This is a genomic window from Escherichia sp. E10V5, assembly GCF_004212315.1.
Lineage (GTDB): Bacteria > Pseudomonadota > Gammaproteobacteria > Enterobacterales > Enterobacteriaceae > Escherichia.
The window spans coordinates 1-57671 of sequence record NZ_RHJM01000016.1; the positions used below are offsets into that span (position 1 = coordinate 1).

The window sequence follows — 57671 nt, forward strand, 5'->3', positions numbered from 1 at the left end:
CTGGAGTGCCCCCAAGCCCGTAGACAAATCTGCCCTATAGTTTGAGCATAGGAGGAGTCTATGGGCACACCACGATTTACCCCAGAGTTTAAGGAGGAAGCTGTCCGTCAGGTTACTGAACGGGGCTATTCCGTTGCCGATGTTTCTGAACGCCTCGGCGTATCGGCTCACAGCCTTTATAAGTGGGTCCGGTCAGTCAGACCGGATAACAGCGAGCATCAGGCGCAGGATTTACTGGATGCGCGGACGGAGATTCTCAGGCTTAAAGCGCAGCTTAAACGTACTGAGGAAGAACGGGATATTCTGAAAAAGGCAGCGCGGTACTTTGCAAGGGAGCCCGACTGAAGTACCGCTTCATCAACGATCACCGTGAAATCTGGTCGATCGTAACAATGTGTCGGGTTCTGAAGGTCGCCCGTGCGGGATTTTACGTCTGGCTTCATCGCCCTGTTTCTGCCGGAGAAAAGGATAATCAGCGGTTGCTGGAGCTCATCCGCGATGCTTATGCACTGAGCGGCGGAGTCTACGGTTATCGCAGGGTTCACGGCGATCTTCGTGAAATCGGTGAAGTATGCAGCAGAAACCGAGTTGCCAGAATCATGAAGCGGAACAGGATACAGGCCGTACATGGCTATAAGGTCCCGCGTGGCGTCAGGGGAAGGCCGTCACTGATAGCTCCTAATCGCGTACAGCGGGAATTTACGGTGGTAAAACCCAACCAGGTGTGGGTAACTGATATTACCTACATCCGCACCTGGCAGGGTTGGCTGTATCTGGCGGTGGTTATCGATCTTTTTGCCCGTAATGTGGTGGGCTGGTCGATGAAACCAACGCTGTCGCGCGAGCTGGCACTGGATGCGCTGCTGATGGCAGTCTGGCGGCGTAAGCCTGCAGAAAACGTCATAGTGCACAGCGATCAGGGCAGTCAGTATGGCAGTGATGACTGGCAGCGGTTCTGCAGGGCCAACAATCTGGCGCCGAGCATGAGCCGTCGTGGCAACTGCTGGGATAATGCGGTGGCAGAATCGTTCTTCAGTTCACTGAAAAAAGAGCGCATCAGAAAGCGGATATATAAAACCCGGGACATGGCCCGGGCGGATATCTTCGATTACATTGAAGTGTTCTACAACCGGACCCGACGCCACAGTCATCTGGGTGGCGTCAGCCCGGAGGCCTTCGAAAAGGCCTCACCGTGAGGACAGAAACTGTCTACCGGAATGTGGTCACTCCATACCTTGATCATCAAAAGCTGGTATTTTATTAGCTCGTTCAGCAGAAGACGGTAACTGATTAATTTGCTCAGGAACCCGTAATGTACGACCTAAGTTAGTGCTGGCAGTAGAGTCAACATAGTTCTTTGTGGCTGCATCCTGCGGCTGAGATGGGTCTTTTAAATTACGGATGTAATTATTAGTGCATCATAATAATTTGAGATAAAGGAAGGCTTACGAAGGGCTAGCCGAAGGAAACCGAAGCATTGCTGTATCAGCATTGTCAACTTATCGAAAGCATCCTCGTGAACCTCGGCGAAAAACTTCCCCTGATTACGGAGATCAATCTCCTGGGTAACCGGCAGGTCGCGAGAGATCGAAATCTGCCAGGCAGTAGTGAGTGGCGTAGCCAGAACTACATTGCCGCCGGAATATGACCCGGCACCTTGCACTGTGTAATCAGTGTCAAGAATCAGCGTGGTTAGGTTCTCGTCAAGATCCACAACCTGTACAACCAGGTCGGCTTTCTGGAAGATTCGGAAGGTGTATGGGAATGAAGTCGTGACTCCGTTCCCGTTATATTCATTGTGGTCGACTTCGGTAGAGACCGTCATGTCTTTTCTCCAGATGTTCAGCGCCCGGCGCGCATACACATCTCCATTCTATTACCCATAAATCCTTATATGAATCGAATGAATAACAATCAGTTGTTTTATTACCCTTTGGGTAATTTGCACAACGTGCTGGATAGGCTGCGAAACTTCTGATATATGTATATATATACAGTGCTCGCATGGAGAACACGAGATGCAACGGCAGTATCATCACCCTCTGGAAGATGGATTCGCAGAACGCATACACACGCCGGGAGGCGTAAGATCCCTGATTGAAGAATCGCACCTGATGGACTTGCTGAGAGAGTTGCAAAAAGACGGGTACGACGTTAGCGGGGCAACGGCGGAACTTACCGCGCTTGTTAACTACGTCACAAGCTCACAAATTTCTATGAAAGATTTGCAGACACATCTGGACTACTGCGCCATGCAGCTACAGCAGCAACTTAGATAGTAAGAATGGAAGGCCGCAGAAGCGGCCTTTGTGACATGTCACAGAAGAGGAAGTTTGAACACGATCGCCGCCAGCACCACAAACGTTAGGAAGTAGACAGCTTTTGACGATGTTTCTCCTAGCAAGCCCTTATCAATAGCAAAGATTATCGCCCACAAATATGCGGTTCCGCAGGCAACAACCACAGCAAACCAGAAGATAATCAGACCTAGCTTCAGTAAAATATCCATCATTGCCCTACCGCCTTACCTAAATCCGGCGCACGTCTTGGCGCTGTATCACCAGGCTCCCACCAACTGGTGGTGTTGAACTCCCGCTGGGCCCGGTCTCTCACCCTATCGTTGTAGCCAGGGTTTGCCATCTCCTGAAGCTGTTGCAGGATCAGATGATTGGTCACCGCTTTAGCATACCAGAGGTTGGCGAACGGGGTGATCATGCGCGCCGTCTTCAGCGCATCGGCGCCGAATGACGTCTCTTCACCTTGTAGCGCCTTCTGTGGGTTGGTGATGAGGAGTTTAGTCAACTGTTCAGCGAAGCTCAGTACAGGGCCGCCCAGAGTGGCCGCAATACTGGAGCCGTACTGCGTGTGGTCCTGGAACAGGAAATCGCCGTAGATGCCGAATGAACCACCTTTAAGCAGCGGCTGAATCCACGTCGTAGGCTTCGTCATATCAAGCGGGTCATTACCAGTAAGCAACGAGTTCATCTGGTTGGCAAACATGCCTGCCAGCGTTGTTCCAGCAATGTATGACGCAAGGAACTTGATACCGGGCACGCGGTCAAGATCTATTGTACGGTTAACCAACTGACGGAACCCGGCAAACGACGTGGTTTTGAATAGCATGAAGCTCTTCACCAGTTGTCCGGCATCATCACGGGCATATGTATCCAGCCCGGTCGCCGTCGTGATGGCACTGGTCATTTCTCCGTGTGTGACACCCAGCAGTTTTTGAGCCGCTTCAGCACGGGCATTACGAACCATGCGAGCAACAGTCTGTTCTGCCTCTGCATCGAACGCCTGTTTCATCCTGGTTCGACGTTCCTGTGGGATATCACCAAGAGCCGCCAAAGCGGTTTCACTCCCGGCCCTAACCTGCGCAATTCGATCAGCCATGATTGCGTGTATCGCTTCATCAGGTACGGCGTAAATCGCGTCCGGTGTCATTCCCATGTGGCCTGCTGTGGTCATTGGCCTGAGTTCTGCTGCCGCCATGATAGCCCAGTCCTCATTGCTCCAGCCTTTGCTGGCAAGAATGGTCTTGTCTGACCCCTTCACCTCATCCAGCGTTTTAAAAGTGCGTGTCAGTTCGCCGATGTTCTTGTACATCAGCAGACCGAACGAAGCTTTGTTGGCGCGGTCCATTGCGATAAGACCGGACCACTTCAGCGTCTTCTCAGCAAACCAGCCGGTGATGCCACGTGACAGGTCAAAGCCGCCCATCTTCGATACCACTGCGGCATGAGAATCCACCAGCAGGCCAAGCTCAGCATTAGCTCGCTTTGCGTCACCGCTGAACAGGTTTTTGATGGTGTTAGCAGAGAGACGCATACCGCCTCGCGAGAAGCCAAGAGCCTGAGCGTTGGCACGCATGATGGCCTGGTCACTGGTCGCCGTCAGAACGCTGGTACCGAGCATGGCGCTGGTCATCAGGTTACGCAGACCGCCGACGGCTGACGTGAACACGCTTGATTCCTGCACGCCATTCAAACCGGCCATTGAGTTAAACATGCGCTCAACCATCGTTTTCTCGCTGTTCATCTTACCGACGTCTTTACCACCGGTGACTGCACGCTGATAAATCCTGTCGTTAATCAGCTTGAAGTTATTCGCCGCGTCTGGGCCAAAGGCCTTTACAGTGCCCAGGTCTCGAGACGATGACTGAAGGTGTGACATCATCACGCCGACAACCGGCTGTTCGGTGTAGCGTTCCATGTACGCGAAGTGCGACTGTGCATCCTTGAACGCCATCACCCTGCTCTGCGAACCACGATTTTTAATGCCACCTGTTCCCATGAATGCGCCGGGGTCCAACTTGTTCGCACCGTCTGTCGCCTTGGTTTCGTAAATGGCCTCCAGCGCCTGGCGGTACTCGATGTCATTCATCGGTGAGCCGTCGAGATTCACATACTGCGAGCGGTCTTGCGTGTTGTACACGTCGTCGACCCAGGCCTGTTTAGCAAACTCAATCGGCGGCTGCCGTCCTGATAATCGAGCCTTGGCCTGCTCCGCTGCAGAAAGGCTGGCAAGCCATTCATCGCGGCCTGAATTACGGATAAGGTCAGCATCGTCGACATACGGCAGATTCCAGTTATCACGCTGCCCGATATCAAACCCGGCGTCGTTCATCTCCTGACGAGCCCGGCTGGTCACATCACCCCAGACCTGAGCTATTTTCTTCGCCTGTGGGTTGCCCGTGTCTTCACCGTAAATCTCTTTGAGGATCTGCAACTGCCCGGACTTCGCCACGCGCTGATCGAACAGGCTGCGGAAGCGTTGCTCGCCGAGTGCCTTACTCTGCTCGAAAAACTTCTGCACTTCTGGCCCGGCCTTCAGTAGTTCGGCGCTTAGTTGGCGAGACCAGTCCTGATATGCGCCGGTGGCGAGTTCTTCCGCCGAGGTAACAGGAATATCAGTTCTGTCTGTTGTACGACGGCCGGAGAAAATAAGTTGCTGGAGGTTGGCTGGGGTTTGCTGCTCTGGCGGGATGGCGGCATCCAGCGTATCGGTGACTTTCGATATGGCAATCGCATTTTGCGCAAGGCGCTGGCGCTTCTTATACACGTCATGCACCACGCGCTGGCGAACCAACTCGGCGGCATCCATATATGTCTGAGCGTCGGGGATACCAGTTTTGCCTTCTCGTGCATTGTTGCGGCTGACCTGACGGACGGCTTCCTTGATGCGGTCCTCAATATTTTTCAACTCATCGGCCTTTGGCTTGCGCCCAAGCGTCTGCGCAATGGCTTCTACACATGCCTGTTTCATTATGGATTCCTCAGGAAGCACGCCGCCGCAACGGAGTAAACTTTCGATTTTGCTTTTGCAGTCTGGATCTGCTCGTCAAAGTCAGCCAGAACATCGGATAACTTCATCTGCTGCCCGGTGTCAGGATGCGTTACGGTCAGATCAGGATTAGCTGTCGCCATGTCGCGCGCTGCCATCAATTCATAGTTGTTGTCAGAAATGGCCTGTCCACTGTCCGGATCAACGCTTACCTGTCCGGCATCTTCATCAACACGAGAAAATGCGCTTTCGCTGCGTGGAGCCTGCGCCTCCATGACGGCATCACGCGGCGTTTCATAGTGAACGCCATTCTCCTGGAAAACCTGCTCCATTGCATGGTACTGATCGTTGGCTGACTCCAGCATGCCAGGACGCGCCGGGCCATCCAGCCCACGCGCCTGCATAACGATGTTAACCGGCTGGCCTTCTGACAACTGACGGGCTGCCTCATCCATGGCGGCCACATGGCTGTTAATACTCTCGTTTGTACCATGCAGTACTGGTGCAGATTCGATGTCGTAATACAACCCCTCGTTCAGCGTGTGTGCCGCGTCAATGTCGCTGGGTTTGATTGGTGTTTCCGGAACCAGGCCGCGCATACTCTCAGGAATGATCCCCTGTTCCATACGTGATAAGTCGGCTTTTGCCTCGTAGAACTGGCCGCCTGGCTCATGCGGAGCCAGGGTGTCTCTGGCGTTTTGCAGACGGTCTCGCGCAACAGTCAGCTGATTGCTGATATCGATTAATTTCTCACGATTGGCTTCGTAGTAGCGCTTGTTGGCACCCGCTGAGCCGGTCGGCTGAGCATCACGAATTGCCTTTTCCTCGGCCTCCAGTCGCGCCACAGTTCGCTCACCATTGGCAATATCTGATTGCCACACTTTCCTGTCACCGCGTGACATCAGTTTCCCGGCGCTGTCCTGTAGTTCTGCCATCCTGGAATCGAATGTTGCTGGTGGCTGCACTGCATCTGTAGGCGTTCCGATCTCAACAGTTGCTTGCTGCGTAGCATCGACAGGAGCAGCATCAGGTGCAACAATTCCATCAGGTGCGCTCTGCACCTCAGCCGCCGGGATAGGCGCTTCCACATCGACAGGGTTTGCTGTATCAGTGGCAACCGTGTCGGCACCATCAGCACCGCGCGCAGAAAGATGGTGAGCGCCACCGAACGCGCCGCCCAGTACCGCATCAATCATCACAGCCTGTCCATCCCATACGCGGTACTGCTTCGCCATATCGGAATAGCCTTTTTCTTCCAGCGTTTCTCCGACGGAAAAACGGTTTATACCGCCGAATCCGACGTTGATCCCCACGCCTGAAGCGATACGCGTCAGCAGTGTTTTCCCAAGCGCGGCAGGAAGCGCCATACCCGCAGCGTTGAAGGTACTTTGCTGCGCTGCGAGATTACGCGCCGTGGACTCATCCACTCCCTTAGCTCTGAAATCCTGATAAGACTGCTCATAAGTAGAGCCGAATGCCGTTGACGCACCAATAACCGGGCCGCCAGCGATCGTTGCACCAATTGCAGGAACGAACTGGCCCAGACCATTTAACACTTCGGCGGCAGTTCCCTGGCTTGCCGGGTCTGGTTTGACGTATGCACGCGCACTCTTCAGCGAGTCACTCAGGCTGTCGTAGCTTTCATTGAGCTGCTTGTCAGCATCAGGGAACATCACGCGGAACATATTCACCGTCGGGGCTACAGCATCAGCCAGAGCAGGATCGCTGATCAGCCGCTTACTGAATCCCACAGCCGACTGCGCCAGCCCCGTAGCGCCCTCCGCAATGCCGCGCGGCAATGCAGACGCAGATCCCTGAAAGAATGTCGGGTCGTAGTCTTCTGGCCTGGCTGGGTTGGCCTGTGTCTTGTCATCAGTCCATGCCTGGCCTTCTGGTGCCAGCGAAAATACATCTGCCATTATTCGACCCTCACCACGATAGCCTGCCCTGTTTTCGGATCGGTTGCCCAGCGCCCACTGCCGCTAACCATCCTGTACTGTCCGTTACCGATATTCACCGGCGTGAAGTTGCTGGCGGCGTTTTCGTTCAGCCCGGCATCTTTAAGCGCCTGCTGCGCTGATACGGTATAGCGGTCCTTGAAGGTGCTTTTGTCCATGCCAAACGGCATTACCACATCGCCACCATTGAATCCCTTATAAATACCACCAGTTGCCATCTGCGCAGCTTTGGAAACCACATCTGAATTCGCCGCGTCTGTGCGTGCCAGGCCGCTGTCACCTGACTGATATGCAATACCAGCATACGCAGCCTTAAACAGGCTATAGCTCATCTGGCGAGCCTGAGCGTTATAGGAAAACGAGTTGCCGACCTCATCATCGAAAGCGCGCTTGAGCTTGTCATCGCTCGGCAGTTGGACGGGCTGAATGCCGGAGTCCTTCATCGCCTTCGTCGGATTCAGCAACTGATCCCCGGCCAGAATAGTTTTTGAAACGTCGTACTTGTTCATAGTCGGCTTGTAGCCAATGAACTGATCGTACGAAATAACCGGGTTCTTGTTGTCGTACTGGTTGTCAGGCGTACCAAGCAGCAGCGCGGAATAGGCCGTCGCCGCATTGTTCGGAGCAATAGCCCCGGCTACCTGCCGCATTGCCGCCGGTGGCAGTGATTGCCCCATGCTCTGCAACAGGTTAATGGTCTGATTAACGTTCTGCGTGCCGCGAACCTGCTGCGCCAGTGTAGCCGCCTCTTCGCTTGAAAGGATTGGCGCAGTGATACCGAGTTGCTTAAGCCCTTCCTGCGCAGAGAAACGGCTGGAAACTTCTTTCGTGATGTCCTGCGGGTTGTTGGTGCTGAGCGGGTGATACGCGCCAATATCGACTGCCGCGTTGAACGGGTTATTCTGGCGATCGCTGATAACCTTTGTAGCAGCCGTTTTAACCTAGTCGAATAACTGAGCGCGCGACGCATACCCCTCGCCAGTTTCGCCAGTGTCAGGTCGCAGTTGATTCACATAGGCAGTGATGCTGCTAGTCGGCATATTGCGGAATGAGCCAATGTACTGACCGGCAACCTGAGTATTCTTGAATTCGGTATAACGGAGATTTCCTTCACGTACACCATAAGCCGCCATGAATGCCGCTTCATCAGGTGGGTTGGGGAACTCAACGCCGCGCATGTATGCGGCGGTGGCATCGCGTACCTGACCATCAATAGTGGTTTTGTACTGCGCTTGCTGCTGCTTACGCATCTGGTCAGCCTGGCGCATAAACGTTGCCTGAGCTTCTGGTGAGGCAGCGTCAAACGCCGCATTCCCGGTGTAACGCTTCCCGACCGTCGGCAACTCTGACAGGCCGAGCGCAGCGCTAACTCCGCTGCCGATCTGCTCTTTGGTGTACGGCTGATCCCCGTTCTCATGCTTGATGATTGCCGAGCACAGCGCACTCAGTGTGTCAGGGTTTGATGCGTCAATCTGCTGATCGGGATGAACACCAAGTTGAGCACAGACGGCTTTGACATAAGCAGACGTATCGTTGTTGTCACCAGGCGGTGCCCAGCGGTTAATGATGTCGTTTACCGTATCAATGCCCTGACGCTGGTATGAAAGTAGATTGCGACCCAGCGCACGAATGCCATGCTCTGGCGTTTCGAATTTGGCAAAGCGGCCGTCATCACCATTCTGGCCTACCCACGGATTAGACTTGCTGTATTCGAGATTACCGGGGTTGTTATTTCGGATGCCGCGCGCACCTTCCGCGCCGGAAACATCTGGAGTGCTGGCAACGGCCCGGCGTGAACCAACAACCGTGTCACTAAGCTCCCCATTCTTCTCGATGAATTCCATGGAGTTATTAGCTGACCATTGCGACAGCGCGTTATCGGCCACCTTCTCTTTGAACTCATTTTTTTTGGCGGTGATTTGCTCAGCACTCCAGCCATGCGCCGCACAGTAATCATCAATCTGCTGGAATGTCTGCGAGTTAGCATTAACGTACGCGGCATTATTGCCGTACATCGATGCGGCAGTTTTCCCGTTATTCAGCAAAGTGGCCTGGAACTGGCCTTCTTCGTAGGCATTGAGTTGCCCGACTTCATGCCGCCCGGCCTGTGCAGTGAACTGTATGCGCTGATTCTGAGCTTGCTGGAGGAATCCAGCCCGTGCAGACTCCGGCAGCGTTAGTGCCAGTTCCTGCGCTTTCATGTCGAATTGCTGGGTGTACTCCTGGCCTTTGCCAAGAGCATTTTTTCCCTGAAGATTAAGCAGACCCGTATCCGGGTTTGTCATCAGATCACTGGCTGTCTGGCTCAGTTGCAGCGATGCATCCTGAGACATGGCAACGTCGGCGCGCAGCTTGGCCTGACCGAGAATGTTCACATACTGATCGGCAACATTCGCCAGGCCACCGCCGAACACATCCGGGGATGCCTGCACATTGAAACCGCCAGTTGATACACCGCGGCTCTCAACCTGACGACCAGTTGTAGTTGGAACTACTGGCATAAATCCTCCTTATCGACCGGTTGGTGTGCCGATGGATGAGCTGATCGGGGCGGCCTGGCTCTGCGTGAACGGACTCCAGGAACCACCGCCCATCTGATACGCGCCGTAGGCCTTAGCCGGAGCGGTCAACAGTGTCTGCGTTACTGCTGATTTACCCTGATAAGCTGCCATGTTTCCCTGGGCCTGTGAGTTCATGGAACTCACCTGATAGCCGTAGGCCTCGCGCTGTGCGTTATTCACAGTGGTCAACGCATCGAGGGTGCCGAATTGCGCGGTGTCACCGAACATATCCAGTGCTGATCCTGAAGAAAGGTCTGCACCGGTTGCACCCATGGTGGCCGCCTGGGTACCCTGGCGCTGGCGCATTTCGCGGCGGCGCTGTTCGGCTTCTGCGTTGCCACGGTTGATTGAGTCCTGCGCCTGATTCTCTGCAATGTCAGAGTTCTGATCTGCAACTGCTTGCTGGTATTTAGAGGACTGATGCTGACTGTAGGCACTCATAGCCGTTGACGCTACGGTCACCGCCACCAGTGCAATCGCTGGGCTACACATTATTTTCTCTCCATGTGGAAACGGTGGAAGCTCATGCCGAGGGCACCATACGGTGCCGGGTCTTCGAGTTTGAAGCCAAGCCAGTGCAGCCAGGACTTCGCCACGTGGTTGCGCTCGTCAACGTAGTTTTCGAGATGTGGGTAGATTGAGAGCATTGCCTGCAATGCGTGACGGCTACCGCGCAGGAACGTCTTCTGATATTTCTCAACCAGTGGAGTGCTGACAAGCCACGGCACGCCATTGCCGCCGATCATCGATGCAGGCGACACACCAAACATCGTGACAAGCTCACCATTAGCGAAACCTGACCAGGCCATTGTTGAAGTACGCAGGCCAACGCGAATAGCCTGCTCAGTGGTCATCAGTGAAACGGCATAGAGTTCATCGATATCGGCCTGACGAACATTAGGCAGTATCATCTGCAAGTGCTCTTCCGTTGCCTGGAGTAACTGGACGTCAATCATCAGAATCCTCCCACGGTAATGCGAGGGATAACCGCCAGCACAGACAGCGGTAGCGGGTCAGTTTGCTGCACTTTAATGCGCCCGTTCTTATCCCAGTCGCTGTCCAGTTTCACTTCTACTTTGCCAGTGGCGTCGTCAACTGGATCGTCGTAAAACTCAAACTCGCGCTGTGGGTACTCGTACCACTTTCCGCCAGGTGTTGATGCAAAGATGCCGCGGCTGGCATTCACCACCAGCGTAACGGTAGGGATTATCTGTTTTTTATCGAGCAGCGTTTCCTGCCCGTTAATATTGATGTCCAGCGTTTCAAACTGAGCATTAATCGGCAGGCCGATATGCACCACGCCGCCGGGAGATTCCAGCGTTACCTTGCCGGCAGTGACAATTTTCTGAGGCTCGACGCTGGCATCAGACAGAATGTTTACTGTTTGGCCTTCAAGGTGATTAAGCCCGGCAAACGTCATACGCGCCATGCGCCAGTTGGTGGTTGCGGTGTTTCGCAGTACCGGAGGAATGTTGCGGTTAGCGCGAACGGTGACGACAGTTCCGCTGGTATAAGCAACGATGTCACAACGCAGCTCCATATCAACCGGCTCGCCTGAAACCGGATCTGTTCCGATGTATGGCATCTGTATTTGAGAACCGACATCACCGGCATTGAAGTAGCTGGCGCTCATAGTCAGCGTGTAATCAGTTTGATAGATCCAGTCTCCGCTACCGCCGCTGATAGTTGCCGTTGTTGTTCCAGTGTTGCGGCCATCATAGCTCAGTCCACAGTCTACAAAGAAGGCATCCAGATCGTTGGTGAACTGACGGCTCGAAAGGCGTTCGATGTAACGGACTGTCTGACCGTTAATGACACGCTTCACGCTGAAATACACGGCATCTTCGTCGCCTTCGCTGATGCAACAAGTGCTTTCATAGAATCCGGCGCTGGACTGCGGAGCCCAGGCGAAGACCTGCTGATCACGAAGATAGGTCAGCACCAGTAGTTTGCCATCGTCACGAATGCAGAAAGCGCTGGAGTACGGCACAATACAAAATGACCAATCGACCAGGCTGTGCTTCTGAAACAGATGGTTTGCCAGAATGGTAAGGTCTGAACCCTGATACCCGTCAACGTCGAACGAATAGGCCAGATCCCGCACCACGCTGCCTTTTTCCTGAATGAACAACGCGATGTTTGCCACGGCAATTGGCGGCACATTGCTACATCCGTTTGAGCCCTGAGAGCTGAAAGAGAATGCGCTTGGTGTCAGCACCTTATTCTGGTCACCGGACACCACATATTCACCACCGGATGTCAGCACCACCAGTGATCCCACATCAATCAGGTGACGGATCTCATTCACCTGCCGCCCGGCGTAGGTGTAGATAATCCGGTCATCGTCCTGCGTCGGGTTGTTCTTGCCGAAGTCTTTGTAATCGCCTGTACGGCTGGCCCAGATAGTTTGCGGGAACGCGGTAGACGCGGCGAAGTAAAGACGCTGCTGGTAATACACCACGGTGCCGGGATAGCCGTTTACGCTATTCCAGGCATATGGTGCCCACTTGTAGCTGGCCTTATCAGTGCCCACCACGTTCTCAGGAACGCGTGATACCACGGTTGCGGTCGCGCTTTTGTTATTTCCTGCTACGGCAGTAATGCGGACAATGCCAAATCCAGAGTGCAGGTATTCCCACTGGATTCCAGTATCATCGTCACCAGTTCCGCCCCAGCCATCCCACGACATCCCCTCAGTGTGAGACGGTCGCAGAGTGCCAGTTTTCCCGGCAGTGTTTGCCCGGTAGTAATTGCTGTCAGCGCGGCGGATATCATCAATAACTGTTGTCTTGCTGGTCTCCCATACAGGAACGGAGTCAACAGCAGGCTGCTCAAGATAAAAAAGCGTGCCCACTAGTTCACTGCCGAAAATTGCTGAGTTTGATACGAGGGCAACAGTGCCGGTTGTGCCGCTGGAATAGACGGTGATCGACTCATCAACGTTGATATCTTCGAATGGGCCGTTGCTAGTCACCACATCGACTATCTGCCAACTATCATGGGCAAATCTGCGAAGCTCTTTCGGCGGGTACGACGGATGCACCAGAGTCAGCACATCGGCGCTTTGTGTGAATTTGATACGGAACAGATCTGCTTCGGTGTACGGCATCGCCAATTCATAAATGACGTTGCTGCTGTTGAGCACGTATGCGCCGTCTTTGATAACGCGCATGTAGTTGTGGCCGAACTCCAGCGCATAGGTCTGGATGGTCGAGAACTGGAACGGGATCAGACGGCATTTTCTTGTTGGATATTTTGCAGCGCCGATGAACTGTGTGCCAGGACGGTTCTCAACGCCGCCATATTGACGAACGATGAAGTTGTCGCATTTACGCAGCGCAACCTGGTATTTAGCCATGTCGATACGCCCGTACAGCGACGGGCCAATTTCACCACCAGCAAAGCTCGGTTGTATCCAGCTCACAGCCATTATGACATCCTCGCCCTGGTAAACTCGTCAACTGGCATCTGCGGTTCCTGGCTTTCATTCATGCTGTGTGACCCAGCGCTGAGGATCGTCATCTGATACATCTTTAGCGCGTTGTTGCCGAGATCTGCGCTTCCGGTCAGCACCATGTTGATTGCTGCCGCCAGACGCCAGGCTAGCGCCTCCTGAAAAATGGCATCAAACATATTCACGTCAGTGATACGTGAAACATATTTCAGCCACGCCTGCGGCTGATCGGTATAAATCAGCTTTCCGGTGCCGTCGTCATTTGCCCCGGTAACGAACTCAATACGCATAGCTGCCGGTGGGTTTCGAATGCCAGGCACAGGGATTTCAATGATGCGCATGCAGTCCGTAGGGTACTGGTATGCATAGGCCCAGTCAGAAGGCGGGTTGTTCGTATCGGCAAGGGCCACTCGTTTGGTGGCAAAGTTCCATTCAGCGTCTGACAGAACAGCATCACGGCATGATTCGTAATGCAGCGAGCACTGATCGGCTTCTTTGCTGGCTTCGACCAGGCTGTTGATGCTGCGGTTATTCCCGATATTGCTCAGCGCTCGGTTGCAGATTTCGATAACAGAGGCCATGACTTACCCCTCAGAACCATACAGAGTGTCAGCTGCTGATTTAGGCGCTTCACCTGATGCTGGTGCAATTGCCATATCAGTGATCTGAAGGCTGGCGCTATGCTGCATACCTTCTTCACTCTCACGTGTAGAAGTTGAACGAATGATGGCTTTAGCGGTGATCATAACTTCCGTTCCCGCTGATTGCGGTGTGGCTTTCAGCTTGGTCAGAGTGTCGTTATTCAGTTCAATGCACAGGCCCCATGGATAATCATCGCGAGTCTGTGTTTTCCCGTCTTCATCCTGATAGCTGTCAGTGCCGGTTTTGAGGTTTACCAGTTCCATAACGCTCTCCTGCAATAAAGGGGCCGAAGCCCCTTGTTTGATTAGCGAGGCTTAAACGCCCAGTGCTGCGTGCTTCTCGGCGATCTTCTCGCGGAGAGTTTTGGCGCTGGTGTTGTGATGAGGTTTATCGTTGAAGAGCACTTCGTACTCTTCGCGGAGTTTATCCAAATCATCGTCGCCTTCACCTGCTCCAGTGCCGCTACCCGGCTCGCCGTCATCGTCGGATTTGTTATCCGATTCATGCGAAACGTATTCCTGTCCGCGCTTTTTCAATGCCGCCGTCTTTGCCTTAACTGCTGCCTCGTTAAGAGGCTCCAGCGCGCTACCCGGCTCGCCGTCATATTCAACTTCTGAACCTTCAGGCCAGAGGTTGTTATGAATATGGGATAAGCGCAGGACGCGGTATTTTGCTTTTTCCATCGCCATCACCTTAGCCAGTTACTTTGGAACGTACTGGGTAGTACGGCGTGTTGTTATCCACATCCAGGTTAATGCCGGAAGTGAATGCGCCAGCGGTCAACGGGCCAGTGCCAACCGAATAGTTCACGCGCAGGTAACGCTGAACACCAGCCGGAACTTTCGTCGAGAACAGACGCTTGCCTGCGGTAAGAGTCGCCAACGCCAGTGCGCCGCTGTCGCAAATGGTGGTCCAGGTGGAGTTATCCGGGCTGGTCTGCAACTGCACGTTCAGGGTTGCCGCGCCAGCTGCGGTTGCAGTGGTGTCAACGGTGGCCCAAAACTCCAGTGGGTAGCCAACGCCGATGTCACGGCGGGTGCCGTCAATCGGGCCGAGGTCAATCACATCCGTAGAAGCTGCGGAAGCAGTTACCGCCTGCTTCTCGGAGAACATCAACAGTTTGTCGAGGATCATTTTCTTTCTCCATTCATGGGCCAGTTAAGGCCCACTGATTAATAACAGGCGTTAAACAACGCGCGCTTCGGTTTCCAGAATCGCATCAGTTTCACGGATAGGGATGCCACGGAATGCAGTCCACCAGTCCCCCTCAGTCTCTTTGACGCTAAGCGCCAGAGAAGCCTTGTCCAGAGATTGCAGGTCCAATGCCTGGCCTACGGTACGGTTCATGTAGAAAGCCGCGCGCCCCATTTTCAGGTTAGGCACGCGGTGCAGTGCTTTAACCATCTGGGTAACGATATTTGCCGCACTCGCAGGTACAGACAAATCGCTCACATCGATATTTGCGATGCGCACAACGTAGCGCCAGTCACGAAGAGTCAGGCCGTTATCCCACTTGTAGTGGGTGCGGTAACCTTCGTATGGGTTGTTGTTGGCGTCACGCAACGTCTGTTGGCCTTTATCTACCATCTGGAGACCGGCTTTCTGACCTTTAGGGAAGGTGCCATGTACGGTATTTTCACCCCACACAACCAGCCAGATAGAGGTGTTATCGGTGCCGGTACCGCCTGCGTCGATAATGTTCTGGCCATTCCCGGCAGATTTGCTGGAATAACGAGAAGACAGACCCATGAACTGCTGAGGGTTAATGCTCGTATCGCCGTAGAAAAGCGTGGTTTCCATCTGCTGGTTCATCGCTTCCAGGAACGCACGGTCTTCCGACAGACGAAATTCTGAGGTATTACCGTTCAGATCAGCCAATGACTTATCTACTTCTGCATAGGCTTCCAACATACCGATGGAGTCGGTAACCTGAACGGTGGTTGATTTGCTCGGCTGAACACCATAGTTAAGCAAGCGCCAGGTTGCTGATGGCAGACCTGAACGAACAGTGGTTCGGTGGCCGGTTGGAAGGTTGCCTTCAACAATCAGCATGTCTTCCAGGATCGGGTTAGTTTGAGACAGAAGCTCGATGATTTTATCGATCTTCCCATTTGGGTCTACGCGCTTACCCCAGTCTGCCAGCGTCAGCGCAGTTAAGCCTTTAACAGCCATGGTTGTTTCCTCTCTTATTTGCCATACAGCACTTCGGCAGCGCTACGCTGGCCGGTTTCTTTTCCGGTGACCATGTTGTCTTCAGTCATGGTCGCGCCGATTTTTACAAAAGCTCGAACGAGATCAGGGTGATTTCCCAGACCGGTAGAGCTGAGATAGTCCTTCAGACCTGGAGGTCCGAACGTGTCCAGAGCACGCTGGGCAAGGCTCAGATTTGAGGTCAGTTTGTCGCCGCCGATCTCTTTGTCGGCTTTGACTTCTGCGGCCCAGTCTTCGGTCTGCTTCTGCCAGGCTTCGGTCTGGCGCTGCTGCACACCGGCCAGAATTTTCGGGTATGCGTCTACCAGTTTCTGCGCCTGCTCGTTTGACAGGTTCAACTCACGGGCCACAGGCTCGAAGTCGGCCAGCGCCGCGGTATCAAGCTCCACGCCCTCTGCGGTCTTGAAATCGTATTTATCTGGCGCGCCTTCTGGCTTATCGTCCTTCTTGCCGTCCTTTCCTTCTTCGCCAGCATTTTTGTCGCCGTCTTTGTTTTCACCTTCTTGCTTCTGCTCGCCTGGCTGACCTCCACCTTCTGCTCCGGGCTGCGGCTCACCACCAGCGGGAACTGCTTCTCCGGCTGGTGCTGAACTTGCAGCTGCAGGTTCAGATGATGCCGGGGCAGCACCACCATCAGCGGGTTGCTCATTGCAGAGGCGACAATGCAGCAGACGTTCAAATAAATTCATTGGTTATCTCCTTAAACCGGGATCGTTTTGGCTTTCAACTGGGCCAGAACAGCGGCAAGAGTGGTACGTAGTGCGGTTGCATCTGTCAGCAGCGCGTTGTATTTGGCTACCAGGTCATTGTGGTCAGTAACAAGACCAGCAACGTCTGATGCTGAAGAGTTGGTGTCTGCGGTAGCCGTCATTGCAGCCGGTGCCGCGATAGTCGCTCCAAGCTTTACACCGCCGTAATCGGTTGTGGTCGGAGCGCCAATTACTGCTGGAGAAGGATCCGGAACCTCAACTACCTGATTTGAGCCATCGAGACGCACGACGCGCTGAGTTTGTACCTGTGTCATAAATTGTCCTCACCGGCCTCTGCGGCCATCTTCAGATACTGATCCGGGCAGTGCGCCATTACGCGCTGAAATAGCATCAGCGCCAGATTGCGCTGCCCTTCGTTGAATGCAGTCACATACGGGTCATTGGTGAAGCAAGGGCCAAAAACACTTCCCTTTTCCAGCAGAGACCACAACACCCGACGGCCCTGTTCAGATCCCATGACGCGTTGAATGTCTTCAATGTCGCGCTTACGAAGAATCTCATTGGCCACTTCACGGGCTTTTCTTTCTTCGGCGTTCTCTTCATCAAGCAGATCGCTCACCATCACTGACGAGCCCCCGCGCCAGTGGCGTTAGCCGCTGCGTTTGAAATGGCAGTCAACGCGCTAGGGTCCGACGTCTGCGTTTCGCTGAGAGTCTTGGCCCCCTGAGCCGCTGCCATCCCCATCTGCATCTGTTGCTGCATCTGAGCCTGTTCGGCGCGAGCTTTACGCAACTGCTCAACCTCTTCCTGCGAGGTGATAACGCTCGGCGATACGCCGGACATTTCCGCGAATGCGTCGATCGCTTCGTCGGCATTGAGCTTGTCGAGTGCTTCCGGTTTGACGGTCGCCAGCTGACCAATGAATGCAACGGTCTGAGAAAGGCTGGAAATTCCGATTGATTTCTGTGCCTGCGCCATCACCGAGATGTACTCGACTTTCAGCGGCATGCCCTGCATGACCTCAGGCGGTGGCGGCAGCATGTTCTTGCGTGCCATGATGGAGAATGCGCGGTCGATAAGCGGGTTAAGGCACTCGTCATTGAGGCGCTCGAGCACCGGGCCAAGCATCAGGAGCTTCTCTTCCTTCATCTCGATCACCGCTTCAACAGGCATTGAGCGGGTATTGATGTTCTGCAACATCATGAAGAGGTCGACGAAGTAGGCGTTTTTGATGACCTGGCGTGTGTCCTGAATGTCAGCCAGCAGGTCGGCGGTGTTCGGGTTTACGAGGTAAGCAGGTTTGAATCCGTCCTGATTACCCACCTGGTCGATGTAGGTGATGTCGCCAGGCAGCAGGGAGACGCGCTGATTCTTCAGTGACGACGGACCGATCATTGGTGGATTGGTGGCCTTGTCGATCAGCTGGCTCTTGCGTTTCTGCTCAAGCTGAAGCGCCTTCACCGGGCCCAGTGCAATCATGCCTGGGCAAGATGAGCCGTAAACGTCCTCGCCGTTAACTTCCCAGCGCGGAGCCATGATCGGGAATTCGTCGTAGCCGGACTCGCGCAGCAGCTTTTCGTTGTCGCCGCCAACCTCAAAGTAAACCGACTTGTACGGCTTGTTCTTGCTGTCCAGCTTGCCAGTGTCGCGGTCGGTGTTCGGGTATACGGAATGAATCACCTCGATCCACTTCTCGTATGTTCCGTTTTCCCACATGCTTTTAACGGAAGTGCTGACCTTATCAAGGCCGAATTCCATCACCATCTGGCGAACGGTCATCGAGAACTTACGGAAGCAGGTATCGACGCTGCCGCGAGCAGAGTTCGACAGGTAGTAGCTGCCAATCGGGAACATCTGCGTACGGATGATATCGGTGTCGTCTTCCAGTACAGCCATTGCACCAGAGCTGTACGTTCCGAGTGAGGAATACAGCAGCGGCAAAGACTGATACAGGTTCGAGCGGTTGAACATTTCGTTCATGTATCGCTGAACGGTTTCGCACCACTGCTTAACCGGGCCGTAATCCATCATGTCGGGATCAGGTGTTGCCAGCTTGAACCACGGACGGGCCGGACTGGTGATGCCTGACATCATGCCACTGGAAAGCACGCGCTCTGCCAGGGTCGCGGTAGGGTCAATGATTCTGGTATTGCGGCGATCACGGTTTACGTCAGTGACCAGGAAACGGGAACCACGCGGAATGATGTAATCACTCAGCTCTCGCCAGTGAGATTCGAACGAAGTACGCTCATTCTCCATTTGCGCAAGCTGCTTAATCAGTTGCTCTTTTACGGTTTCCGTCGCCATTTCGCAGGACTCCGTTACTGTCCGAGCAGCGTTTTACCGCTGGTATTTGCGGTCGAGGTATCGCCTTGCGCACCGGTCAGCATCGTGGACTTCTGCCCGGCAGCAGCACGGCGTCGACGTTCTTCATCGTCACGCGCTGACACAACGGCCTGATCCTGTTCCTGTGGTGCGGCCTGAACTTCTGGTGCCGCTGGTACTGAAGGTGAGCCACCCATGCACATAAACGTAACTCCGCACGCAATTAAATTATTACCAATTTAACCACATAAGGATTATTTTACGTAGTGCATTGACATTTTATCGAGCAATTATTACCTTAAAGGTAATTAATCATTGCATGATTGATTTGGTGAAGGATGTTGCTATGTGACATTCAACTCACCAGATGAGCCGAATAATTCAGGTTATCGGCTCACAACATGAGAGTGCATTCCTGACTATCCCCATACGGTAAGCCGTTAAATCCAAATGGTGGAGTGTGCTCTCAGTTGTGAATAACAACCGTTGTATGGCACATGCAGCGATAGCGGTCCGGCGGGTTCCTTGTAGGGTTCCCTTTCCTAGCCGGGTAGCCGGAATGTGCAAGCCTGGCTCGCTAACGGCCTTAGGGCGATTCACCATCGTGGCGATACGGTGTGACACCTCGGAAGAGACGAGGATGCAATGATGAGAGCATTGGTCATGGAGCGGTGGAGAATGAATCTGAGCTTCTTGGCGGTTGCAGCGGATTCTTACATGAAAACCTGTGCTTTCTTCATTGTGGCAATGCGGCTGTGCGCACGTGACGAGGCATTTCATTCCACGCTTGAAATGAAAAGTTATCTAATAGTTTAACGTCGTCAGCCGTAGCCGGGCTGACAGGTGGAGGCACCACCGCCACAAATCAAATCACGCCTCAGGACCGTTATACCCGTAGTACCTGTAACGATAGCTTTAACTTGGCGGTGTCAGAAACAACCATCCCGAAGTCGCTGGCACCGCCCTTTTTACACCAGAACGTCATTGCGATGGCTTTCCGTTGTAAACCCGTAATGCCAAGGAAGGCAGACTCCCATGCTTCCAGCTCGCCCACTTCGGTGGGCATTTTTTTAAGGTGAAAATTATGAAAGAGATTGAAGAACTTAACCCGCCACGCGGCGAGATGACAGAATACCTAAAACAAGCTATCGGCGAAGGATATCAGCCTGAGCATGAAGATGCGGTATCTGACCTGTCAGTGATTGATGGTCTGAATGATGGAGATCTGAATCGTGAGTTCGGTAAGTGCTGGCAGTGGTACAATATGGGCGGCGGACTCCATGAAACATTAGAGAATGGACTATCAAAATCAGATGCCGATTACCGCAGTGAACACTTATACAACATGAAATTACAATGCCTGCATGCGGCGATTATTCAGAATGGGCTATTCGATAAAACCAATGCCACCAATATTGCGGAAGCAATCAACGCTGGATTCGATGCCATTAAGTAACACCGTGACACGTCACAATCATCCTGCTCATCTGTATTGGTTTATGAACTCAACATTGTTATTCTGAATAGCGCGGTAAATTCTCGGGCTAACGAGACGGGGAAAGAAGGTGGCTGTTGTCAACCTGCCACATGCTGGGTATCAGCACCAGCTACCGCGCACTGATGATGTCATGAGCCAGCCGATGCGCTGGCTTTTTTTGTGCATCATGCAAAGGGGTCATAATCTGTTATGGCTTTCCCTTGCTGCTGACCCGGCAGATTCATCTTCTTCGCTACCGGAAACGCGAAGGTCAGCAGTAGCGCGTCACCGTCACCAGGCGAACGCCCGAGACGATCTTTAATGTCTTCTTTCGGCTCCATCACAATCTTGCCATCCACCCTGACTTTGTACTCTGCCGCCGACAGGTCATCGGCAGTCTGCTGATTGTCAAGCATACCGCCGAGCTTCAGCCATGACTTGCAACTGTTGAACATCTCGCCGCGCTTGTTAAGCATTTGCGGATCTGTTGATGCGCCACCGAACGGAACAAGTTGCCATGAACGCCCCCAGCCATCACTGACAGATTTCAGCCCGGTTCCGTAGCCGAAGTCGATGAACACTGCGTCGGCCTTGTACTCGTCCTCGAAGTCGGCGATGCGCTTCGCCATAATCAGGTCGTCGGTTGTCTTCGAGCCAGACCAGAGCTTTTTGCTATGCAGCCCCTGGCGCAGGTATATCACCGCGTCATCAGCACCGGAGTATGCCGGATCAACGCCGATAATCACCGGCGCATGAGCCACCTGCGCAGCGGTAACGACGCGCTTCATCGCAGCATCAGTGAGCCCGGTCGGGATAAACTGCAGCTCTGATGCATCAGGGAAGATCCCACGCACGCGAACCTTCACGAAGTCAGAATCCTCGCCGTAATCGTCAACCCACTTCTGCAACTGCTCTTTGTTCGTGCCCTCTACGGTGCGGGAATCAATCTGCGCCGTCTTCCACCGATGCTTGTATTTGCGGAAGCACTCGCGGAAACGTCCGGTGTTTCGCGTCGGGTTACCGAACGCCACCCAAATAATCTCGGTGTCCTCGTCCGTCAGAGCGCCCTCGGCAACCTCCCACACCAGATCGGCAATGTTGGATGCTTCATCGAATACCACAATGATCCGCTTGCGCTCGTTGTGCAGCCCGGCGAATGCCTCGGTATTGTGCTCAGACCATGGGATAGCGTCAGCACGCCAGCGCTTATCATGCCCGGCATCGTTGCTGTACATCGCTGTGGCGGTGCAGGTGAACCACTCTTTTGTGATAGCCAGGTTCGACCATTTGATGATTTCCGGCCATGTCTTGGTGCGAAGCTGGTTATCGGTGTTGGCGGTCACCACCACCTTGCAGTCCTCGCAGGTGGACATGCCCCAGTTAATCAGCATCGAGATGAATGCCGATTTCCCGATGCCGTGTCCGGATGCGCGGGCAATCATCAGCGGCTGGTAACGTGTTGCGGGATTCTGGAGGTGATCTCGTATCTCGCGGAATGCGTCTGCCTGCCACTTACGCGGCCCAGTAGCGTGTGACAGCTCGGTGCCATCCTCACCCCAAGGGAATGCATACAGTGCATAGCCAAGCGGGTCATGTGTAAACCCGGCAATGTCCTCGATGAGTTGCTCTTCTGGCGACGGTGATTCGGTCATTTCTCACCAGCCTCTCTGATGCGGCGGCGCGCGGATGCCATGCGGTCTGCAATGGTGACGGTGCCGGAAACCTCGAGGCGTTCTTTGAACGCCATAACATCGACGTGCTTGCCGATGAGCTCCAGATTCTTCACCTTGTCGGGCCATTTTATCTTTTTGAGGATGCCGACCAGTTCTTTCTCATCGCCGCGCCCCTCAAACATGTCTGCCAACTCGAATCCGGTAAGATACTGGCGCCAGACCCTCGGCCACTCCGAAACCGGTTTAATACTCATGTCATCGTTCAGAATGTCGATCACATCCATCTGGTCGATTTCCACCAGGCGAAGCAGAACATAATCAGCGCTGACGCGGGTGCGCTTGTTGCGCTCCTCCATGAGTTCAGCAATCCGTTTCTGGATTCGCTCATCGCGCATCATGACGCTGGCTTTGACCGCCGCCGTATTAGGAGAAAATCCTGCGTCTATCGCCGCCTGAGACTGATTTTCAGGGCTCTTGATGTATGACTGGCAGTAAGCCTCCTGCATCGCTGTAAGCGGCTTAAATTGCGTTGATTTGCGTTTGTGTGGTTTTGGTTCCGCTGGCATTGTTACCACCAAAGTAATTAATTACCGTTGTGGTAATACTATCATGCAAAACAAAGCCGCCATAGTCGGCGGCCGTTGCTGTTATTTATATTCATCGTGACATGTCACATCACCCGTACCACTTCTCCATGCTATCGAAAATATCAGCTGCTTCTTCGCATCCAGTTTCTCGCAGCCACTGGATGATTAGCTCATCTGCGTCGACGTGAGTAAACCCGGCGTGCCTCTCTGTCTCCTCCGAAAGATGACGTAGCTTGTTTGTGAATTCCTCTTTGGTCACTTCACACCTCCAGTTTTACGTTATGCCAACCCATTGTAACCCAGCACGACGAATCACCATCGAACGGACACAACTCAACCGGCAGCATATCGCCGCATTTCCCGCAGCGGTTCGCGCCGATTGATTTGATACGACCACGAACGCGAGCATCATCCTGGCGGATCAGCATCGCGATGTATTCGCTCATCTCGTACGGCGCGCGCCCAGGGCGACGGGCGGCGCAATTTCGCGCCAGCATATCCACTTCCTGTTCGTCGAGATACAGTTCCAGTTTGCGTTCACCGGCGGCGGTTTGCCGGGCGCGCTGCGCTGCTTTGCGCTCTGCTGCTGATTTAGTCATTGCTCTTCCCCTGCTGCGGTGCTGATGGCAGTGCGCAAGCTTCTACAGCAGATTCATGAATCTGCTTGATGGTGTCCCACCCAATAGTAATTTCACCATCCCAGCCGCCTTCCTCGTTGCAGTCCTCACAACCTACACCGCCGCACGACTGGCAGAGGATACGATGTGTAACCTGGAACTCTCCGGATAAGGCACCCTTAGCGCCATTTTCAGCGGTGAGCTTTTTAGGCATAACACAGTAACCTTCCAACTGCGCGTGTGCATCAATAACCGCCAAAATGAATTTAGACATGACGGCCAGCTCTTCATAATTAGCGCCGGTAAATCCACCCAGCCCATCAGTCCAGTCTTCAAGAAGCTCGCGGCGCGGTAGTTGCTGTTTCAATTCGTCAATAGTCATTCTGTAGGCTCCTTTCCTGCGTAGCCTACTTGTTCGGAATTACCGGACAACTGCGGGGCGGAAACATTGGCAAACGCAGCACGCAGACCAGTTTTGATGTCCTCAAACTCATCTTCCATCGCTTCTGCGCTCACCTCTCCATCTGTTAGAGCACGGATGAATGCCAGCGCCATCTCGTCGTTTATCTCGATGGGTGCCGCTTTTCGGTATTCCTGAAGCTCTGCTCGGTCGTTGCTGATGAATGCAGGTGGAAGGCCCAGCGGTGGTTTCCATTGCTCGCCACCACACCAGGTGAAACCATGGCGCTCGAGCGTTTCGACAGCAGCGTTATACTTAGGCTCCTGCTCCATTCCGGCCAGCGCCAACTGTAGTGATTCCAGTGTCATCTGATGTTCCATATCAACGCCAAAGGTTTCTTCATCACGGCGCTTCATGTGTGCGATTTTCTGCTGTAACCATTCTTTGGTGATAGTGGTCATGGCCTAACCCCTAACTTCAATATTGACATTAATGTTAATTACGCCGACATCGACGCTCATGTCGGTTGAGTCAGCAGTAATCATGTATTCAGCAGTAACCATTGCCAGACGCTTTAGGGATTCCTCCATGTCGTTGCCTGTTAATTCATTCACAAGCGCAACCACTGGCTGCATATGCTCTCCCATTTTCATCACTCACCTCCCTGATATTGCTCAAACCAGAAAACCACAGGCTTTTCGATAACCTCCACAATGCCGAACCGCTCAGCGGTACGGAAGTTCACACTGTATGCTCTGGCTCGCTCGGCCTGCTTAGAGATTTCTTTCCGCATCATTTCCACACTGAATGCAGCCTTGAACAGATTGCACGGCGCGCAGGATGGAAACAGATTATCGATGGCGTGCAGCTCCGGATGCATTACCTTACCAGTGCTGCGCGCGACGACGGACGAGCCGCTACCGGCCGGAGCCCGAACGAACTCAAAATCCCGACGAACCGGTTCAACGTGATCGGCGTGCCAGCCTTTTTCTGGCAACTTACAACCGCAATAAGCGCAGCGACCACCAAATTTCATACGCAATTCAGCGCGCTGCGCTTTGGTGATTTTGTTCTTCGGTTTTGAATAACGATCATCAGGCAGACCCACCCTCGGAAGAATGGTGGTTTGCTCCGGCAGTTCTATCATCATCCCTTTACGATTCGCGACCTGAGACATCACTCACCTCCCTGAATCTGTAGGGTGATGCCAGCAGCGGAACAGGCATCCTGAATATCAGGAAGGTTCACTACCAGCGGGCAATCAATATCGCCGTCAGGGTAAAACGGCTCTGGAAGTACGATTACTTGCTGCTCTGCGGAATCGGCGCGCTGCTCAATAAGAGACTTCAGCCCCGCATTCTCCGCCGCCAGCGCATCGCGTTCAGCACATGCAGTCCGGGTTGCAACCAGCGAACAATCAAACCGAGTAGCCAGTTCATTCAGCAGTTGAGCCGCCTTCTCGTTCTCGTACTTCGCCACAACCCGAGCAGTTTCAATCAGTTGTTCATTGTTCCATTCCATCTTTACCCCCAATTACCCGTATAAGTTATTGATTACGCTGATAACAAAAAGGATCGTCGTTTCAGAACTCTTCGACCTTCCAGCCTCCACCCGCTTTCTTTGGCTTCGGCGTTACTGCGATGATGCGGAACGGATACTGATCGGCTGCCACTTTGGTTTTCACCCTGGCATCATCAGTCCACATGCCCTTCGCCTCGTGCAGTTCCATCTCACCGCTGGCGAGCATCACTGCAAAGTCAGGCGTGTAGAACGTGTTATCCGCCAGCCGCAGCTTGATGCCTTCAAACCGGTACCAGGCAACTTCCCCTGCACGCTTACGCAGTTCCAACATCTGGCAGTAGGCCGCCTCGGTCTGGTTCATCTGCCCGGTCTTCAGTCGGCCAAGCGCCTGTAGTCTCTTCTGCATCGCCTTACCTCTTGGGTAATTAAAATCCACTTACGGATTAATATCAATAGTTATGCGCATTTATTTTTACCTGACAGGTAACAATTCAGGCGTAAAAAAATGCGCTGCTGCGCTGCCTGTTAACGACTATTGCCTATGCGCCGTCGCTTCGAACCATGATGATGTGCCGCGCCAGCTTCTGCTGCCACTGGTATTGATTAAGCGACACCTCTTCGCATTTCCAGAAGTCGATGAATGACGCCAACTCTGTTTTCCTGACACCTCGCTCAACCGGCGTACCCCATTCTTTCGACTGCTCTGCAAAGTCTGGATCTGGCCTCCAGTCTGAATGCATCAAAAAGTTATCCACAGAGTTTTTCGCGCGCGCGTTATGAGTGGGGTTTATATGGGGTTTATATTCTTCCTCTTCCTCTTCCTCTGGTAACGTTTTTTGTAACGCTGGTTGCGTTACCTTTTGCGTTTCACGCTTTCTAAGTTCTGCCACCCTTCTGTTTGTAAGTGCTCGTTTTTTCGATGATTCTCCGTTATGCCGCTCAAAGTTAGGCAGGATGAGCTTTCCTTCCTGATAGGCAAGCCAGCCTACAGAGATCAGTGCGTCGGCGAATCCTGTAATAAAAGCGATCCTGTCGAACACTCCCTTTGTAACGCTGCCAGCGTTACCGTCTATCGTTTGTTGATCGGCCCATGCCCATATGCGAACCAACTTTCCAAGAACAGCATCCGGGTCAATATTCAACAGTTCTGCTATCTGGAAAATCTCGGGCTTGTCAGGGGTGATTACTTCAACCTTAATCCAACTACTTGCCATAGTTCACCCCCATATAAGCCCGGATGAATTCAGCCTCAGCCTGTGCGTTTATGGCGTTACCGTAACCCTTAAGGCGGCCTGTTCGGTTGCGGCCTGCCAGTGCTCGTAATGAGGACTTTCCGTGTCCCAGGCTTTTGGCAAACCTTGCAACCAACGGGAATGTGCCGGATTCAACTGGACGCCATTGCCCATCTCGACAAAAGAGCCAGTCCGCATCTCGCCAAAAACCGTTAACCTCAAGGGGCCCGCTGTGTATGCCTGTCTCGGCAACTGATCCAGTCGCTCCTTTCCATCCCGCTGCGCTGTCATGCCAGATGTGTCCTTCCAGTCGCGAGTCGTTGGCGTTACCCATCCGGCTAGTAGTGCTGTGCCCGGTAGTTTCAGGCAGACTTTCGGTGACCCGTCCTGATTTCTCCCGCTGTAGCAATGAGTCGAACCGGTTGAATCGTTCGCCATTGGTGTTTGCCATCCCGTTAACCGCGCCGCTCCGGAGACATGTTGCAGGCCGCGCTTCGTTTCCGGCTGCGGGTTTGTGTTCGCCACTGGCGTGGGCCACCCAGTAGGCCCGCTCTCTGATGTGCGGCGCACCGACGCCCGCTGCCGCAAACGGCACAAGCCCGAAGGCGTATCCCAATCCTTCCAGGTCAGCTTGTACAAGGTCGAACCATGGGTTTGCGTTACCAGCTGCAACCTGTTCGCCAAAGACATGCTGAGGTCCGCACTCGCTGATGAGGTGGAAGAAGGCTGGCCATAAGTGCCGCTCGTCATCAAACCCATCTCCTTTACCTGCCGCGCTGAAAGGCTGGCACGGGGGGGAGCCTGTCCATACTGGTTTATCGTCAGGCCATCCGGCGAGGCGGAGGGAGTGAGACCAGACACCGATCCCGGCAAAAAAGTGGTGCTGAGTGAATTCTCGCAGGTCGTCAGGTGTGACATCTTCAATGCTCCTTTCGTCAACTTCACCGGGCGCTATGTGTCCGCCGGCGATTAGGTTACGCAGCCACTGAGCTGCAAACGGGTCAATTTCGTTGTAGTACGCGGCTGGGATCATGCTGCTTCTCCCGCTGCTTTCATCAGAGCTTTGATTTCTGCCTGCCGACGGCGGTTTGTTTCCATCGTGCATTCGACGCAGTGTCCGTTATATGTCCAGCGTTCGCTTTGATGTCCGTGTTTGCAGACCTTGCCAGTGTAGTAGCGCTTCAACCCGCTTTTAGCGGCATCATTGCGCGTAATAATCTCCATCTTCGTAACCTCTTTGGATTGCGGTTACGGTGATTTTCAATCAGGAGCAAAAAAAGATCAACCGTATACGGATATTTATTACCTGAGAGGTGTTAATAGAAGTGATTAGGCCGCCTGACGGCGGCACTGAGGTGGTTCAGAGGGTGTTCAGGAGTAGAAGAATACGGCGAGCTCTGGTTTTGTTCTTACCCAGCCACGGGATTTGCATGCTTTAAAAAGCCCATTCATCAATGCCTTACCAGGCATTTTACGCTTCCCGGTCAAGTGCGTCTGGATGTAGTGAGCGGTGGTTTCTGCCTCATCTGCAAACGCTTTCCTTTCGTCAGGCGTGAGCTGGAGCCAGTGTTTTTTGAAATCGAATGGGATGTTGTCACTCATTTCTATTGCCTGATATTAATTTCAGATAACCAATATTCACCCATAAGGTAACAAAAAGCAAGGTTCGTTACCTGTACGGTGCATTTACCTGTGGGGTAATATCGATTTTAATTGGCTCATAAATGATTCACTTACGAGACTAATCACCAGAGCATGAAAAGTATCCACGATATTCGCCGCAAGAACCTCATCGATTTAATCGAACGCGATTTTAACGGTGTGCAAACGCGCCTGGCGGAGCGCCTGGATACTCAGCCTAATCTGGTAAACCGCTGGGCTCGTGGCACTAAAATCATCGGCGACCAGTCTGCACGTAAAATTGATATGGCAGCCAACAAGCCGACAAACTGGCTCGACACAGATCATGAACTTGTTTCTGTATCGGAATTCCAGCCGGTTGGCCCGAGTGATATCGGATTGCTGGCAGCTGAGAACCTGGCGCGCTGGATGCGTGAAAGTCGCGACCTGTCTACCCAGGGTAAGCTATCACGGGCATCAGGTGTGGCGCAGTCAACGCTGAACAGAATGCTCAACAATGAAGCCAGCATCACCCTTGCCACCCTGGAAGCCATCGCTGCCCCGTTCGGTCGCCGCGGTTATGAGTTGCTCATCCATCCGAAAGACCCCGCAGGAATCAGATACGACAGAACGAAGTACGCATCGTTACCTGAAAGCGAGAAAAGTAAGATTGAAAGTTTCATTGATTTTGTGATTACTCAGCACGCAAACAACCAGCTATAACATACTGAATTCTCAGACATAAGCCGCCATTGAGCGGCTTTTTTATCGCCCAAATCATTACCCAATGGGTAATTTTTTATCATCATATCTATTGACATCAACCCACATACGGATAATTATTACCTCAACGGTAACAAGCCGAGGTAAAGAATCATGCAGTGGAAGATCATCAATGGTTGGTACTGCGTTACGGCGTGCGGGCTCATGAGCTGGAAGTTCCCGACGCTTGGTGAAGCAATCGAGTGGGCATTCGTCAGCAAGCTGGCGGTGAAAACAGAAATGGATATGGGGGTAACAAAGTGACTGATTTAGCAATTATCGAAATCGCACCAGATCTGGCACCAACTCTTTATGTTGAAAACGGACTGGAATCCTTTCTTGAGCAAATCCGTGAAGCCGTAAAAGAAGTTCCTGACCTGAGCACAGCGAAAGGCCGGGCGCGCGTTGCTTCACTGGCTGCCCAGGTTTCACGCAGTAAAACTGCTGTCGAAAAGCCAGGTCGTGATTACCTGAAGCGCCTCAAGGAACAGCCGAAAGTGGTTGAGGCCGAGCTTCGCCGCTTCGTGACTGAATGCGACAACCTTCGTGATGAAGTCCGTCGCCCTCTCACAGAATGGGAAGAAGAGCAGGAACGCATCAAAGCTGAGGAAGAGGCGAAGAAGAAGGCCGAAGAGTTGGCGGCAAAAGTCGAAGCCGACCACGAAATGGCACTGCTGATGAACGCCAATCACGACCGCGAAGTCGCTGAGAAAAAAGCAGAAGCAGATCGCCAGCGCATTGCTCACGAAGAAGAGCTTAAGCGCCAGGCAACTGAGCAGGCAAAACGCGACGCAGAACGGAAGGCAGCGGCAGAACTGGCCGCAGCGCAAAAGCGAGAAGCTGATGCTATTGCTGCGAAGGCGCAGGCCGAGTTACTGGCGAAACAGGCAGCAGAACGTGCAGAGCAGGATCGCCTTAACGCAATCGCAAAAGCTGAAGCCGATGCGAAAGCGGCAGCGGAGAAAGCTGAAAAGGATAAGCAGGATGCGATCGAAGCAGAACGCATGAAGGCTAAACAGGCAGAAGAAGCACGCCTTGCAGAGCAGAAGCGAATCGCTGATGAAGAAGCGCGCCGCGCAGCTGACATTGAGCACCGTCGTGCAATCAATAGACAGGTAATTGCAGATCTGGTTTCTGCCGGATTGCCAGAAGAGTTTGCCACCGAAGCTCTGAAAGCTATCGCCAGCGGAAAAGTCAGCAACACCATGATCAAGTACTGAGGTGACTATGCACATTCAGCAATTCAACAACCTGAAAAAAATCGTCGCGTTGTTCGAGTCAGATTTTAAGTTGTCATCGCAGGTGTACGACCGCCACGTCGAACTGATCGACGCGGTGAGCGGTATTGAAATGGACCCAGCATTCGAGCGCGCCCTGATTCGTACCGGTGTTCGTCCTGAAATTCTGGAAGCAGCGAAGGAGAGCGTCGAGTACGAAGATCTATTCGCCAGTTTCATCAGCGAACTGACCAGCGTCGTGGCGAAACTGGACGTGGCTGACCAGGTAGACAGTGCGAGGGCAGCATGAGTAATCAAGATATTTTGACTGTCCATCCAACTACTGAAGCGAACTGGACTAACGAGAACGTCAGAACCGAAGGATTGCTCATTCGCGACTACTTCGCAGCAAAGGCTATGCAAGGGATGCTGTCTAACCCTGGCATGTGGGACCTCATCAATGAAAAGAACGCACAGGTAGTGGCAATAGATGCATACCTGGTGGCCGATGCAATGCTGAAAGCTCGGGAGGGTCAATGACACCTGGCATCTACTTCGACATCAGCAATGCTGACTACCACGCCGGGGACGGCGTGAGTAAGTCTCAGCTCGATATGGTCGCCAAAAACCCTTCGCTGCTCCAGTGGGTGAAAGCAGCGCCAGAGGACGAAGAGAAAAAATCCGCGCTGGACATGGGAACAGCGCTGCACTGCCTGCTGCTTGAGCCTGGCGAGTTCGATAAACGTTTCATCGTAGCGCCAGAGTTCAACCGCCGTACCAATGACGGAAAGGCCGCTGAGAAATCATTCCTCGAAAGCGTCGCGGATCTAGGCATGACGGTGATGACTGCTGACGAAGGCCGCCGCCTGAAGTTGATGCGTGAAAGTGCCCTGGCTCACCCAGCGGCACGCTGGATGCTTGAAGCTCCAGGCCACTGCGAAGCGTCGATGTACTGGAACGGCGAGGCCACTGGCGAATTGTGTCGCATCCGCCCAGACAAGTGGCTGAACGATCACAACGTGATCGTCGACGTGAAAAAGGTAGCCGACATGGAACGGTTCGCCAGACACATTGAAGAGTTCCGCTACCACGTTCAGGACGCGTTTTATAGAGAAGGTGCGCTGCGCACCACCGGGGAACCACACGGATTCTTCTTCCTGGCTGTCAGCGAAACAATCGACTGCGGTCGCTACCCGGTGCGCGTGTTCCAACTCGACGAAGAAGACGTTAACACCGGGCACTCATTGTTCCGCCGGGATCTGAATACCTATCACGAATGCCGAGTTAATAACGACTGGGGCGGCGTGGAGATAATTAAACGCCCTGCGTGGGCACGCAAACAGGATATGTACATATGAGCAACGACATCGCAATCACCTCACAGCCTGGCGCTACTGTCGGAACCGCTGCCGCAATTTTCAGCCAGGAAGGTATGAATCAACTGGTGCGTTTCGCCGACTTGATGGCGCAAAGCAAAGCCACTGTTCCGGCGCACCTTGCCGGGAAGCCTGCCGATTGTTTGGCCGTTACCATGCAGGCTGCACAGTGGGGCATGAACCCGTTCGCCGTGGCGCAGAAAACGCATGTGGTAAATGGACAACTTGGTTACGAGGCTCAACTTGTTAACGCTGTTGTCCAGCAATCTGGCGCAATCAAAGGGAGATTTCACTACGAATACAAAGGCGAAGGAGCAGCACTTGAGTGTCGCGTAGGAGCAATAATTCGTGGTGAACAGGATATAACCTGGAATGAATGGCTGTGCATATCCAGCATAACAACAAAAAATTCTCCTCTATGGAAAACAAACCCAAAACAACAGATCGGATACCTTCAAGTAAAAAACTGGGCCAGAGCTCATACCCCTGGGGCAATTCTTGGTGTTTACACGCCTGATGAACTACAGGAAACAGCTCCACGCGCTGAGCGTGACATCACTCCACCAGCAGGCACTGCCGCAGGGATTAACAACCTGATTAACTCCAAACCTGAGCAGCAGGAAGAGCGCAGCAAGAATACCGACGAACGGGAACCCGATGAAATCCTGTCAGCGTTCACCGATGCAGCCATGACCTACAACACCGTTAAGGATCTGGACAAGGCCTACACGTACGTTGCCAAAAAACTGGCAAACGACGATGAGCGCCTGGCGAAGGCCACCGACGTTTACACCATCCGTCGCGATGAGTTGAACGAAATCCCGGTTTAACGATCACCACCGCGGCGCGAGAAGCGCCGCACATGCAACCAAGTGAGGAATTTATGAAAGGTGCATTCGACAAAAAGAAATTGCTGGCGGTGGTGCCATTGTCATGGAGCACAATCGATCGGCTTGAGCAGGCAGGTGAATTTCCTAAGCGCTGGTATATCACCGATAAGCGCTGCGCGTGGACTCAGGAAGAGGTAGAGAAGTGGCTGGATGAGCGCAAGGCAAATAGCCCTGATGAATTTCAAGGAAAGAAGCCCCCGGTTGAACTTCGAAAATATCGCCCGGTGAGTAGCGCCGCATGACTGCGCTCACGCGGCACTTCGATAAATGGTCAGGCTGGTATTGGTGCCTGGCCGCAATCAGCGCCTGGCTGTTCCTGCTGGCGCTAATCGCAAGAGAGGGCTGGATACGATGAAAAGCATTTCAAGAGCGGAGCGTTATCGCAATGATTATGTGCCGCTTCGCCGCTGTGAGAAGGTTGTGGCGGTCACTGCTGAAGCAATGGAGATAGAGAGCCGCGCAGTAGAACGTGAAAAACGTGGGCAGTATCGCATTGCCGCCCGTCTTTGGCTGGAATGTATGGACGCGGCACAGGGTGAAGTTGAGCGCGCCCGTATCGCAGTACGTCGAACTCAATGCATTGCGCGGGGAAATGGCCTGCGCCGAGGCGAGTATTCTGGAATTAGTGCAGGTTGTAATGGGGTGGTTTATGACTAAGTACACGCTAATCTACGCAGATCCGCCTTGGGTTTACCGTGACAAAGCTGCCGACGGAAGCCGCGGGGCCGGGTTCAAATACCCGGTAATGAACGTCATGGATATATGCCGCCTGCCAGTATGGGATCTGGCCGCCGACGATTGCCTTCTGGCGATGTGGTGGGTGCCGACTCAACCGGTCGAAGCGCTGAAGGTTGTCGAGGCATGGGGATTCAGGCTGATGACCATGAAGGGCTTCACCTGGCACAAAACGAATAAGCACAAAGGCAACAGCGCGATAGGAATGGGCCACATGACCCGGGCGAACAGCGAAGACTGTCTGTTTGCCGTTCGAGGAAAACTACCGGCGCGCATGGATGCCTCGATATGCCAGCACATCACGGCACCGCGGATGGAGAACTCGCGCAAGCCGGATCTCATTCGCGAAAAACTGGTGCAGTTGCTTGGCGATGTACCAAGGATCGAGCTTTTCGCCCGCCAGTCGTCGCATGGCTTCGACGTATGGGGCAATCAGTGCGAAGGCCCGGCGGTGAAGTTGCAACCAGGATATGCGCTTGATATCGCTGGATTGACGCAGGCATTAAAAAACACTCCGCTATCACCATCAGATAAGCAGGGCCAGGAGCGTGCAGCATGAGTGGATCACTGGAAAAACTTGCTATTCAGCAATATGAATTAACGACTGAAATTAAACGTTTGAAAAAACTTTCTGGAGAAATTATTGAAAAATGCCACCCAGAGGATATTGAATCAAACGATCCTGCTAAAGGTTATTTCAACCATATCCAGTGGGTAATTCAGCTTCATAAAGAGCAGGAGCCAGACTACCCATTTGGACCGGAAAGCTTTGGCGACATATTTAATGCTGAAGTTACCTGCCCTCATTGTCGTGAATGGTACAGAATACAGAGGAAAGAAATACTTCCTCTTAAACGCAAGCTTGGTTCAGTTAAAGGAGCAATCACCAAAGCCGGAAAACGACTTGCCACAGCCTAACCGTTTCCTTCCATCCACTTCTCAAACTTCGCCGGGGAGAACGGCACCAGGTCGGTGTGCTCCCCGTCAATCCACGCATCAACCATATCTGCCCACTGCTGAAGCATGTAGGTGCGCTGCCGGGCGTACTCCGCTTTGTTGTAAACCGCACGCACGCCTTTCTGCTCATGCGCCAGCGCCTTCTCTATCCAGTCTGACGGATAACCTGCCTCATGCAGCAACGTGCTTGCCGTGCGGCGCAGGTCATGCACAGTGAATGGCTCCAGCGTTCCGGCACAAGATTCCACAGTACGATCTATCACTGAGTTCAGCGCGGCATTGGATAGCGGCTTGCTGACGCTGTAGCGACCCGGGAGCAGGTATTCGCTTCCACCAGCACACATCTGCAGGCCGACCATCAAATCCTGCGCCTGAGTTGGCAAATAGATCACATGTTCACGCCCTGCCTTCATCCTGTTGCCCGGTATAGTCCACGTCGATTTTTTGAAATCCACCTCTGACCAGGTGGCCTTGGTGAACTCGCTTTTTCGCACCAGTGACAGCAGCACCAACTTCACTGCCAGCTTGAGTGTCGGCATGGTGCTGACGTTATCCAGAGCTCGAAAGAATATGCCAACCTCTTCCGGCTGTAGCGTTCTCTCTCTTGGTTTGAATACGGCTATCGATGAAGGCTTAATGTCGGCCGCAGGATTAAAAAGGCCATGCCCTCGGTCATTTGCGTGACGGTACACGCTGCTGATTATCTCGCGCGCCTGTACCGCCGTCGCCCGGCCGCCACGTTCAACGATACGATCACACAGGTCGCGCACTGTTGAGGTGGTTATTTCCGCCATCACCTTGTTGCCAAGTATTGGCATGATGTCCCGGTCAATAACGGACTGCTTCATTGCTCTGGTACTTTCCGCCAGCACGACATGCTTCATGTAACTGACGGTATGTACCGCAAACGTCTCAGCGCCGCGGATCTTCCTAATACCGTCACGTTTAGCCGCAGCCGGTGACAGGCCTGACTTCAAGAGTTTTTTGGCAGCGATGAGTTCTTCCCGCGCTTCCGCCAGGCTGATACCGTCACGCCCGTATTGTCCGATCACCAGTGTTTCCCGGCGGCCGTTAATTCGGTAGTCGTAGCGGAAAGAGACAGAGCCTGACGTGAGCACGGCGACATACAGCCCGTCACGGTCGGAAACCTTATAAAGTTTCTCTTTCGGCTTCATGTTTTTCAGTTTGGTATCGGTAAGCATAATTCACCCGTAATGCATCCATGTTTTTGTCGGTATGAGAGTATACCTTTCGGGTAATACCGTCACCTGTACCGACAAAAAATGTGGTGTAGAGTGAATAGATATGAGTAGATACAAACAAAAACCCTCTGCAATTACAGAGGGTTAGAGATGAAATTGAATAGATATGATGCGCTATGAACTAGCTGTACATCATTCCCACTCAATGGTAGCTGGTGGCTTGCCGCTGATGTCATACACCACGCGGGAAATACCGTTCACTTCATTGATAATGCGGTTGGAAACGCGACCGAGGAAATCGTACGGCAGATGTGCCCAGTGTGCGGTCATAAAGTCGATGGTTTCGACAGCACGCAGAGAGACAACCCAGTCGTATTTACGACCATCGCCCATTACGCCAACGGAACGTACCGGCAGGAAGACAGTAAACGCCTGGCTGACTTTGTCGTACAGATCCGCTTTACGCAATTCTTCAATGAAAATGGCATCAGCACGGCGCAGCAGGTCACAATACTCTTTCTTCACTTCGCCCAGCACACGAACGCCGAGGCCCGGTCCCGGGAACGGGTGACGGTACAGCATGTCGTATGGCAGGCCCAGCTCCAGACCAATCTTACGCACTTCGTCTTTGAACAGCTCTTTCAGCGGTTCAACCAGGCCCATCTTCATCTCTTTCGGCAGACCGCCCACGTTGTGGTGAGATTTGATGACGTGTGCTTTACCGGTTGCAGATGCGGCAGATTCGATAACGTCAGGATAGATAGTCCCCTGCGCCAGCCACTTCACGTCTTCCAGTTTCAGCGCTTCTTCATCGAATACTTCAACGAAAACGCGCCCGATGATTTTACGTTTTGCTTCTGGATCGTTTTCTCCAGCCAGCGCTGCCAGGAAACGCTCTTCTGCCGGAACGTGAATGATGTTCAGACCGAAACGATCGCCGAACATATCCATTACCTGTTCAGCTTCATTCAGACGCAGCAGACCGTTGTCGACAAATACACAAGTCAGGTTTTTACCGATTGCACGATGCAGAAGCATCGCGGTAACGGAAGAATCCACGCCACCAGAGAGGCCGAGGATCACTTTATCGTCGCCCACCTGCTCGCGAATGCGGGCTACAGCGTCGTCGATAATTTTAGCTGGCGTCCACAGCGCTTCACACTGACAGATATCCAGTACAAAACGCTCCAGCATACGCATACCCTGACGAGTATGAGTCACTTCCGGGTGGAACTGAACACCATAGAAACGTTTTTCTTCGTTAGCCATGATGGCAAATGGGCAGCTTTCGGTGCTGGCGACGGTAACAAAGCCTTCAGGAATTGCTGTTACCTTATCGCCGTGGCTCATCCACACATCAAGCAGCGGCTTGCCATCTGCGCTTAACGCATCTTCGATACCACGAATCAGCGCACTATCAGTTTGAACTTCAACCTGCGCATAACCAAATTCACGTTCGTTGGAGGCTTCAACATGACCGCCCAGCTGCATTGCCATGGTCTGCATGCCATAGCAAACGCCGAATACCGGTACGCCTGCTTCAAAGACATACTGCGGCGCACGCGGGCTGTTTTCTTCGGTGGTACTTTCCGGGCCGCCGGAAAGAATAATGCCGCTTGGATTGAAGTCACGAATTTGTGCTTCTGTCACATCCCACGCCCATAGTTCGCAGTAAACGCCCAGCTCACGCACGCGGCGCGCAACCAGTTGAGTATACTGGGAACCGAAGTCCAGAATGAGGATGCGATGCTTATGAATGTTTTCCGTCATTGACGCTTATTCCGAGGCAAGTGAAACAGATAATATAAATCGCCCGACATGAAGTCGGGCGAAGAGAATCAGGAGCCCAGACGGTAGTTCGGGGACTCTTTGGTGATGGTCACGTCGTGAACGTGGCTTTCCTGAATACCCGCACCGCTGATACGTACAAACTCCGCTTTAGTACGCAGTTCGTCGATAGTACCACAGCCGGTCAGGCCCATACAGGAGCGCAGGCCGCCCATCTGCTGGTGAATGATCTCTTTCAGGCGACCTTTATAAGCTACGCGACCTTCGATACCTTCCGGCACCAGTTTGTCGGCAGCGTTGTCGCTCTGGAAGTAACGGTCAGAGGAACCTTTGGACATCGCGCCCAGAGAACCCATCCCACGGTAAGATTTGTAAGAGCGGCCTTGGTAGAGTTCGATTTCACCCGGAGATTCTTCAGTACCTGCCAGCATGGAGCCGACCATCACCGCGCTTGCACCTGCGGCGATGGCTTTCGCGATATCGCCGGAGAAGCGAATACCACCGTCAGCAATAACCGGAATACCGGTGCCTTCCAGGGCTTCAACTGCGTCAGCAACGGCAGTGATCTGCGGAACACCTACACCAGTAACGATACGAGTCGTACAGATGGAGCCTGGGCCAATACCCACTTTAACCGCGCTGCAACCGGCTTCTGCCAGAGCGCGTGCGCCCGCAGCTGTTGCCACGTTGCCGCCGATGATTTGCAGATCCGGATATTTAGCACGAGTTTCACGGATACGCTGCAGAACGCCTTCAGAGTGACCGTGAGAGGAGTCGATCAGCAGAACGTCAACGCCTGCGGCAACCAGCGCATCAACACGCTCTTCGTTACCCGCACCTGCGCCAACCGCAGCACCAACACGCAGACGACCTTGTTCGTCTTTACAGGCGTTCGGTTTACGTTCCGCTTTCTGGAAGTCTTTCACGGTGATCATGCCAATCAGGTGGAATTCATCATCAACCACCAGCGCTTTTTCAACGCGTTTTTCGTGCATTTTTGCCAGCACAACTTCACGGGCTTCCCCTTCACGCACAGTTACCAGACGCTCTTTCGGCGTCATGTAAACGCTAACCGGCTGGCTCAGGTCGGTGACAAAACGCACGTCACGACCAGTGATGATGCCGACCAGTTCGTTTTCTTCGGTAACAACCGGGTAGCCAGCAAAGCCGTTACGCTCGGTCAGTTCTTTCACTTCACGCAGCGTCGTGGTTGGCAGAACAGTCTGCGGGTCAGTCACCACGCCAGATTCGTGTTTTTTCACGCGGCGAACTTCTTCCGCCTGGCGTTCAATGGACATGTTTTTGTGGATAAAGCCGATACCGCCTTCCTGAGCCAGAGCAATAGCCAGGCGCGCTTCCGTTACAGTATCCATTGCTGCGGAAAGCATAGGAATATTCAGACGAATAGTTTTCGTCAGCTGAGTGCTGAGGTCAGCAGTATTCGGCAGAACGGTAGAATGAGCAGGAACGAGGAGAACGTCGTCAAACGTCAGAGCTTCTTTAGCGATACGTAGCATGGGCAATATCTCGACCAGAGTGGTTAATAAATATTGCCGCGGCATTATACAGAGCGTAACCGATTGCATCTACCCCTTTTTGCAAATAATGCTTGCGCTCCCCGGTCAGCACGTTACTATCGATTGAATAACCTGCTGATTTAGAATTTGATCTCGCTCACATGTTACCATCTCAATCCCCCGCAATTTTTACGGTTAGTCGCCTGAATCAGACCGTCCGTTTGCTGCTTGAGCAGGAGATGGGGCAAGTGTGGATCAGCGGCGAAATTTCTAACTTCACGCAACCGGCTTCCGGTCACTGGTACTTTACGCTCAAAGATGATACCGCCCAGGTACGCTGCGCAATGTTCCGCAACAGCAACCGCCGGGTGGCCTTTCGCCCGCAACACGGGCAGCAAGTGCTGGTTCGCGCCAATATTACACTCTATGAGCCACGCGGCGATTATCAGATTATCGTCGAAAGTATGCAGCCCGCCGGTGAAGGTTTGTTGCAACAGAAATACGAACAACTCAAAGCGAAATTGCAGGCTGAAGGTTTGTTCGATCAAGAGCTTAAGAAACTACTCCCCACCCCTGCGCACTGTGTAGGTGTCATCACCTCAAAAACAGGTGCCGCACTGCACGATATTTTGCATGTGCTTAAACGTCGCGATCCGTCATTGCCAGTGATTATTTATCCTACCGCGGTACAGGGTGATGATGCGCCAGGGCAAATCGTTCGTGCCATTGAGCTGGCGAATCAGCGCAACGAGTGCGACGTGTTAATTGTCGGGCGCGGTGGCGGTTCGCTGGAAGATTTATGGAGTTTTAACGACGAACGCGTGGCGCGGGCAATTTTTGCCAGTCGCATTCCGGTTGTCAGTGCCGTTGGACATGAAACCGATGTGACCATTGCCGATTTCGTTGCCGATTTACGAGCACCAACTCCGTCGGCTGCCGCTGAAGTGGTGAGCCGTAATCAGCAGGAGTTACTGCGCCAGGCGCAGTCTGCGCAGCAGCGGCTGGAAATGGCGATGGATTATTATCTCGCCAACCGCACGCGTCGCTTTACGCAAATTCATCATCGCTTGCAGCAACAGCATCCGCAGCTCCGGCTGGCGCGTCAGCAGACTACACTCGAACGTCTACAAAAGCGGATGAGCTTTGCGCTGGAAAATCAGCTTAAACGTGCCGGACAGCAACAGGTGCGGTTAACACAGCGACTGAATCAGCAAAATCCACAGCCGAAGATTCATCGCGCGCAAACGCGTATTCAGCAACTGGAATATCGCCTGGCTGAAACCCTGCGCGCGCAGCTTAGCGCCACGCGTGAACGTTTCGGTAATGCGGTGACGCATCTGGAAGCGGTTAGCCCACTGTCAACGCTGGCGCGCGGCTATAGCGTCACCAGCGCCGCAGATGGCGCGGTGTTAAAGCAGGTGAAACAGGTAAAAGCGGGCGATACGATGACCACGCGTTTAAATGATGGCATTGTGGTAAGCGTAGTGAGCAACGTGACGAAAACCCGCAAACCACGCAAAAAAGCGGCTAATCCGTAGGTCGGACAAGATGCGCCAGCATCGCATCAGGTAATATCGCCATGCTAACATCAGATACAACCAGGCCATCACTGAAAGCAGGCGATTAGACCAGCCTTATTTTGCAGAACTACACTACAATCCTGCGTCCCCGTGTCTTCAAACATTCCGCATTGCTCGGAGGATAAATAGGGATAGCTTGGCGTAATTGAAGGCCACCCCAACGAGCTAAAACTTGTGTGCAGCGTTTCTAACTCACTGTACGTTGGCGCATTGCTCATACTTCCACACTGCTTTGCTATATCCCATTTGGCTGAATCAACTCTGTGTCCCAACGCCCAGGTTTCGTTGACCACATTTGGAGCCACCACAGCAACCGCACCAGCAGGTAATTCTGTTTTCAGCAAAGGTCGATGTAATGTTTTGCCATTCACCACTACCGAGTCTGCCATATGTCCCCAGAAGTGAGCTGAAGAGACATTTGGACTGGTTAAAACGGTAAAAATAGTGTCCATCGTTGCAGTCACAGTTGGGTAATTATCCAGCGTTACTGTTAGCGGCGTTTTATAACCCGGCGTATTGTCCTGACGAACAGTAAAGCTTGCCGTGCCGTCTGCACCTGTCACGCCACTGATCTCGTCCCCACTTGCAGCCAACCGAGTAGCCACTCCTGATGATGGCTGGATGGTGATATCATCCATTTCCGCTACACTAACTCCATTTGCAGGCGACAACGTCGCCCCGCTGTTACGCGGCGCAGCATCGCCGCGGTGTAACATAAAGGCCACGTTCGGCACCGCTCTTCCGGAACTGTCTTTCACCGTAACCATCACCGGCATGGCATCGCCTTTTTTTGCCACCGCCGCCTGATAAGCTGAATCAAACGTCGTCGAGGTCAGCGTCACGGCAGAAACCGTCGAGAGTGGATGCACCAGGCACGCCTCATAGGCCCAAGTTTTCCCTGATGCCAGTAGCCCCGTGTACAGATCTATTGCTTCACAAACAGTGGACCCTTCTTTCGCTGGACAGGTTGCATTGGTCCACCACGCATAACCGCTCTGCTTCACTGGCCAACCAATCTCTTTCACGATAGTGCCATTAGGGTAGCGAGCGTATAACGATTTAAGTTCGTCCAGCGAAGGGTGGCGCGCTTCTTCACACGGATCGGTTCCCCCCACATCGCCTCTCTGCGAGGAATGTGGTGCAGGCCAGTCTTCATTATTAAGCTTCACTTTAGTGAGCGTTTTACCCGCACCGCTGGTGGCACCCATTTCAGCCCACAGTTTGGGTCGTTCAAATTCCGTACCGTCAGCCGCGGTGACCGTTTCCGGCATATGGCCCCACATATGCGCTTTGTCGCTGTTCGGGCTGGTGATAACGGTAAAGATAACGTCCAGCGGTGCTATAGGTTTATTGGCGTGCCCAAACGCCGTCGCGCTCATCGGGGTTTTCAGGCCGGTTGATTGATCCTGATGGAGCTTAAAGGTGACCTGCCCCTGAGCATCCGTTTGCAAGAGCAGATAGTTAAGGTTGGCACTTCCGTTGAGGATGCTGGATGTCATGGTTTCCGTCGGATTAAATTCATCCAGCACAAGATCATCGAAAGTAGAGGAACTCCCGATTGTCGTACCGTCTCGTTGCGTGCTGATGCCACGCTGGATCCCCACCGACTCATACGCCGCAGGCGAACCATCCGTATGGGTTACCGTTACCGTCACAGGCAGCGCTTCTCCCACCTTCGCTTTTCCGGCAGACAGCGTGCTGTCCCAGTTTTCCGCTGTAGGCATAAAGGTCACGCTGCCAATCGGTTCCGCTGTCTCCAGGCACACCTGCGAATAGGTGTTGGACGTACTCGACGTCGCGCCGGCTTCGCCCGTTTTGAGATTCATATATTGATACAAAGGCGTGGTAGTTCCGGCGCTTGATTTCACATTACGCGACCAGAACAAAGGTGATGATGAATAGAGAGGCCATCCCTGCGCAGTCTGTAACGTTCCGTCAGGCCAGGCATCATACAATGACTGGAGATCGTTCATCACTGGCAATTTGTCTTTGCAGCCGCCATTGCTGCCGTCCAGTGCAGACGTGATGTTAACCCGCGGCCACACTTCATTATTTACCGTTACAGTAGCTGTTGATGCGGCTTCAGCCTGCAACAGTGGACGGCTGAAAACCTTGCCATTTTTTGCCGTGAGGGTTTCAGACATATGCCCCCAGTAGTTCGCTTTCGGCGTATCAGGGCTGGTCACAACCGTAAAGATCGCACTCAAAGTCTGGGAAGCTACGCTGATATCATCCAGCGTAGCCTGCATCGGTATTCTTTCACCAAAACCGGTATTGGGCTGGTTGATGGTCAGCGTCGCCGTACCGTCCGACCCGGTCGTGCCATAAAAATTATCACCAGTGTTCAGCAGATAGGCCTGGTGATTATACTGGTCTGTCACTGAAATCAGTCTGGACTGATAATCGGTCACCTCGACATTCTGGCGACTAACCGTTTTCCCGTGGCTCAGTAAGAATGGCGTGTTGCCTACAACATTCCCCTGGGCATCACGGGTCGTCACTTTGAACGTCATTTGCTCATGAACATCTTCATAATTGGTTTTGACTTTTACTGCATCAAGACCGTCGACGCTAACCGTTTGTTCTGACGTCAGCTCAATTTTCGCCACTTTCTTATTTGCCGTCGTCTGACAACTCAGGTATCCCCCGTTCGTCTCCAGCACGCTGCTGGTACCGCTACTGAGCTGTACGCCGAGATAATTACGATTTTCCACGCTGGCGCTATCCGCCGTACTGGAGTCATAAACTTTCAACACCGGCCAGCCGTCTACGGTATGCCCGCCCCAGTTGCCGGACAACATAGTCAGCGCGTCTTTTGTCGGGATAAAATCCGCGCCGCAGCCGTTATTTTTAGTATTTTTAGCAGCCTGCGCTTCGGTAAACAGCGCCCAAATCTCATTGTCTTCTTCAGGCCCTTTGCGCACATTGCCCGCTGAACCGCTCAGTTCCGAGAACAGCAAAGGACGTTTAAACGTTAGCCCGCCCGCCGTTAGCGTTTCCGGCATATGGCCCCACATTTTGGCATTTGCGCTATCCGGGCTGGTCACCACAGTGAAGATGGTGTCCATGCTGGCTTTTTTGGTCGGGTCGGAATACAACGCTGCGATCAGCGCCGTTTTAGTGCCGTGGGTATCCGGACGGGTAATGGTGAGGATCTTGCTGCCATCGCTGCCGGTCATTGCGATATAGCTCGTGGCGGTATCGCTCAGCGTTATCTCATCAGCCTGGCCGCCATCGACAACCACTGAGGATACAATGCCATCGCCGCTGCCCGCCACATGACGTTCCTCTGAACGGGTATAACCATCACCACGTTGAAGGATAAACGGCATATCTGCCATTGGATTACCCGCGGCGTCTTTTACTGTCACCTTGACCTGTAATGTCTCGCCCTTTTTCAGCTTTGCCGCATTGAGGCTACTATTCCACTGAGCTGGATCCACAATTTCTAACGTGATGCTGTTGGCAACAGTATTTGCAGTAGTCAGACAGCTTATATAAACAGGAGGGGTAACATTGCTTTGTACATTACCATTATTTAACCAGACTGCCGCAAAATGCGGCACCTTATCGACTGGAGTGCTACTCCAGTATTCCTGGAGCTGAGTCGGCCAACCGTGTACTGTCTGAATGGCATTGTTAGTGTTGGCGCTGTACAACGCAGCAAGTTGGTTTTTGCGTGGTACTTTATTTTTTTCACAACCGCCCGCAGCACTGTTTTCAATATCCGCCTGAGTGACTCGTACCCAGCTTTCATTATTTTCTACTTGTGGACTACGACCGCCACTGACCTCCTGAATTAATTTCGGGCGATTAAAGGTCATGGTTCCAACAGTAATTGAGTCATCCATATGCCCCCACATTTGTGCCACAGAAACATCAGGACTTGTTGGCACGGTAAAGGTCACATTGTAATTTACAATATTATTCGGAACCGCTGATTGAGTTGGGGTAATTGTCAGTGGTGTACTTAAGCCAACGCCTGCGGGCTGCTCAATTACGATTGTCGCCACTCCCTGCGCATCCGTGAGGCCGGAATAAATTACTGATGGTTGCGAGGTACCATAGGCGGTTCCGTTCATTGTGAGAGCACCACCAGACGGATCGGTAAAACCAGATACCAACCCAGCTCTGTTCTGACTCATCCCTTTGGTAACGGTAAATGCGGTAAAAGGGACAGGAGTATCATTGTTCATCGCGTTAACGGTACGAACCGTCATGGTTATTTTTTCACCCACCTTCGCTTTAGCAGAATTGGAACCGGGTGAGATATCTTTGTCTGTTTCTACCACGACACGAGCCACGAGATCATTGGCAGAACAAGTGAGATAGTTTTGCCTGAAACCAGAATAAGTGGTAACCGAGCCATTATCGAGAGCAACAGAGGAATGTGAATCTGCTTGTTCAACCGCTGTGAGGTAATCTTGTTTTATCGTCGGCCAACCATACTCAGTACCAATCGCATTTCCTTGATTTGCTACGTATAAAGCTTCCAGAGAACGTTGCCTCGGAATATGTCCAACGCCGCATTCCTTCTGCATACTGGACTCTTGATCAAACAAAGCCCAGTCCTCGTTGTTTTCGCGCATTACCCCCACTTCATGCGCCGTTTCATCTGCCAGCAGTGGGCGTTTATAGATATTCCCATCGGAAATAATCCCTCTTGCCATATGCCCCCACATCCGGGCCTGATCGCTGTCCGGACTGGTGATAACTGTAAAAATCACGTCCTTCTCATCCGATGCAGCAAAGTTGCTGCGCATTGTCGCGGTGATATGCGTTTTAACACCAGCACCGTCTGGTTGCGAAAGTGTAAGCGTAGCCTGACCGTTAAAGTCGGTTATGCCTTCATAGTTGTGTGCATCAATCTGGTGTAAATTCGAGTCGCCGGAAATATGTACGGGATGCGCTTCCCACGTGGGATCGGATTGATTTTTACGGTTAATTCCATCATCTAAATGAAGTGAGAAATAGTAGTAAGCCAGCGGCTGATTATTATTTTTTTTATCAGTAATGGTCAGGCGCATGAGTGTATCTTCACCCACCTGAACTTTTACTGCCTGCAAACTCTCATCATAGTTTTCGGGGGTCAGCACCAGTTCGGGGTCAACCTCCGGTGCGTCTTTGTCCACACAACTCACCAGATACTTCGTACTATCTGCTTGCTGTGTTTCGCTATGGTTCGTAACATCTGCGGCATGATGCTTCCCGGGGGTCCCTGCCAGCGAAGACCAGTAATAATCTCCCTGCATTGGCCAACCGACGACTTCTTGCACTGAAGTAGGAATGACGGTTTTCATCGCACCAAACTGCCGCATACCAGGCAGAATGTCGCAGTGGTTATCTGCACCACTCCAGGTGAAGGTTGACCATGTTTCGTTATGATCGATGACTGTACCCGCTTCATTATCCACTTCTGCTGCCAGTTTCGGACGGCTGAAGGTGTATTGCATCGCCTTTAACGTTTCTGCCATATGGCCCCACATATTAGCCTGCGGGACATCCGGGCTGGTGAGAACGGTAAAGATCACCGCCGTTTCGCTGCTTTGCGTAATGCCAGAAAGACTGACAACCAGGGGCGTTTTTACACCGGGACCATTCGCCTGCGTTACCGTAACAGTAGCGGTGCCATTGGCATCGGTAGTACCACGATATTCCGTAGCTGTAGTCGTTAACTCTGTACTCCCGAGTCTTACTGGACCGGTGTTATTCACAACATTCTGCCGGTTTACCGCATCTTTACGTTTGATAATAAAAGGTATATTACCTGCCGTATTACCCTGACAATCTTTGGTCGTTACGGTTAAAGTGATTGAGTTGCCAACGGTAGTTTTAGCCGCGTTTAGTGTTTCATCATAGTCACTGGCACTGACAGTAACCAGATCACCCACTGCGCTGGCAATATTTAACGTGACCTGTTTTTCATTAAGTAACACCGTTCCCTGATTAGGTACGCCTGTAAGGGTAAAGAGATCCAATGTTGGGAGCGTTTTGTCTGGATCAAACTGCGGAATCGCCACCAGTTTATGACCCGCCAGGTTTTGTACACAAAAGGAACGATCAGGACGTGGTTGTGGGGTGAGCGGCACATCGGGCGTAGCGGCGTCTGCCCAGATAAGGGTGACGGCTGGCAACATTTGATCTTCCCAGCGCAGTAATGGCGGACTGTTGAATATGTCACCTTCATTGTCGCGCGGGTTGGTTAAAATCATGCTCGTTGCGCTGGCCTCAATGCTGAAATTACCGGGCATAGCTGTATTAGCAATATCATGCTCCACAGTGGGATCAAGCTGAACACTTCCTTGATAGACGGGTACGCTGGCGCTATCTGCAAAGGGAACGGTGCCATTTATAGCATCAGTTGAAGCACTTGATTGTTGCCACTGTCCCCCTTTTAACACGGCCATTGCAGGCAAGGTCAGGGATAGCAATAAAATCGCCGTTATTACTTTTATTAGTTTCAAAGCCCCGTCCATGATTGAAACCTGCCCGTTAAAAGTTGCATTTTCACCTCAACCCACTTTGCTTAACGCTGGCTAAGCAAAGTGCGCGGAAAAACACCATTCCCTGGCGGGAATGGTGCTGGTAACGATTATTTTCTCTGGTAGTCGATAGATAAGCCGTAGCCCTGAACGCCATCGTTGCCGAGGACAACGCCACTTCCGGCAAAATCGAACGCGGTTTTCGCTTCGGCGTTGGTAACAGGGATAACCAGGTCGCTGTTGTTGTAAGTCGGATTAACAAGACCACCGGCTGTGCCCAACTGGAGGCTGGTTCCGGTAAAGCGCCAGCGATAGTTGTACTGGCTGGTAACCTCTTCGCCTGCATCATAAGTACTGTTGTTGTTTTTATCTTTCCACAACATGACTTGATAAGTGGTATTAGTTTTGAGTTTCGTCGTTTTACCCAACAGATTCGTATTGATGTCTTTTTCGTGAATTACGACGTGAACGGCATCATCAAATACCGGACCTTCCGGAATATCATCGCTGTCAGAACCACCGCCCGCATTGGTGGAAAGGTCAAGCATCACTACCTCATCCGCAACATTCGGATCACCGGTAGTGGTAGTCGGCGTGATTTTCAAACCTATGTATCGATCAGCATCCGCAGCCGCGATGGTATATGTATCGCTCCCTACGGTACCAATCTCTTTAGGATCTGCTCCTGACTGGTCGCTATAACTCATCCACTGGAGGGTTGCTTTAGTCGCTGTGTTATTGTCATCAAGGTCCCCCTGAGTATCACCAATCGCCCAGTTGGCTGTCAGTGTGTCCCCCACATGAAACTGCTTATCACCGTCCGTTGTGACCGTGCGGCTACCACGATCAATATCAATAGTGACATGTGATTTATCAGCATCCGCTATCTCTGAAGCACTTCTGGTGATCCACGGCACGGTCCCCTGAATGGTGCCGGTACTTTGTGATTCTGATTGCCACTGACCCGCCCTGAGATTACCCTGCCCTTCAGCCATCGCGGCAGGCACTGCACAGTATCCCGCTAAAGCCAGCGCCAGCACGACTTTCGTCATCGGCCGCGTTAAATGATTGTTCATTCAGTTCTCTCCTTGATTAATATCCAGCGACTGGCCGATCGGCCATTACGCCGATCTAGTGCTTGCTGTAAACCACACGTAATCCATACCCCTGCACGCCATCTTCTTTTTGGGCACCAAATTTCTGTACGGCCTCTTCGTTTGTCGCAGGGATGACAATATCTTCATTACTGGTATTCGATTGCGCACCGGTATAGCCATTGACGCTGTGCCCGGTAAACTCCCACTGGTAGTCGTATTGCGCCATTTCATCTTCCGTCAGTTTTTCCGACTGCTGGAAAACGCCATCGTTGTTGACATCGCGCCACAAGACAAAGCGATAGGCATTATCAACAGGCAAATGCTCTTTCTCATTGCCGATAAGATTGACAGGGTTAGTCGCAGATACACGGTAGATAAAGGCATTAACATCATTGCCCCCCGCGCCGAGGAAAGTCACATCTACATAGTTACTGTCGTCATACGGCGCGGCTCTCGCTTTCCAGCGGAAAGTACCGGGTAGCGTACTGGAGAGCGTAACGGTGCCTTTTTCTTTATCCTGCTTAGCGATAAAGACGCAGGGATTCTCGGTTGAACAGGGTTTATTGGTGAGCGTAACTTTTTTATCCTGCGCATCGTAAAGCTGCGGCGAAAGGTTATCTTCTGGCAGAGCATTGCCGTTGCGGTCAGTGTCATCACCAAAGCTATCAGTAACGTCGAGATCCATCACCACGCCATCGACGCCATCCGCCTGGGCGCTGGCTTCGTGGCTGTGATTGTTCTCATCAGGCACATCTGCGATGTTGTTGACGATCAGCTCAATTTTACGATCCTGCTGCACGGTGATTTCCACCACACCGGAGTTTTGCCGGTTGCCCTTTTCATCTTCCAGCGCCAGACGCACGCGCCAGGTATTGAGTTTTTCCTGTTCGGCGGGATCGGAGCTGTACTGCCAGGCTGGCAGCACCAGATTCCAGTGGTTGTTGTTACCTTCAGTGATGGTATTCGCTTTAACAACAGGCATGACCAGCGTGCGGGAAGCGTTATTTTTCGCCTGCCACGAGGCGGCGACAATTTTGTAATGGTGGTTGATCAGCGCGTTGATGGTCCATTTACATTTTTCCAGGCCAACCGCTTCCTCTGGCGTGTCTTTAATCACGCATTCCGGGTGTTCATTGGTGGCGTCTGCTTTAAGCCACAAGGTGACATCAAGTGGGTCTTTTTCTTTGTATTCCAGCACGATAAAGTTATTACGTTCGACGAAGTCATGGCGACTGCCCATCAGCGAGTGAGCAACTTTGACGTTATCGCTATTCAGTTGATCTTTTAGCGGAACACCGAACTGATAGTTAATCGTGGCGTTAACACTAAGATCACTGTTATCTCCGGTACCTGCTTTATAGTCTGTCCCGACCGTCAGTAACGGAACGGGTTGATAGTTCACGCCGAGCGTCACTGCATAGGGATCTTTTTCTAAATTATCGGTGCCGAAGAGCGCCACTTCGTCACCATAATATTGCTCGAAAACAATTTTGCCCCCCAGCTGCGGATAAGAAGGTAACCAGGCTTCCGCCCGGATATCCCAGCCACGTGCGGGTCGTTCTAAATAGAAATCAAAATCTTTTGAATCTTTCCAGTCTGAAAGCGGATGATAATAGTTACCAGAAAATTTTAAATAATCCGTCCAGGCTTCTGTTCCTAAGCCTAAACGGCGATGTCCACGGGTGAAATCATAATCATAAAATATATTCCCCCCCAGAAGCCATTTATCAAAATTATGTCTTACGCCTAAACCTATATTACCTATCGTTCGATCTTCTTTTCGTTGCGCAGAAAACTGACTGAAATAGACCGTACTCTGATTATCATACCAGGGGACAAAATAGTCGATTGAACTGCCGTCCAGATCGCCATCCTGACCGATGGAAAGGTTAGAGCGAACTTTACCATAAGGAGAAAGCGCACCTTCGATATAAGACTGTGCGGATGATGTGATTTGCCCTTGCAGATAGCTTCTCGCCTGGGATTCAAGCGCTTCTGGAGTCAGGTTCTCAAAGCCCTGTTGGGCGGACTCGGTAACGTAATTGGCACCACGTTCCTTGACGGATTTGCCTTTGTTACTTTGTTCTTCTTGTTGAGCAGCTTCGCTTGCCAGATCAGGTAATGAAGATTCGCTTTGCTTAATATTTATCTCCGGTGCTGCATAAGCAGCACCGGAGATAAATATTAGTGTTATATAGCGGATCCATTGCAACATGTTTTTCCCTGTGGGAATTTAATTCTAAAATAATGTCTAACATTGTATTCCAGATAACGCAGCAACTGCACACCAGAAGTGCTAAACATAGTCTTAAAGTTATAACAATGAGACTTTGCTCATTTTTAATTAGCCATTTATCTAATAGAGAAGAGATTATAATATTTATATTAGGAATATATAATGCGAAATCATATATTCCAGTGATATTAAGCAATGACAAATTCAATACGGGTTTTAGAAATTAAACCGTGACCATGCTGGCAGAAATAATCCACCACACCACACGCTTTTAACACCTGTAACGGTTGGTGGCAGTCAGGGCAAAGTGCCTGAACGATGAAATCTTTGTCGCAAGTTACGCAGTGAGCCGTCTCGCCTTGACGTTCGAGAGGTTTTTGGCAGATTGGGCAGCTGAGTTCCATAAATGATCCTCACATTTTCATGAGTTTCCCTTTCCATATGGAAAGGGAAACCAGATAAGTAATTACTTACTTTTCTTGATATGCTTCATCAGGCGCTTACGCTTACGCATCTGGGTCGGCGTCAGGGTGTTACGCTTGTTCGCATATGGGTTTTCCCCTTCTTTGAACTGAATACGAATCGGCGTACCCATCACATCCAGAGACTTGCGGAAGTAGTTCATCAGATAACGCTTGTAGGAATCCGGCAGGTCTTTTACCTGGTTACCGTGAATCACCACAATCGGCGGGTTATAACCACCGGCGTGGGCATATTTCAGCTTCACGCGACGCCCGCGTACCAGTGGCGGCTGGTGATCTTCAACAGCCATGGTCATGATTCGTGTCAGCATAGACGTACCCACGCGACGGGTAGAGCTGTCATATGCTTCACGCACTGATTCAAACAGGTTACCAACACCACTGCCGTGCAATGCAGAGATAAAGTGCACGCGAGCAAAATCAATAAAGCCCAGACGGAAGTCCAGCGTCTCTTTCACCTGCTCTTTCACTTCCTGGCTCAGGCCATCCCACTTGTTCACCACAATCACAAGTGAGCGCCCACTATTGAGAATAAAGCCCAGCAGAGAGAGATCCTGATCGGAAATACCTTCGCGTGCATCAATGACCAGCATCACCACGTTGGCATCTTCAATTGCCTGCAACGTTTTGATTACTGAGAACTTCTCTACCGCATCGGTGATTTTGCCGCGTTTACGTACGCCTGCGGTGTCAATGAGTACATACTCACGTCCGTCACGTTCCATTGGAATGTAGATACTGTCACGTGTTGTGCCTGGCATGTCGTAAACCACAACGCGTTCTTCACCGAGAATACGGTTAGTGAGCGTAGACTTACCGACGTTCGGACGCCCCACAATCGCCAGTTTGATCGGCAGACTTTGCGGGTCGAAGTCGTCTTCCTCTTCTTCTTCGCCGTTCTCTTGCGCTTCAAATTGCGCCCAGTATTCTGCGTCTTCGTCCACTTCTTCTTGCGGCGCGAGATCTTCCATCCACGGCAGAAGGACGTGCTCCAGCAGGCTTAATACACCACGACCATGAGACGCGGCAATTGGGTAGATTTCGCCTAAACCGAGCGAATAGAAATCAACAACTGCCTGGTCTGGATCTAAACCATCAGTTTTGTTTGCCACCAGGAAGGTAGGTTTTTCTCGGGAGCGCAGGTGCTTGGCAATAGCTTCATCTGCCGGCATCAGGCCAGCACGCGCATCAACCATAAACAGTACAACGTCTGCTTCTTCAATCGCCAGTAGCGACTGTTCCGCCATGCGGGTTTCAACACCGTCTTCCGTACCGTCAATACCGCCGGTATCAATACAGATAAACTCGCGGCCTTCAATTTCTGCACGACCGTACTTACGGTCACGAGTCAGACCCGGGAAATCCGCAACCAGCGCATCTCGGGTGCGAGTTAGACGGTTAAATAACGTGGATTTTCCTACGTTAGGGCGCCCGACAAGCGCGACCACAGGTACCATGTTTAAAGCCTCATTTTTATATATCATCAGACAACGATCGCTTTTTTTGCGTCGTTGTTAAAAACAGGAAAACGGCCCCTGTCCAGGAGCCGTTTTCAAAGTGAACGACAGAGACGATTAACGTGTAATGGAGTACACAGTCCCGTCTTTTGCCTGGATCAGCAGTTTGCCATCAGCGGCAACCGGTTCGGTCTGGAAACCGGAGCTATCAACTTTTTGCTGGGCAACGAAACGACCATCTTCGACGTTAATCCAGTGCAGATAGCCTTCACTGTCACCCACCACCAGGTTGCCATTATACAGCACCGGAGAAGTCAGCAGGCGATGCAACAGATCGCTTTGCGTCCACAGCGTAACGCCGCCATCAATGGTCAACGCCATCACCCGGTCATTTTGATCGACCAGATAGATGCGGTTGCCGTCGACGATGAAATCATTCACCGAACCCAGTTCACGTTTCCACATAATCTGACCGCTGCGCAGATCAAGCGCCGTCAGGTTACCATTATAGGCCAGTGCAAAAACAACGCCGTTAATGATTACCGGAGTTGTGTCAACATCGCTCAGACGGTCGATTTCAGTAGAGCCGGTCGCCTGAGAGATGCGCTGTTGCCAAATCATCTGGCCCTGTTGCATCAGTACTGCGCTGACGCGGCCATTATCACCACCAACAACTGCTGCGCCAAACGCTGTGGCTGGCGCAGATTCGCCACGCAAAGAGAGCGAAGGCATATCAAGGTTAACTGTCCATTTAACAGCACCGTCTGCTTCGTTCAGCGCTTGCAACTGACCATTACTGGTGTGGATAAGTACCAGACCATCGCTAACCACCGGGCGAGAAAGTGCTTCACCTGCGACTTTAGTTTGCCATGCTACAGTACCATCGCTGGTATTCAGCGCGTAAACCTGCGCCTTTTCGCTGCCAATGTAAACGTGACCACCTGCTACGGTCACGCCGCCAGAAAGCAATGCCGGCTCTTTAGACAACCAGCCATCTTTCTCAGCCAGACTGACAGACCAGATTTCTTTGCCGTCATCCGCATTCATCGCTTTTACTAAACCAGCGCGGTCTGCTGCATAGACAACGTTGTCCGCCAGCGCCGGATGAAGATTAGAATAGAAGTTGCCAATGCCGCTACCAACAGAGGTGCTCCACGCCGTGGTCGGCGTAAACTGGTTTTCAACGGTCGGCAATGGGGACATCTTTACCACATCTTCTTCGCTGTTAAACAGCGAACAGCCGCTTAAAAGAGTAACGGAAAGCAGTCCTGGCAGCAGTAATTTACGCAATTGCATCGGGTCCCTCTCAGATGGACAAATTATTAATTTTCATCTGCATCATTTCGCTCAGTGCCGGGGTAGCATCGCTTTTCACGCCTGCTTCCCATGCACTACGCGCACCTTGCTTATCACCTTTGCTCAGCAATGCTTCACCACGCAGGTCGGCAACAATGGCAGCCCACCCTTCACCTTTAATGGTTTCAAGGGTTTTCAGCGCGGCATCAGCCTGCTTGAGCTGCACCTGAACTCGGGCAAGACGCAGATTTATCACGGCTTTGAGATTTTCATCGCTCGTGTCCGCCAACCCCTGTTGCAATTGGGCGGCAGCTTTCTCTAGTTCATTTTTGTCAACAAATTGCTGCGCAAGTTCCAAAGAAGCCAGCGCGCCATAAGTATTTTTATTTTCAGCAGCGAATTTTTCCGCCGCCGGAATGCTGTCTGGTTTGCCTTCGCTAACTGCGGTAACCGCATTTTGATAGGCAAGAGAAGTGGAGCGTGCGGAATCAACCTGATGGCTGTTCCAGTAGCGCCAGCCAATCAGTGCGCCAACGCCCAAAATCACCCCAACAGCCAGTGCTTTGCCATTTTCAGCAAAAAAGCGTTTAACCGCTTCAACCTGGTCGTTTTCGTTCTCGTAAATTTCCACGCTGTCCTTCTCCTTCCTTAACCCAGTAACGTGCGCAAATGCGCGGCTACGCTATCCTGCGCAACTGCCGTTTGCTCACCAGAGCGCAAATCCTTCACTACTGCCGTGCCGTTGGCCACTTCGGACTCACCCAGCACCACAGCAACGCGTGCGCCCCATTTATCAGCACGGGCAAACTGTTTCTTAAAGTTGCCGCCGCCGTGGTTGGTCATCAATTTCACACCCGGTAATTCATCACGTAGACGCTCAGCTAATGCCAGCGCCGCAGATTGTGTATCGGCGCCTGAAGCCACCAGGTATATATCGACAACGGGATCGGCTTTAAATTCCGGATTAACTGCCTGAACTAACAATACAAGACGTTCGAGGCCCATCGCAAAACCTACTGCCGGTGTTGCACGGCCACCCAACTGTTCCACCAGACCGTCATAACGACCGCCTGCGCACACGGTTCCCTGGGAACCGAGACTGTTAGTCACCCATTCGAAAACGGTACGATTGTAGTAATCCAGACCACGCACCAAACGCTGGTTGACGGTGTAGGCAATACCTGCGCTCTCCAGCAGTTTGCACAGACCAGCAAAATGCTCGCGAGACTCCTCGTCAAGATAATCACCTAACGCCGGAGCGTCATTGAGTAACGCCTGCACTTCGGGATTTTTGGAATCCAGCACGCGCAGCGGGTTGGTGTACATGCGGCGTTTGCAGTCTTCGTCCAGCTTTTCTTTATGCTGTTCGAGGAATGCCACTAAAGCGTCGCGGTAGTTCGCTCGCGCTTCCAGTGAACCGATTGAGTTCAGTTCGAGGGTAACGTGTTCAGAGATACCCAGCGCACGCCACCAGCGAGCAGTAAGCATGATCAGTTCGGCGTCAATATCCGGACCTTGCAGACCGAAGACTTCACAACCTAGCTGATGGAATTGACGATAACGGCCTTTTTGCGGACGCTCATGGCGGAACATCGGCCCGATATACCACAGACGCTGTTCCTGATTGTACAGAAGACCATGCTCGATGCCGGCGCGTACACAGCCCGCCGTCCCTTCAGGGCGCAAAGTCAGGCTGTCGCCGTTGCGATCCTCAAAGGTATACATCTCTTTTTCAACCACGTCGGTGACTTCACCAATCGCACGTTTGAATAGCGGGGTCTGCTCTACAATCGGCAAGCGGATTTCACTGTAACCGTAGCTGCCGAGCACGTTTTTCAGTGTGCCTTCAATGCGCTGCCAAATGGCCGTTTCGCCAGGCAGGTAATCGTTCATGCCGCGAATGGCTTGAATGTTTTTTGCCACGTTTATTCTCTTTCTGAATATAAAAATGAACCCTCAACGCTTCCGTCAATGTTTCGGGAGCTATGCGGGTTCAATCATACACGGGAAGCGAGGCGCTTCCCATCACGTTATTATTTTTCAACCTGCTGAACGTCAATTCGACGCGCTTCGTCCAGCTGACTGGCTTTCGCACGAATGCGCGCTTCCAGCTGGTCGATCATGTCATTGTTGTCCAGACGGTCTTTGCGCACGCCATCTTCATAAAGGCCGCTTTTCTTATTGCCGCCCGTGACGCCGAGTGTAGAAACCAGTGCCTCGCCAGGGCCATTCACCACGCAACCAATGATCGAAACGTCCATCGGGGTAATGATATCTTCCAGACGCTGCTCAAGTGCGTTAACCGTACCAATGACGTCAAACTCCTGACGAGAACAGGTCGGGCAGGCAATGAAGTTGATCCCGCGCGAACGGATTCGCAGCGATTTAAGGATATCGAAACCGACTTTGATCTCTTCAACCGGATCGGCAGCCAGCGAAACGCGCAGCGTGTCACCAATACCTTCAGACAGCAACAGACCTAAACCGATGGCAGATTTCACCGCCCCACTGCGTGCGCCGCCGGCTTCGGTGATCCCAAGATGCAGCGGCTGATCGATCTGTTTTGCCAGCAGACGATACGATTCTACTGCCAGGAAAACGTCTGACGCTTTGACACTGACTTTAAACTGATCGAAGTTCAGACGATCAAGATGATCAACATGGCGCATGGCGGACTCAAGCAACGCCTGCGGCGTCGGTTCACCATACTTTTCTTGCAGATCTTTTTCCAGCGATCCCGCGTTAACGCCAATACGGATCGGAATGTTTTTATCGCGCGCACAGTCAACCACCATGCGAATACGCTCTTCATTACCGATATTGCCTGGGTTAATGCGCAGGCAGTCGACGCCGTATTCCGCCACTTTCAGCGCAATGCGATAGTCAAAGTGGATGTCGGCCACCAGCGGTACGTTAACCTGCTGTTTGATGAGTTTGAACGCTTCTGCCGCGTCCATCGTCGGTACTGAAACACGAACGATATCGGCACCAACACGTTCCAGCGCCTTGATTTGATTGACCGTCGCTTCGACGTCCGTCGTGCGCGTATTAGTCATGGACTGTACGGCGATGGGAGCTCCATCGCCAATCGGCACATTCCCAACGTAAATACGTGTTGATTTTCTACGTTGAATTGGAGCCTGGTTATGCATGCAAAATCTCCCGCGTTACCCGTCTGTTACTGCGCCGGTGATTGTTCGGCATTTAGGGTCAGACGCGCAACCTGGTTAGTTCTGATAAAACGACTCAGATCGACAGGTTTCCCTTGATACTGGATCTGTACTGCGGCCGGCGCACCAATTTTCAGTTTATACGGTGCCTGGCCGGTTAAATTCAAATTACCGTCTTTACGCTGCATCCCGCTGAACAGTTTTTTACCGGTAGCATCAGTGACTTCCAGCCAGCAATCGGCAGTAAAGTTCATCACCAGTGCATTCGGGTTAGCCGCCGGCGTAGTCACGCCTGCCTGATCGGTTGGCAGTGGTGCTGTGTCATCTGACGTCGTTGCCGTTGGCGCGGTCGTAGCAGTGGTATCCACATTCGCCTGCGAAGGCGGAACAACTGCGTTCTGCTGTGGTTCAACGGCAGGTGCTGGCGTGGTCACGTCTGACGTTTGCGTGTTTGCAGCGGTAGTATCCGCAGGTGCTGACGTCGTGGTGGTGTCACTCTGACTAGCGTTTGAGGAGGTATCTAACGGCACGCTCTGCGCCTGGCCGCTATTACCGTTCAGTTCCGCTGTGGTCTGATCGGCCATAGTCGTGATCTCTTCCTGCTGGGCTTTGTGATCTTGCCACCACCAGGCACCGCTCAGTCCAATCACCACGAATAACACCAGCCAGGTGAAGGTCATCAGCCAGCCATCGCGTTTTTTACGTCGCTTGCCGAGAGAGAAACTCTGCATAGGCGCAACTTTTGCGGCCCGTAACGGAGCCTGTTTTTCCAGCCCCGGCAGCAGTTCTTCTTCCGGAATATGCACCAATCGTGCATAAGACCGGATATACCCGCGCAGGAATGTTGATGCAAGGTCGGCTGGCGCCTTATCCTCTTCAATATCGCGTACCGTGGAAACCTTCAGACAAAGTCGTTCGGCAACGGCTTGCTGGCTAAGTCCAAGTTGTTCGCGGGCATTACGCAAGCGAGCGCCGGTAGTAAGTGCTTCATTTTGGTCGTGCGTGGCTTCAGTATTCATTCGCTGCAGGTACGTTTAAATGAGAATTGAGATGCCGGTGAGCCATCATGCTCACCCACACCGCGAGACATCCATTAAGTTAACCTTTATCATACAGTATAAGACTGTCTGTGTGCTCATGACAAAGCCCACATGAA

The 57671-nt window shown here is 52.4% G+C and carries 56 protein-coding genes and 3 pseudogenes; 14 read left to right on the plus strand and 45 right to left on the minus strand.

Translation table 11 applies throughout. From position 1 onward, the window contains the following. Positions 1 to 60: 60 nt before the first annotated feature. Positions 61 to 1196, plus strand: a protein-coding gene (locus tag D9738_RS13140; RefSeq protein ID WP_205712956.1) for an IS3-like element ISEc24 family transposase whose coding sequence is annotated in 2 segments (ribosomal slippage) — positions 61 to 307 and positions 307 to 1196 — 1137 coding nt in all. Because the reading frame shifts where the segments join, the coding sequence is not laid out codon by codon here. 36 nt (positions 1197 to 1232) lie between these two features. Here D9738_RS13140 and D9738_RS13145 read toward each other — a convergent pair. Further along, positions 1233 to 1825, minus strand: a pseudogene (locus tag D9738_RS13145) (hypothetical protein); the annotation flags it as partial. A gap of 193 nt (positions 1826 to 2018) precedes the next feature. Between D9738_RS13145 and D9738_RS13150 the strand changes: the two are divergent. Beyond that, a complete protein-coding gene (locus D9738_RS13150; RefSeq protein ID WP_130260352.1) occupies positions 2019 to 2279 on the plus strand; it encodes a hypothetical protein in 261 nt (86 codons plus the stop codon). A 38-nt stretch (positions 2280 to 2317) separates the two neighbouring features. Here the strand turns inward: D9738_RS13150 and D9738_RS13155 are convergent, their stop codons facing one another. The 18 genes and pseudogenes from D9738_RS13155 to D9738_RS13245 form a co-directional block, all read right to left on the minus strand. Continuing rightward, positions 2318 to 2512 (minus strand): hypothetical protein, encoded by a 195-nt coding sequence (locus D9738_RS13155; protein ID WP_130260353.1) that lies wholly within the window; start codon positions 2510 to 2512, stop codon positions 2318 to 2320. Next, positions 2509 to 5265: a hypothetical protein gene (locus D9738_RS13160; RefSeq protein ID WP_130260354.1), complete on the minus strand. Its 2757-nt coding sequence runs from the start codon at positions 5263 to 5265 to the stop codon at positions 2509 to 2511. The genes D9738_RS13155 and D9738_RS13160 overlap by 4 nt, the downstream gene beginning before the upstream one ends. Continuing rightward, a complete protein-coding gene (locus D9738_RS13165) occupies positions 5265 to 7202 on the minus strand; it encodes a hypothetical protein (RefSeq protein WP_130260355.1) in 1938 nt (645 codons plus the stop codon). Before D9738_RS13165 ends, D9738_RS13160 begins: the two co-directional genes overlap by 1 nt. After that, positions 7202 to 9742, minus strand: a pseudogene (locus D9738_RS25510) (hypothetical protein). Before D9738_RS25510 ends, D9738_RS13165 begins: the two are co-directional and overlap by 1 nt. A gap of 9 nt (positions 9743 to 9751) precedes the next feature. Continuing rightward, positions 9752 to 10294, minus strand: a complete 543-nt coding sequence (locus D9738_RS13175) for a hypothetical protein (RefSeq protein ID WP_130260356.1) — start codon at positions 10292 to 10294, stop codon at positions 9752 to 9754. Then, the gene (locus tag D9738_RS13180; RefSeq protein WP_130260357.1) at positions 10294 to 10758 is read right to left on the minus strand and encodes a hypothetical protein; all 465 of its coding nucleotides are present in this window, start codon (positions 10756 to 10758) and stop codon (positions 10294 to 10296) included. Before D9738_RS13180 ends, D9738_RS13175 begins: the two co-directional genes overlap by 1 nt. After that, positions 10758 to 13232, minus strand: a complete 2475-nt coding sequence (locus tag D9738_RS13185; protein WP_130260358.1) for a hypothetical protein — start codon at positions 13230 to 13232, stop codon at positions 10758 to 10760. Before D9738_RS13185 ends, D9738_RS13180 begins: the two co-directional genes overlap by 1 nt. Next, positions 13232 to 13837 (minus strand): hypothetical protein, encoded by a 606-nt coding sequence (locus tag D9738_RS13190; RefSeq protein WP_130260359.1) that lies wholly within the window; start codon positions 13835 to 13837, stop codon positions 13232 to 13234. The genes D9738_RS13185 and D9738_RS13190 overlap by 1 nt, the downstream gene beginning before the upstream one ends. 3 nt (positions 13838 to 13840) lie before the next feature. Then, the gene (gp10, locus tag D9738_RS13195) at positions 13841 to 14161 is read right to left on the minus strand and encodes a capsid staple protein (RefSeq protein ID WP_130260360.1); all 321 of its coding nucleotides are present in this window, start codon (positions 14159 to 14161) and stop codon (positions 13841 to 13843) included. A gap of 51 nt (positions 14162 to 14212) precedes the next feature. Beyond that, positions 14213 to 14587 (minus strand): hypothetical protein, encoded by a 375-nt coding sequence (locus D9738_RS13200; RefSeq protein WP_130260361.1) that lies wholly within the window; start codon positions 14585 to 14587, stop codon positions 14213 to 14215. A gap of 4 nt (positions 14588 to 14591) precedes the next feature. Next, positions 14592 to 15032, minus strand: a complete 441-nt coding sequence (locus D9738_RS13205; protein WP_130260362.1) for a Bbp16 family capsid cement protein — start codon at positions 15030 to 15032, stop codon at positions 14592 to 14594. A gap of 51 nt (positions 15033 to 15083) precedes the next feature. Beyond that, a complete protein-coding gene (locus D9738_RS13210) occupies positions 15084 to 16070 on the minus strand; it encodes a major capsid protein (RefSeq protein WP_130260363.1) in 987 nt (328 codons plus the stop codon). Between the two features lie 14 nt (positions 16071 to 16084). Then, entirely contained in the window at positions 16085 to 16798 is a 714-nt protein-coding gene (locus D9738_RS13215; protein ID WP_130260364.1) for a peptidase, read from the minus strand. Between the two features lie 11 nt (positions 16799 to 16809). Next, positions 16810 to 17133: a phenylalanyl-tRNA synthetase subunit beta gene (locus D9738_RS13220; RefSeq protein WP_130260365.1), complete on the minus strand. Its 324-nt coding sequence runs from the start codon at positions 17131 to 17133 to the stop codon at positions 16810 to 16812. Then, complete coding sequence (locus D9738_RS13225; protein ID WP_165383334.1) at positions 17130 to 17441, minus strand: hypothetical protein; 312 nt, start codon at positions 17439 to 17441, stop codon at positions 17130 to 17132. Before D9738_RS13225 ends, D9738_RS13220 begins: the two co-directional genes overlap by 4 nt. Next, positions 17441 to 19126 carry a portal protein gene (locus D9738_RS13230; protein ID WP_130260366.1) on the minus strand — a complete coding sequence of 562 codons (1686 nt, stop codon included), beginning with the start codon at positions 19124 to 19126 and terminating at the stop codon, positions 17441 to 17443. Before D9738_RS13230 ends, D9738_RS13225 begins: the two co-directional genes overlap by 1 nt. A 14-nt stretch (positions 19127 to 19140) precedes the next feature. Then, positions 19141 to 19347, minus strand: coding sequence for a hypothetical protein (locus tag D9738_RS13235; protein WP_130260367.1), 207 nt, complete (start codon positions 19345 to 19347; stop codon positions 19141 to 19143). A gap of 683 nt (positions 19348 to 20030) precedes the next feature. Beyond that, a complete protein-coding gene (locus D9738_RS13245; protein WP_130260369.1) occupies positions 20031 to 20210 on the minus strand; it encodes a hypothetical protein in 180 nt (59 codons plus the stop codon). Between the two features lie 18 nt (positions 20211 to 20228). Between D9738_RS13245 and D9738_RS13250 the strand changes: the two genes are divergently transcribed. Continuing rightward, positions 20229 to 20600, plus strand: coding sequence for a hypothetical protein (locus D9738_RS13250; protein ID WP_130260370.1), 372 nt, complete (start codon positions 20229 to 20231; stop codon positions 20598 to 20600). A 206-nt stretch (positions 20601 to 20806) separates the two neighbouring features. Here the strand turns inward: D9738_RS13250 and D9738_RS13255 are convergent, their stop codons facing one another. The 13 genes and pseudogenes from D9738_RS13255 to D9738_RS13315 all read right to left on the minus strand — a co-directional run bounded on the left by D9738_RS13255 (position 20807) and on the right by D9738_RS13315 (position 28253). After that, positions 20807 to 22273 (minus strand): terminase, encoded by a 1467-nt coding sequence (locus D9738_RS13255; RefSeq protein WP_130260371.1) that lies wholly within the window; start codon positions 22271 to 22273, stop codon positions 20807 to 20809. Next, a pseudogene (locus D9738_RS13260) lies at positions 22270 to 22945 on the minus strand (terminase small subunit). Before D9738_RS13260 ends, D9738_RS13255 begins: the two are co-directional and overlap by 4 nt. A gap of 196 nt (positions 22946 to 23141) precedes the next feature. Next, a complete protein-coding gene (locus D9738_RS13265; protein ID WP_130260373.1) occupies positions 23142 to 23480 on the minus strand; it encodes a hypothetical protein in 339 nt (112 codons plus the stop codon). Further along, complete coding sequence (locus D9738_RS13270) at positions 23473 to 23880, minus strand: hypothetical protein (RefSeq protein WP_130260374.1); 408 nt, start codon at positions 23878 to 23880, stop codon at positions 23473 to 23475. The genes D9738_RS13265 and D9738_RS13270 overlap by 8 nt, the downstream gene beginning before the upstream one ends. Next, positions 23877 to 24359 (minus strand): hypothetical protein, encoded by a 483-nt coding sequence (locus tag D9738_RS13275; protein WP_130260375.1) that lies wholly within the window; start codon positions 24357 to 24359, stop codon positions 23877 to 23879. The genes D9738_RS13270 and D9738_RS13275 overlap by 4 nt, the downstream gene beginning before the upstream one ends. A gap of 3 nt (positions 24360 to 24362) precedes the next feature. Beyond that, positions 24363 to 24551 (minus strand): diguanylate phosphodiesterase, encoded by a 189-nt coding sequence (locus D9738_RS13280; protein ID WP_130260376.1) that lies wholly within the window; start codon positions 24549 to 24551, stop codon positions 24363 to 24365. After that, positions 24551 to 25075, minus strand: coding sequence for an HNH endonuclease signature motif containing protein (locus D9738_RS13285; protein ID WP_130260377.1), 525 nt, complete (start codon positions 25073 to 25075; stop codon positions 24551 to 24553). The genes D9738_RS13280 and D9738_RS13285 overlap by 1 nt, the downstream gene beginning before the upstream one ends. Beyond that, positions 25075 to 25419 (minus strand): hypothetical protein, encoded by a 345-nt coding sequence (locus tag D9738_RS13290; protein WP_130260378.1) that lies wholly within the window; start codon positions 25417 to 25419, stop codon positions 25075 to 25077. The genes D9738_RS13285 and D9738_RS13290 overlap by 1 nt, the downstream gene beginning before the upstream one ends. A 61-nt stretch (positions 25420 to 25480) precedes the next feature. Further along, positions 25481 to 25825, minus strand: coding sequence for a DUF1064 domain-containing protein (locus tag D9738_RS13295; RefSeq protein ID WP_130260379.1), 345 nt, complete (start codon positions 25823 to 25825; stop codon positions 25481 to 25483). 133 nt (positions 25826 to 25958) lie between these two features. Then, positions 25959 to 26633 (minus strand): DnaT-like ssDNA-binding domain-containing protein, encoded by a 675-nt coding sequence (locus tag D9738_RS24760; protein WP_165383332.1) that lies wholly within the window; start codon positions 26631 to 26633, stop codon positions 25959 to 25961. After that, the gene (locus tag D9738_RS13305) at positions 26623 to 27684 is read right to left on the minus strand and encodes a DNA cytosine methyltransferase (RefSeq protein WP_130260380.1); all 1062 of its coding nucleotides are present in this window, start codon (positions 27682 to 27684) and stop codon (positions 26623 to 26625) included. The genes D9738_RS24760 and D9738_RS13305 overlap by 11 nt, the downstream gene beginning before the upstream one ends. After that, positions 27681 to 27875, minus strand: coding sequence for a hypothetical protein (locus D9738_RS13310; RefSeq protein WP_130260381.1), 195 nt, complete (start codon positions 27873 to 27875; stop codon positions 27681 to 27683). Before D9738_RS13310 ends, D9738_RS13305 begins: the two co-directional genes overlap by 4 nt. Positions 27876 to 28022: 147 nt before the next feature. After that, the gene (locus D9738_RS13315) at positions 28023 to 28253 is read right to left on the minus strand and encodes a hypothetical protein (protein WP_130260382.1); all 231 of its coding nucleotides are present in this window, start codon (positions 28251 to 28253) and stop codon (positions 28023 to 28025) included. Positions 28254 to 28406: 153 nt separating this feature from the next. On the opposite strand from D9738_RS13315, the gene D9738_RS13320 reads away from it, so the two are divergent. The 10 genes from D9738_RS13320 to D9738_RS13365 all read left to right on the plus strand — a co-directional run bounded on the left by D9738_RS13320 (position 28407) and on the right by D9738_RS13365 (position 34169). Continuing rightward, positions 28407 to 28994 (plus strand): helix-turn-helix transcriptional regulator, encoded by a 588-nt coding sequence (locus tag D9738_RS13320; RefSeq protein ID WP_130260383.1) that lies wholly within the window; start codon positions 28407 to 28409, stop codon positions 28992 to 28994. Between the two features lie 299 nt (positions 28995 to 29293). Next, positions 29294 to 30253 (plus strand): hypothetical protein, encoded by a 960-nt coding sequence (locus tag D9738_RS13325; RefSeq protein ID WP_130260384.1) that lies wholly within the window; start codon positions 29294 to 29296, stop codon positions 30251 to 30253. 7 nt (positions 30254 to 30260) lie between these two features. Continuing rightward, positions 30261 to 30560 carry a hypothetical protein gene (locus tag D9738_RS13330; protein ID WP_130260385.1) on the plus strand — a complete coding sequence of 100 codons (300 nt, stop codon included), beginning with the start codon at positions 30261 to 30263 and terminating at the stop codon, positions 30558 to 30560. Next, complete coding sequence (locus tag D9738_RS13335) at positions 30557 to 30790, plus strand: hypothetical protein (protein ID WP_205712957.1); 234 nt, start codon at positions 30557 to 30559, stop codon at positions 30788 to 30790. Before D9738_RS13330 ends, D9738_RS13335 begins: the two co-directional genes overlap by 4 nt. After that, the gene (locus D9738_RS13340) at positions 30787 to 31608 is read left to right on the plus strand and encodes a PD-(D/E)XK nuclease-like domain-containing protein (protein WP_130260386.1); all 822 of its coding nucleotides are present in this window, start codon (positions 30787 to 30789) and stop codon (positions 31606 to 31608) included. The genes D9738_RS13335 and D9738_RS13340 overlap by 4 nt, the downstream gene beginning before the upstream one ends. Then, positions 31605 to 32456: a RecT family recombinase gene (locus D9738_RS13345; RefSeq protein ID WP_130260387.1), complete on the plus strand. Its 852-nt coding sequence runs from the start codon at positions 31605 to 31607 to the stop codon at positions 32454 to 32456. Before D9738_RS13340 ends, D9738_RS13345 begins: the two co-directional genes overlap by 4 nt. Before the next feature lie 53 nt (positions 32457 to 32509). Beyond that, positions 32510 to 32758, plus strand: a complete 249-nt coding sequence (locus D9738_RS13350; protein WP_130260433.1) for an AlpA family phage regulatory protein — start codon at positions 32510 to 32512, stop codon at positions 32756 to 32758. A gap of 109 nt (positions 32759 to 32867) precedes the next feature. Next, positions 32868 to 33173 (plus strand): PerC family transcriptional regulator, encoded by a 306-nt coding sequence (locus D9738_RS13355; RefSeq protein WP_130260388.1) that lies wholly within the window; start codon positions 32868 to 32870, stop codon positions 33171 to 33173. Further along, on the plus strand, positions 33166 to 33810 hold the full coding sequence (locus D9738_RS13360; RefSeq protein ID WP_130260389.1) for an MT-A70 family methyltransferase: 645 nt from the start codon (positions 33166 to 33168) through the stop codon (positions 33808 to 33810). The genes D9738_RS13355 and D9738_RS13360 overlap by 8 nt, the downstream gene beginning before the upstream one ends. Further along, entirely contained in the window at positions 33807 to 34169 is a 363-nt protein-coding gene (locus tag D9738_RS13365; RefSeq protein WP_130260390.1) for a hypothetical protein, read from the plus strand. Before D9738_RS13360 ends, D9738_RS13365 begins: the two co-directional genes overlap by 4 nt. Here D9738_RS13365 and D9738_RS13370 read toward each other — a convergent pair. The 3 genes from D9738_RS13370 to guaB form a co-directional block, all read right to left on the minus strand. Beyond that, positions 34166 to 35410, minus strand: a complete 1245-nt coding sequence (locus D9738_RS13370; protein WP_130260391.1) for a tyrosine-type recombinase/integrase — start codon at positions 35408 to 35410, stop codon at positions 34166 to 34168. The two genes, D9738_RS13365 and D9738_RS13370, sit on opposite strands and share 4 nt — an antisense overlap. 192 nt (positions 35411 to 35602) lie before the next feature. Then, positions 35603 to 37180 (minus strand): glutamine-hydrolyzing GMP synthase, encoded by a 1578-nt coding sequence (gene guaA / locus D9738_RS13375; protein ID WP_130260392.1) that lies wholly within the window; start codon positions 37178 to 37180, stop codon positions 35603 to 35605. A gap of 68 nt (positions 37181 to 37248) precedes the next feature. Then, the gene (guaB, locus tag D9738_RS13380) at positions 37249 to 38715 is read right to left on the minus strand and encodes an IMP dehydrogenase (protein ID WP_001296289.1); all 1467 of its coding nucleotides are present in this window, start codon (positions 38713 to 38715) and stop codon (positions 37249 to 37251) included. Between the two features lie 161 nt (positions 38716 to 38876). Between guaB and xseA the strand changes: the two genes are divergently transcribed. Beyond that, positions 38877 to 40253, plus strand: coding sequence for an exodeoxyribonuclease VII large subunit (gene xseA / locus D9738_RS13385; protein ID WP_130260393.1), 1377 nt, complete (start codon positions 38877 to 38879; stop codon positions 40251 to 40253). A 68-nt stretch (positions 40254 to 40321) separates the two neighbouring features. On the opposite strand, the gene D9738_RS13390 is transcribed toward xseA, so the two are convergent. The 10 genes from D9738_RS13390 to rodZ form a co-directional block, all read right to left on the minus strand. Continuing rightward, a complete protein-coding gene (locus D9738_RS13390) occupies positions 40322 to 46771 on the minus strand; it encodes a DUF823 domain-containing adhesin (RefSeq protein ID WP_130260394.1) in 6450 nt (2149 codons plus the stop codon). A gap of 116 nt (positions 46772 to 46887) precedes the next feature. Further along, on the minus strand, positions 46888 to 47853 hold the full coding sequence (locus D9738_RS13395; protein ID WP_130260395.1) for a SinI family autotransporter-associated protein: 966 nt from the start codon (positions 47851 to 47853) through the stop codon (positions 46888 to 46890). Positions 47854 to 47908: 55 nt separating this feature from the next. Beyond that, entirely contained in the window at positions 47909 to 50089 is a 2181-nt protein-coding gene (sinH, locus tag D9738_RS13400) for an intimin-like inverse autotransporter SinH (protein ID WP_130260396.1), read from the minus strand. A gap of 209 nt (positions 50090 to 50298) precedes the next feature. Next, positions 50299 to 50514 (minus strand): zinc ribbon domain-containing protein, encoded by a 216-nt coding sequence (locus D9738_RS13405; protein WP_130260397.1) that lies wholly within the window; start codon positions 50512 to 50514, stop codon positions 50299 to 50301. A 62-nt stretch (positions 50515 to 50576) separates the two neighbouring features. After that, on the minus strand, positions 50577 to 52049 hold the full coding sequence (gene der, locus D9738_RS13410) for a ribosome biogenesis GTPase Der (protein ID WP_032281443.1): 1473 nt from the start codon (positions 52047 to 52049) through the stop codon (positions 50577 to 50579). Between the two features lie 117 nt (positions 52050 to 52166). Continuing rightward, positions 52167 to 53345, minus strand: coding sequence for an outer membrane protein assembly factor BamB (gene bamB, locus D9738_RS13415; protein ID WP_130207489.1), 1179 nt, complete (start codon positions 53343 to 53345; stop codon positions 52167 to 52169). 10 nt (positions 53346 to 53355) lie between these two features. After that, complete coding sequence (gene yfgM, locus D9738_RS13420) at positions 53356 to 53976, minus strand: ancillary SecYEG translocon subunit YfgM (protein WP_130207491.1); 621 nt, start codon at positions 53974 to 53976, stop codon at positions 53356 to 53358. Between the two features lie 17 nt (positions 53977 to 53993). Continuing rightward, complete coding sequence (gene hisS / locus D9738_RS13425; protein WP_130237914.1) at positions 53994 to 55268, minus strand: histidine--tRNA ligase; 1275 nt, start codon at positions 55266 to 55268, stop codon at positions 53994 to 53996. A gap of 110 nt (positions 55269 to 55378) precedes the next feature. After that, positions 55379 to 56497 (minus strand): flavodoxin-dependent (E)-4-hydroxy-3-methylbut-2-enyl-diphosphate synthase, encoded by a 1119-nt coding sequence (gene ispG, locus D9738_RS13430; RefSeq protein ID WP_000551807.1) that lies wholly within the window; start codon positions 56495 to 56497, stop codon positions 55379 to 55381. Positions 56498 to 56523: 26 nt separating this feature from the next. After that, complete coding sequence (rodZ, locus tag D9738_RS13435; RefSeq protein ID WP_130260398.1) at positions 56524 to 57534, minus strand: cytoskeleton protein RodZ; 1011 nt, start codon at positions 57532 to 57534, stop codon at positions 56524 to 56526. Positions 57535 to 57671 lie beyond the last annotated feature (137 nt).

Bases quoted from the DNA above. Each gene is read 5' to 3' on its own strand.
- D9738_RS24760 (WP_165383332.1), bottom strand. From the start codon at position 26,633: ATGGCAAGTAGTTGGATTAAGGTTGAAGTAATCACCCCTGACAAGCCC.
- D9738_RS13280 (WP_130260376.1), bottom strand. From the start codon at position 24,551: ATGAAAATGGGAGAGCATATGCAGCCAGTGGTTGCGCTTGTGAATGAA.
- D9738_RS13250 (WP_130260370.1), top strand. From the start codon at position 20,229: ATGAAAGAGATTGAAGAACTTAACCCGCCACGCGGCGAGATGACAGAA.
- D9738_RS13230 (WP_130260366.1), bottom strand. From the start codon at position 19,126: ATGGCGACGGAAACCGTAAAAGAGCAACTGATTAAGCAGCTTGCGCAA.
- D9738_RS13395 (WP_130260395.1), bottom strand. From the start codon at position 47,853: ATGAACAATCATTTAACGCGGCCGATGACGAAAGTCGTGCTGGCGCTG.
- D9738_RS13190 (WP_130260359.1), bottom strand. From the start codon at position 13,837: ATGGCCTCTGTTATCGAAATCTGCAACCGAGCGCTGAGCAATATCGGG.
- D9738_RS13165 (WP_130260355.1), bottom strand. From the start codon at position 7,202: ATGGCAGATGTATTTTCGCTGGCACCAGAAGGCCAGGCATGGACTGAT.
- D9738_RS13340 (WP_130260386.1), top strand. From the start codon at position 30,787: ATGACACCTGGCATCTACTTCGACATCAGCAATGCTGACTACCACGCC.
- D9738_RS13310 (WP_130260381.1), bottom strand. From the start codon at position 27,875: ATGGAGATTATTACGCGCAATGATGCCGCTAAAAGCGGGTTGAAGCGC.
- D9738_RS13245 (WP_130260369.1), bottom strand. From the start codon at position 20,210: ATGCCCACCGAAGTGGGCGAGCTGGAAGCATGGGAGTCTGCCTTCCTT.
- D9738_RS13305 (WP_130260380.1), bottom strand. From the start codon at position 27,684: ATGATCCCAGCCGCGTACTACAACGAAATTGACCCGTTTGCAGCTCAG.
- D9738_RS13155 (WP_130260353.1), bottom strand. From the start codon at position 2,512: ATGATGGATATTTTACTGAAGCTAGGTCTGATTATCTTCTGGTTTGCT.
- D9738_RS13360 (WP_130260389.1), top strand. From the start codon at position 33,166: ATGACTAAGTACACGCTAATCTACGCAGATCCGCCTTGGGTTTACCGT.
- gp10 (WP_130260360.1), bottom strand. From the start codon at position 14,161: ATGGAACTGGTAAACCTCAAAACCGGCACTGACAGCTATCAGGATGAA.
- D9738_RS13355 (WP_130260388.1), top strand. From the start codon at position 32,868: ATGAAAAGCATTTCAAGAGCGGAGCGTTATCGCAATGATTATGTGCCG.
- ispG (WP_000551807.1), bottom strand. From the start codon at position 56,497: ATGCATAACCAGGCTCCAATTCAACGTAGAAAATCAACACGTATTTAC.
- sinH (WP_130260396.1), bottom strand. From the start codon at position 50,089: ATGTTGCAATGGATCCGCTATATAACACTAATATTTATCTCCGGTGCT.
- D9738_RS13270 (WP_130260374.1), bottom strand. From the start codon at position 23,880: ATGACTATTGACGAATTGAAACAGCAACTACCGCGCCGCGAGCTTCTT.
- D9738_RS13275 (WP_130260375.1), bottom strand. From the start codon at position 24,359: ATGACCACTATCACCAAAGAATGGTTACAGCAGAAAATCGCACACATG.
- rodZ (WP_130260398.1), bottom strand. From the start codon at position 57,534: ATGAATACTGAAGCCACGCACGACCAAAATGAAGCACTTACTACCGGC.
- D9738_RS13185 (WP_130260358.1), bottom strand. From the start codon at position 13,232: ATGGCTGTGAGCTGGATACAACCGAGCTTTGCTGGTGGTGAAATTGGC.
- D9738_RS13225 (WP_165383334.1), bottom strand. From the start codon at position 17,441: ATGGTGAGCGATCTGCTTGATGAAGAGAACGCCGAAGAAAGAAAAGCC.
- D9738_RS13235 (WP_130260367.1), bottom strand. From the start codon at position 19,347: ATGTGCATGGGTGGCTCACCTTCAGTACCAGCGGCACCAGAAGTTCAG.
- D9738_RS13205 (WP_130260362.1), bottom strand. From the start codon at position 15,032: ATGATCCTCGACAAACTGTTGATGTTCTCCGAGAAGCAGGCGGTAACT.
- bamB (WP_130207489.1), bottom strand. From the start codon at position 53,345: ATGCAATTGCGTAAATTACTGCTGCCAGGACTGCTTTCCGTTACTCTT.
- D9738_RS13335 (WP_205712957.1), top strand. From the start codon at position 30,557: ATGAGTAATCAAGATATTTTGACTGTCCATCCAACTACTGAAGCGAAC.
- D9738_RS13220 (WP_130260365.1), bottom strand. From the start codon at position 17,133: ATGACACAGGTACAAACTCAGCGCGTCGTGCGTCTCGATGGCTCAAAT.
- D9738_RS13370 (WP_130260391.1), bottom strand. From the start codon at position 35,410: ATGCTTACCGATACCAAACTGAAAAACATGAAGCCGAAAGAGAAACTT.
- D9738_RS13285 (WP_130260377.1), bottom strand. From the start codon at position 25,075: ATGTCTCAGGTCGCGAATCGTAAAGGGATGATGATAGAACTGCCGGAG.
- D9738_RS13210 (WP_130260363.1), bottom strand. From the start codon at position 16,070: ATGGCTGTTAAAGGCTTAACTGCGCTGACGCTGGCAGACTGGGGTAAG.
- D9738_RS13160 (WP_130260354.1), bottom strand. From the start codon at position 5,265: ATGAAACAGGCATGTGTAGAAGCCATTGCGCAGACGCTTGGGCGCAAG.
- D9738_RS13150 (WP_130260352.1), top strand. From the start codon at position 2,019: ATGCAACGGCAGTATCATCACCCTCTGGAAGATGGATTCGCAGAACGC.
- D9738_RS13345 (WP_130260387.1), top strand. From the start codon at position 31,605: ATGAGCAACGACATCGCAATCACCTCACAGCCTGGCGCTACTGTCGGA.
- D9738_RS13295 (WP_130260379.1), bottom strand. From the start codon at position 25,825: ATGCAGAAGAGACTACAGGCGCTTGGCCGACTGAAGACCGGGCAGATG.
- D9738_RS13175 (WP_130260356.1), bottom strand. From the start codon at position 10,294: ATGTGTAGCCCAGCGATTGCACTGGTGGCGGTGACCGTAGCGTCAACG.
- D9738_RS13330 (WP_130260385.1), top strand. From the start codon at position 30,261: ATGCACATTCAGCAATTCAACAACCTGAAAAAAATCGTCGCGTTGTTC.
- D9738_RS13215 (WP_130260364.1), bottom strand. From the start codon at position 16,798: ATGAATTTATTTGAACGTCTGCTGCATTGTCGCCTCTGCAATGAGCAA.
- D9738_RS13180 (WP_130260357.1), bottom strand. From the start codon at position 10,758: ATGATTGACGTCCAGTTACTCCAGGCAACGGAAGAGCACTTGCAGATG.
- D9738_RS13405 (WP_130260397.1), bottom strand. From the start codon at position 50,514: ATGGAACTCAGCTGCCCAATCTGCCAAAAACCTCTCGAACGTCAAGGC.
- D9738_RS13290 (WP_130260378.1), bottom strand. From the start codon at position 25,419: ATGGAATGGAACAATGAACAACTGATTGAAACTGCTCGGGTTGTGGCG.
- der (WP_032281443.1), bottom strand. From the start codon at position 52,049: ATGGTACCTGTGGTCGCGCTTGTCGGGCGCCCTAACGTAGGAAAATCC.
- D9738_RS13365 (WP_130260390.1), top strand. From the start codon at position 33,807: ATGAGTGGATCACTGGAAAAACTTGCTATTCAGCAATATGAATTAACG.
- guaA (WP_130260392.1), bottom strand. From the start codon at position 37,180: ATGACGGAAAACATTCATAAGCATCGCATCCTCATTCTGGACTTCGGT.
- xseA (WP_130260393.1), top strand. From the start codon at position 38,877: ATGTTACCATCTCAATCCCCCGCAATTTTTACGGTTAGTCGCCTGAAT.
- D9738_RS13315 (WP_130260382.1), bottom strand. From the start codon at position 28,253: ATGAGTGACAACATCCCATTCGATTTCAAAAAACACTGGCTCCAGCTC.
- D9738_RS13200 (WP_130260361.1), bottom strand. From the start codon at position 14,587: ATGGCGATGGAAAAAGCAAAATACCGCGTCCTGCGCTTATCCCATATT.
- D9738_RS13255 (WP_130260371.1), bottom strand. From the start codon at position 22,273: ATGACCGAATCACCGTCGCCAGAAGAGCAACTCATCGAGGACATTGCC.
- D9738_RS13265 (WP_130260373.1), bottom strand. From the start codon at position 23,480: ATGACTAAATCAGCAGCAGAGCGCAAAGCAGCGCAGCGCGCCCGGCAA.
- D9738_RS13350 (WP_130260433.1), top strand. From the start codon at position 32,510: ATGAAAGGTGCATTCGACAAAAAGAAATTGCTGGCGGTGGTGCCATTG.
- D9738_RS13390 (WP_130260394.1), bottom strand. From the start codon at position 46,771: ATGGACGGGGCTTTGAAACTAATAAAAGTAATAACGGCGATTTTATTG.
- guaB (WP_001296289.1), bottom strand. From the start codon at position 38,715: ATGCTACGTATCGCTAAAGAAGCTCTGACGTTTGACGACGTTCTCCTC.
- D9738_RS13320 (WP_130260383.1), top strand. From the start codon at position 28,407: ATGAAAAGTATCCACGATATTCGCCGCAAGAACCTCATCGATTTAATC.